Origin of the sequence: Clostridium sp. TW13, from assembly GCF_024345225.1 — a bacterium.
Lineage (GTDB): Bacteria > Bacillota > Clostridia > Clostridiales > Clostridiaceae > Inconstantimicrobium > Inconstantimicrobium mannanitabidum.
The window spans coordinates 3806313-3863983 of the sequence record NZ_BROD01000001.1 but is presented as its reverse complement, the minus strand read 5'-3'; the positions used below and the strand labels follow the sequence as shown (position 1 = coordinate 3863983).

The window sequence follows — 57671 nt, the reverse complement described above, 5'->3', positions numbered from 1 at the left end:
TGAATGGATGAATCCAGCTCAAGCAGAGATTGCAAAGAAAACTAACGTTGAAAAGGAATCAGGAGACTTAAAAGCTGTAATAAAGAATAAGGATGTGTTCATAGGCGTGTCAGCTCCTAATATAGTAACAACAGAAATGGTAGCTACTATGAATAAAGACGCTATGATTTTTGCAATGGCAAATCCAACTCCAGAGATAATGCCAGAAGAGGCTAAGAAAGGTGGAGCAAGAGTAATTGCTACAGGAAGATCTGATTTTCCTAATCAAATTAACAATGTATTAGTGTTCCCTGGAATATTTAGAGGAGCTTTAGATGTTCAGGCTACAGATATAAATGAAGAAATGAAAATGGCTGCAGCAAGGGCTATAGCTAGCATAATAAGTGATGAGGAATTAAGTGAGGAGTATATTATTCCAAGTGCTTTTGATAAGAGGGTTGCAGTTAGGGTAGCAGAGGAAGTTGCTAAGGTGGCAAAGGAAACTGGTATAGCTAGGATAATGTAAAAATAACTTGCAATTTTCAATAAAAGATGTCATAATAGATAAGTAGATAAATTAATTAGTAATAAGATTTAGATTGAAACATTTCTCTGATTTAAGGTAATGTACTCAATTTAGGTATATTATTAACAAGGAGGAATGTAACATGGAAGATAGAAACATCGTATGTAAAGATTGCGGAAACGAATTTGTTTTCACAGTTGGAGAACAAGAATTTTACAAGGAAAAAGGATTTGAAAATGATCCAGTAAGATGTCCAGATTGTAGAAGAGCTAGAAAGCAACAAATGAACAAGAGATAATTCATTTAATAGCATAAGGAAGCAGTCTAAATGTTAATTTAGATTGCTTTTTTTAATGCGTGAGTAAAATGTGTATATAATTTAAAAATAGAAGTCTTATTAGTAATTATTTTATTGCGTGTATCGGTGGGTAATATATAGGTTTACATAGATAATAAGTTAAGGCTTTGATTTTTGGTTATATATAAAAACAAAGTGCTATAACTTATCGAAAAATGAACAAAATAAAGTTATGAGAATAACTAAAATTTAAATTAAAGGAAGGTAAACATATGGAAGAAATTAAGAATATAGAAGAAGTTAAAAAGTTTTATGATTTAGGGTTACATGAAGATGTATTAAAAGCAATAGACGATATGGGATTTGAAGAACCATCAAAAATACAAGCAAGAGTAATCCCAACATTATTAGAAGGTGCAGACGTTATAGGTCAAGCACAAACAGGAACAGGAAAAACTCTAGCATTTGGAGCGCCTGTTATAAGTAAGATTGAGAGAGGCGGAGCACACATTAAGTGTTTAGTTTTAGCGCCAACAAGAGAATTAGCAGTTCAAGTAAATGATGAACTTGCTAGAATAGCTAAATATTCTAGAACAAGGATTTTACCTATTTATGGTGGTCAACCAATAGACAGACAAATAAAATCAGTAAAAAGAGGCATAGACATAGCAGTTGGTACACCAGGTAGAATATTAGACCTTATAAAGAGAAGAGTTTTAGATTTAAGCCAAATAGAATTCTTAATATTAGATGAAGCAGATGAAATGTTAAACATGGGATTTATTGATGATATAGAAGAGATATTAAAGAATGCTAATGATGACAGACAAACTATGCTTTTCTCAGCAACAATGCCTGCTGAAATTAAGAAATTATCTAAGAGATATATGAAAGAAGATACTCAACATATATCAATAGATAAGAGAACTGTAACTGGAGCTACAGTTAGTCAATTCTATTATGAAGTTAAAAACAAGGATAGATTTGAAACACTATGTAGAGTTCTAGATGTGGATGAACCAACAGCAGCTATAATATTCTGTAAGACTAAGAGAGGTGTTGATGAAGTAGTTGAAGCAATGCAAGCTAGAGGATATAGCGTTGAAGGTATGCATGGTGATATGACTCAAACTCATAGAATGAATACTTTAAGAAAATTCAAAGAAGGAAATCTTGATTATTTAGTAGCTACAGATGTTGCTGCAAGAGGTATTGACGTAGAGAACGTAACTCACGTTATAAATTATGATTTGCCACAAGATACTGAGTCTTATGTTCATAGAATAGGTAGAACAGGAAGAGCAGGAAGAGAAGGTGTGGCATATACACTAGTAACTTCAAGAGAGTACATGACTTTAAAACAAATAGAGAGAAGTACTCAAAGTAAGATTAAGAGAAAAGAAATACCAACAATAGATGATATATTTGAAGCTAAGTATAAAAATATGATTGAAAAAGTCCAAGAAACTCTACAATCAGATGATTACAAGAGATTTGTACCAGTAGTTCAAGAGTTAGATGAGGAATTTAACTTAGTAGATGTTTCTGCTGCTCTTATGGCAATGATATATTCTAAGGAAGTTTCATTTGACTATACAGAAGATTCAATAGCAACTAAGGGAGGAGAACAAAAAGTAAGATTATTCTTATCAATTGGAAAGATTGATAAAGTAACTCCTAAGCAAATACTAATGTATTTAAATGAAGCTAATGTTAATAAAACTGATATCGGAGAAATAGATTTATATGATAAATTTAGTTTTGTTGATGTAAGTGAAGCAGTAGTAGATAGCATAGTTAAAAAATGCTATGGCAAGAAGATAAATGGACGTAAAGTAAGAGTAGAAAAAGCAAATAGAAAGTAAATAATAGAATTAACGAAGGTTCTGGTAATGAGTAATTACCAGGACCTTTTTAAATGAAGGTGCTTAGTATATAGTAGTGTATAAAGATAAATCAATAATAGTAAACTTGCATAAAGGATTTCTTAAAAGTAAAATTGATGTTTCAGAAGATATAAACCCATCAACAAAGTTTTCAAAGATGATAGTTAATGGATATATTTATGAAAAGTTTAGAACACATAAAAAGTGTGATATACTAAAGTAAAAATATTAAATTACCTAGGAGGAAATGAGTGAAGACGTTATATGTTTCTGATTTGGACGGAACCTTACTAAATAAAGATCAGCAGATATCAAAAGACTCTATAAGAATTTTAAATGAGTTAATAGAAGAGGGTGTGAGATTTACAGTTGCAACTGCCAGGACTCCAGCTACAGTAGTTCCAATATTGGATGAGGTGAATATTGATTTACCTGTGGCATTGATGAATGGTGTACTTATTTATGATATTAACAAAAAAGAATATATAGAGATAAATCATATAGAGAAATCTATAGCTGATAAAGTTATAAAGGTATTTGAGAGTAAAGCCAAGGATATGTTTATTTACGGAATAGAGAATGAAAGATTAAATGTATACTATAAAGGGTTTTCAAATGAATCTGAGCAGAAGTATTATGAAGAAAGATGTAACAGTCCTTTAAAGACTTTTGTAAAGATAAAATCATATGATGAGATTAGCAGTGATGTAAGAATAATTAATTTTGTTATTATAGATGAATATGAAAATGTGAAAACAATCTATGATGAACTTTTTAAGATTAAAGAGATGACTGTTAACTTCTATGAGGATATTTATTCAGAAGGACATTATTTTTTAGATGCCTATACTTCAAAAGCCTCTAAGGGTTTAGCTATAAAGGAATTATCAAAGTATATTTCTCACGATAAGCTTGTCTGCTTTGGAGATAATGTGAATGATATTCCAATGTTTGAAGTAGCTGATGAATGTTATGCTGTTGAGAATGCAGCTGAAAGCTTAAAACAAATGGCCACAAAAGTGATTGGTAATAATAACAATGATGCTGTTGCTGAATTTATTAAAGAGCAAGAAACTGTTTCAAAATCAAATTAGATTTTGGGACAGTTTTTTGTGTATTTTTACAAAGTTATATTTTCAGTGATACAAAAAAGTTATAGGTGATATAATTAAATTGACATCTAAAAACAAATAAAAAGTCCCAATATGCGACGGATATTTTTTTTAGATGTCTAGTAAAAATAAAATAATGAGGGGTGTTTTTATGGCAAGAGAAACGTCTATTGATTTAAGAAGTCAGGTTATGTACTCTGTATATGTTAGAAATCACGGAGAGAATGGAACCTTTAAAGATGTTGAAAACGATTTAGAAAGAATAAAGAGTTTAGGAACAGATATAATATGGTTCATGCCTATCCATCCTATTGGAGTAAAAAATAAAAAGGGAGAGCTTGGATGTCCATATGCAATTCAAGACTACAGAAAAGTAAATCCTGAGTATGGTACTTTAGAAGATTTTAAGCGTTTAGTTGATAAGATTCATTCTATGGGGATGAAATGCATGATTGATGTAGTTTATAATCATACTTCACCAGATTCAGTACTTGTACAAACTCATCCAGAGTATTTCTATAGAAAAGAAAATGGTGAATTTGGTGGCAAAGTAGGGGATTGGTCTGATGTAATAGACTTAGAATATAACAACAAAGATTTATGGAACTATCAAATTGAAACGTTAAAATACTGGGCAGGAATAGTTGATGGATTTAGATGTGATGTTGCACCTATGATACCATTAGACTTCTGGTTAGAAGCAAGAGAAGCAGTAAAGGAAGTTAATTTAGATTGTATATGGCTTGCAGAAAGTATAGATTTAGGTTTTATAAAGTACTTGAGAGATAAAGGTGCTTGTGTATCAACAGACAGCGAAATGTATCAGGCCTTTGATATTTGCTATGAATATGATGTTTGGGCATTATTCAATAAATACTTAAAAGGTGAATGTTCTTTAAGCAAATATGTAGATATGTTGAAGTTACAAGAGGTAATTTATCCATCAAATTATGTAAAGATTCGTTGCTTAGAAAATCATGATAATCCTAGAGCGAAGCATTTAATTGAAGATGAAGATAATTTAAATAACTGGACAGCCTTTACTTATTTCCAAAAAGGTATGACTCTTATTTATGCAGGGGAAGAGGCTCAAAATACAAAGACTCCAAGTCTTTTTGATATAGATAAGGTAGACTGGAGTGGAATCAAGGCAGAGTATGTAAGTTTAATGCAAAAGTTATATTCTATTAAGAAAGAAAATATTGCACCAAATGCAATTTATGATTTAAAAGCTTTTGATGAATGTGATACTGTAGTTGGAACTTATAAGAAGGACAATTCAACTTTGGTAGGAATATTCAACTTGAATAAGGGAAAAGGACAAGTTTCTGTAGATATAGAAGATGGTGAGTATATTAACTTACTAAATAATGAGCATATCGTTGTTACAGATAAGAAAGTTAATGTAAATGTAGCACCAGCTATATTTAAGTGTTAGTTATATAGACATGGTTTTGGTTTAGAACTGTAGATAAGCTTGTTTTTAGCAGGCTATCTACAGTTCTTTCTATCATGTATAAGGTGAATAATGTTATAATCAATATATATAACTTAGCATACTTCAATTCTAATTTTCAAAATAAAAACAGGTAGCATTGTTAATAATACTACTTGTTTTTATTTAAAGAGTTCTAGAATACAATAGAGCCATCTTTATTAATAAGTTCTTGAAGTTCATCAGCTTTCTTTAGGGTTATAAAAGCATTTTTAAAGTCATTTACTTGTGAGTATAAATCACTAAGATTTTTATATGCAGAAACTAAGAATTTAGATTTATCAAAAAGAAGCATTTTATCTATACCAACTTTTATTGCTTCAATTCCTTCTCTATGCTTTCCTAGTTTCGCTAAAATTAAGCCTTCATATACTTTGGCAGACCACATATTAAGGTAGTCAAATTTATGTTTCTCATGAGCTGGAAAATCAACCTTGATTATGTTTTCGTAAGCTAAATCATATTTATTTAACATATAGTAAGCTCGTGCTTTTATAAGATAATAAATGTAGGATATCCTTGTGGTATAATTCTTATTATTTGGAGTATTTTCTAAAGTTTTTGTAGTATAATTTTTACTGATTTCAGCATTTTCTAAGGCTTTCTCAGCATCATTAGATTCTAAGGCATATATTGCAGAAATGGTGTGAACCTTAGCTAGGCACGTGTTATCTTCACTAAACTTTGCAAATTGTAATGCTTTTTCAATACTTCGATTGTATTCTGTTAAGTTCCCAATGAAATAATTAAAAATTGCATTAAGTCTATAAAGTTCGTCTGTTCTATAGTAAATTGAGGTTTTTGAAGATAGACTAATAGCAGTAGCAATTATTTTAATTGTATTTTGAATATCACCAATAGCAGATAATACTAGTATTTTAAAATAATATAGTTCAATCTCAAGTAAAGGATCTGTATTTATATTTTTATAGTATAATTCAAAGGCTTTCTCACAGATGCTTAAACATTCAGTATAGTTAAATTCTTCGTAGAAACATTTTGCTAGTTGAATATATGCTTTTGCAGCATCAGAGTAGAAGTTACCATCTATATAAGATGACAGTGCACAGTTTATATATTCCTTTGCAGCATCAAGATTATTATACTTTATCTGAACATTTCCAAACTTCAGCAAGATGTCTCCATAGCATTTTATAGATTTATTTATGTTAGAATCATTAATTAATTTATCAATAAATTCTTTAGATTCATCTATTTTATTAGAATCAATAAGTTCATTGATATGTTTAATCTTATCTTCTTGTTCTTGATTTGATATCCTATTTTCAATTGTTTTATCAGTATCTTCTTCTAGGAAGTAACTTACGGGTTTATTTAATTTATTTGCAATATAATTTAGTGTTCTCATAGAAGGATTTGATACATTGTTTTCAATTTGGCTTAACATACTTTTGGTCAGTTCTGTACCAGCCAATTCAGATTGTGTCATATTTAAAGATTTTCTAAGACTTTTAATTTTTTCTCCAACTTTAATTGCCAAGCTTGTCACCCTTTCAATAACCAAGTAACCTAGTTAATTTCAACTAAACTTTTATAATTATTAAAGCTTAGTTGTGATATTAAAGTTAAAAAGCTATTTTTGATGGTTTCATTATAGTATGTTTTATGGAAATATACAAGGTTTCAATAAGCTTAATATAGAAAAGTTAAATTATATTTAAGTATAAGTAATATATTCAATTATATAAATTTTAGAGAGATGAAGGAGTTTGTTGCTTTTTTTATGTAGCATAGTTATTGTTGCCACCTAATCTTAAATTAAGGCTATGTTTATGAATCGTGTTGATAATATAGTATATAATAATGGAACTCTTGAAAGGGAGTTCCATTATTTCATGATTAAATGAATATTGTTCATTAAGGTTACATTAGATTATTCTTATAACCTACGGCTGTTAATTTTTTTCTAGCACATAAATGATATTCATTCCACAATCAAGTGTTCCTTGCATTTTAGTAAAAGCAATTTCTTTTTCTATAATGAGTTTCCAAAATTCTTTATCCTGTCTAGCATTTTCTAGCGCAGAATCGCCAGCTTGAGTAAATAATCCAGCAGAACTTCTCTCTTTTATAGTGATTGGGTAATCGGCAAATAGTGCATCCATTTCTGAACTTCTCATCATATGCACATAGTGCTTACTTGGGACAGGATAGTGCTCTTCATCTTGAATACCTGTATTAAATACCCACTTTGTAGCTTCAAGTCCAAATTGGTCTTTTTCATACCTAATGCCATCTAAATAATATAGTGATGCACCGATAAAACTCATAGCACCTACAATCAATGTTCCTCCGGGCTTTAGAACTCTTAACATTTCATTTATTCCATCTTTTTCTTTATCTAAAAGATAATTTATTACTCCACCAATACAAACAACGCAGTCAAAAGAAGAATCTTCAAAAATTCCCATATCCAGCACATCTAATACACAAAACAACTTAATTTTATCAAACAATGAAAGTTCTTTCATTTTCGATTTATTAAATTCTATCTGATGTGAGGATATATCTCCTACAGTTAGTTCATTACACATCTTCACAATATCTTTTGTGTATCGTCCAGAACCAGCACCTATTTCTAAAACCTTGTCATTTTCATTGATATAACGCTTTAATATATCAAAATGCACATGGTAAAGAAGTTCTCCATGTCCATCTTTTTCAAGACGAGTCCATTCACGGTCTCCATAATTATCATATCTGTTTTTGGGGATTTCGGGGTTGTAACTCATAAAAGCATCTCCTTATCATTTTTAGATTTATAATCGGTATAATGTCACTAATATCGCTTTCACTCATATAACCACCACCCCTCAAAATATAAATAATAGTTTGTTCACAATAATCTGCAATTGTCCATTTGCTTAATTATATGACATATAACAACAAACATTCAAGCGTTTAGCACAAGTATATATAAATTGATTTTCTGAATTTAAAGTTCATTAATTTTATGTTTGATAATTGAAAATCTTTAGCAAAAGGAGTGTTAACAGATAAGGTTATTGTTGCCATAGTTACTAAAGATGCAATATTTGGTTTGCTTTTTTTATTAAGCTTGTGCATTTTAAAACAAGTAACTATAAAATATGTTATTCTTCTTACATTTGCAATTATAGCTGCTGTATGTGCATCTATATATAACTTAAATAAATCTAAAGAAGAATAGAAAAATTATTATGTAAAATTTGAGTTGTTAAGATTAATAGAAGAAGAACAATAAAATTTCTAAACCTAGCATTTTAGCGTTTCTTGATATCATGATATCGAGAAATAGAGATATTTTATTATCAAGATATATATAAGTGTGTTAAAAATTTTTTGGAATACTAATTTACAAGCATTATTTTTTTCTATAAATTATCAAACCATAAAATTGGTAATAAATACATATAGTCCTAGGCGTTGAGATAAGGTTTACATTCACAGTATTATGTAGTAATATGTATTTTAAGGGGATTAATAAATATATTTACAAAAATTATGGGGGTCATATTTATGGAACAAAATATTCAACCAAATCAATCAAAGTCACCATTAGTTTTAGGAATTCTTAGTTTAATAACATGGATTCTACCTATAGTTGGCTATCCTGTTAGTATAGTAGGAATTATAATGTCAGTAAAACAAATGAAGGTAGAAAACAATACTAAAATAAAGATCTGTCTTGGACTTAATATATTAGGAGTGATTGCTTCTACAGGAAGTGCTGTATTTGGAGCTTTATATGCTGTTAAAGGTATGTAGTAAGTAGGAGATAAGTATGAAAAAATTAGGCAAATTCATAGTAATAGTCGTATTATTACCATTGTTATATTTATTTATATCTGCAATAGTTGGTGGTATGTTTATGGCAGGATATTCAGTAGCCAATGAAATAAGTCTAAAGTCTATTGATCCTAGCAAATTACAAAGCTTAATAACTCCTTATATCTACATCATAACATTAATGGGAGATATAGTAATGTTGTTACTATTGATTCTATTCTTTCTACCAACAAAGGAGAGCTTATTAAAACGATGCAATTTTAAAAAATGCAGTTTAAAGAAAGTTATATATATAAGCTTATTTGTGATGGGTTTTGCTATGCTTAATTCTATATTTGTTGGCCTAGTTAGTGACTATTTTTCTAGTTATAGAATGGTGTCAAATGCATTGTCAGCTGCAAATACCTCAATTATCCAAACTATTGTTATAGTAATCATAATTCCAATTTTTGAAGAAATGTTTTTTAGGGGAGTTATTTTCTCTTGGCTAAAGAAAAACTTTAATATAGTTTTTGCTATAATTGTACAAGCTTTAATTTTTGGTATAATGCATGGAAACATACTTCAAGGAGTTTATGCTTTTGTTTCAGGGATAATATTTGCTTTGATAAACATATATACAGATTCTTTATATGGGAATATAGTGGCGCATTGTCTCTTTAACTTATTTGAATCAGTAATAGTTCCACTTTTCTTATCAAGGATAAACATTGTTGTATATTCAGTAATAGCAATAGTTCTATGCTTTATAGGTATTGTTAAGGTAGTTAGTTTAAAGAAAATGGACTCTATAAATATAGGAAAAAGCATATAATATTTAATTTAGTTGCATGCTAGATGCAATAAAGTATTTTATGAAATTCTTCAAGCAATATGAAGAAATTAGAATGAAAAGATAGAAAGGATATGCGTTACAGTAGCTATCCTTTCTATTTTTATACATTGATAAGCGTAGTTTAATATAAATTAACTTTATCTTGATTTCAAGAAAATACAGTATTATAATAATATTAAGTAGAATTTAACATTGCCAATACAATTAGATTCTGCAAATTAGCTGAATTATATATTGATACAAAGAAGAATCAAGTGTTAAAGGAGATTTATAACATGAACAATACCTTAGAACTTATTGAAAAAGATGAAATTAAAGACTTGAAGAAAGAGAATAGCACTGAAAAGTTAAATATAATTTTACTTTTGACGTCTAAAACTATCTCACTTTTAGGAACTAATATTTATAATTTTGCCTTATCTCTTTATATATTAAAGGTAACTGGTTCAGGTGGATCTTTTGCTATTAATGTATTAATTGCTATGTTACCTAGAATAATATTAGGACCTTTTGCTGGAATAATAGCAGATAGAATTGATAGAAAGAAGCTTACAATAACTTTTGATGCTCTTAGTGGAATAATAACCTTTGGACTTTTGGGACTATCATCAATATACGGATTAAAGATTGAATTTATTTATATTACAAGCTTATTGTTAGCAATTATAAATATATTTTATGACACATCTTTAACCTCATCTATGCCTAATCTTGTAACTGATAAAAAGCTTATGAAGATAAATTCTTATTGCTCAACATCTACAGCAGTTTCAGGAATACTAGCTCCAGTATTAGCAGGAGTTATATACGGACTTATACCTATAAATATTTTTTTGATTTTAAATGGAATCTCATTTTTCTTTTCTTCAGCAATAGAGATGTTTATTAATTTTAATTTCAATAGTAGCTTAGAAACTTCTTCAAAAACTCCAATGACTTTGACAGTTTTTAAAAATGAAATAAAAGAAGTGCTTCAATTTGTGAGAGAACAAAAGATTATATATGAACTTATAAAATATGTATTGCTTATAAACTTCTTTTTCAATGCTTCTATAGGAGTAGTTTATCCTTATATCATTAATAATGTCTTAAAGATGAGTTCAGCTCAGTACGGAACATTTCAAGCTTTTTATTTTGTAGGAATGATAATCGCTTCTATTATTCTTGGAAATAAAAAAGAAAAAGGCAATGGATTAAAGAACTTAGCATTTGGACTTGGAACTACAGGAGTAGTATTCATGTTATTAGGTATTCAGGTTATAAATCTTAGTATCTTCAAAATAAACTTTGTGTTATGTGCTTATAATGTAATTTTGTTGTTTATAATGGGAGTTGCATTAATAACAGTAAATACACCTTTAATGGTAACATTACAAAGAATGACTCCTGAAAACCTTAGAGGTAGGATAACTGGTATTATTGGAACTTTATCTGGTGGAATTGCTCCTCTTGGAATAATAATAACTGGTCTAATTATAGATAGGGTATCTCCATTGATTATCTTGTTGATATCAGGAGGTACCATAGTTTTAGCAGCAGTGCATATGAAAAGAAACAATACTATATAAAATATAAATAAATTGATAAAAAGATAGTTCATATAAGTTTTTTGTTGAATAAAGTTGTTTATCAAAGAAAGTAGAAAGAATTTAGTATACGAAATAGGCTAAATTCTTTTTGTTTTCTACAAAACATTTAGAGCATTAGTTGTAATATGTAAGTGTAAATGAAAGTTATAAATTTTCCATATATTTTAATTAAACGTTTTTATCCATATCAGTAAGGAGTAGCAGGAGTAATCTTAAAATAATGTGAATATGGATGAGATATTTTATGAATAGTCAAAAGCAAGCATTTATTAATTATGAGGTGTTCAACAATGATAAGAAAAACTTTATATTCCTGGAAAAGAAAAAAATTCAATCTGGTTACAATCATATTAGTTATATTCTTTTGCATTACAATAATTTCTATGATGGTAAATGATATATTTATTTCTGCAAAAGAAAGTAAAGACATTAGCATGGGGAATGTTGAAAACTATACTTATGTAACAGTATCCAGTGATTCTAGGGAAATGTTTAAAGGTGATGCTGTAGAGATAGTTAAAGCTATGTCTAAGTACGGGAAAGTAGATATGCTGAAACTTAATGCTGAAAGTATTTCAAAAGGGAATAAGCATATAAAATGCAAGCCCTATTTAACTATTTTTAATAAAGAGCCTGATTATACTGCATATGTATCTAAGGGAAGATATATTAATGCGGAGGAAGCATCTAAGGGAGGTAAGGTTGCTTTATTAAGTTATAAAACCCTTAAAGATTTAAATGTTTTTATAAATGATTATATAGAGTTCTATGGTGAAAAATATAAAGTAATTGGAATTTTGGGACCTAATCATGTTGAACAAGATAGCCAATGGAACGAAACAGTAGTGTTACCGCTAAACAGTGTACCTAAGGCATATCTAGAAAAGTTAAAAAGTGAATTGATTTATAGTAACACTGGAAGTGGGTGTTTATTAATGTCGCTAATATACAGGGTTAAACCTGCTGATTGCGATAATATACTTAAAATAGCTACAGAAAAGTTTAATAAAGATAAAATAAGGATTGCATCTGAAAGGCAAAAAACCTCTTTTAGTTCTGGGGAAGTACAGACGGGGATAAGCACATTTATTTTATCTATACCTATAATGTTGGTAGCTATTTTTGTTATTTTCAACATGTGTTATTTTTGGATAGAGGATAGAAAGAGAGAGATTACCATAAGAAAGGTTTTGGGGGCAACAGATAAAAGCATAATTTCCTTGGTAAGGAGACAAGTTATAAGTGTAGTGCTAATAGGAAGTGTACTATCATTTGTATTTCAATTAACTATGCGAGGCTATTTAGATGATATTTTAGCAAAAGATTCATTGAGCTTAGAATTCAATTTCACAAACTTCGTATTATGTGTGATATTGTCTCTATTTATAGGATATATAGCAACTATAATTCCAGCAAAAAGAGTAATTTCTATGGACCCAGCAGAAGCTTTAAGATATGAATAGGAAGTGAAGAGATGTATTTATACGAGATTGTGAGAAATATAAAGAGAAATAAAGCTAGAAATGTATGTGTAACAGCTATAATAACTATAGGGCTTGTAATTATTATGTTAACCTTAGCAAAATACAGATATAGAATAAATAAGATGGAAGTATATAAAAATACTGTGGAGAATAATGTGTATAGCCCTATTGTACGGGGAAAACTTAAAATAAGTGCAGGAGTAGTCGGGGGTACTACTAAAAATATAACGATTGCAGAAAGTCCTAATAAAATTATTGAACTGATAAAGAATGATTCTCGAGTAAAAGCTATAGCAAGTATGAATTGTTATACATTTGATGAACAAAGCACTACCATAAAATGTCCAATAAATACTTTCAACTTAATAGAACATAATAAAGAAATATCAAGCATATTTAATTTTAGACTTGAAAAAGGAGTTTCATTTAGTGAATATCATTCTAAATGTTCAAATGCTGAAGTTAAGCCAATGCTTATTTCTAAGGCATTAGAAAAAATGAATCCAATAGGATCAATAGTAGAAATTAAAGCAGGTATATATAGGAATGGTGCTAGTTGCAAGTATAAAATCATAGGAGTTCTTGATCCTCAATATCCTACAATAGAAGAAATAAAAAATTATGAAATGGTAGATCCCTATAGAGAGTATACTGTCATAGTTGACGATAATGATTCTAGTATGAGTGGTGTTATTTTTATAAAGTTAAATGACACAACAACAGATTTGGAATTCAAAAAAAGTATAGATATGAAACTGGACAAAGATGAAGAGGTTTCATTGAATAATTTGAAGTCTGGTTTAGATTATATGCTTCTAAGTGTAGGTTTTGTAAGTAAGTATATTTTTTATGGAGTTATAATTTTAGCACTTACTTCTTTGGGGGTTCTGGCAATTTTCTTAACAGAGGTAGTAAAAAGGAAAAAAGAATTTGGTGTTAGGTTTACCTTAGGGGCTACCAATAAACATATAGAAAAGCTTATTTTGGGAGAAATGTTGGTCTTGTTTGTAACAGGAGGGGTTTTATCTCTAATATTCATGTTTTTAATAAGTAAAATATCTTCAGGTTTATTATTTGATTTTTATGTGCTGAAGATAGATTTGTTAATACTTTTCGTGCTTATGATAGGTTTATCATTGCCAATACTTTATAAAATACTTAGAATAAATCCTCTTGAAGTTATAAGTGGAAGGAGATAATTATGAGTCAGATTACGCTTAGAAATGTAACAAAAAAATATTATACAGTAGATGAGGAAACCATAGCGATTAAGAATGTCAATTTAGATATAGAAGCAGGAGAAATGATAGCAATTATGGGACCATCAGGTTCAGGAAAGACTACACTTTTAAATATAATAGGATGTCTTGACAATCATTGTTTGGAAGGCAGTAAGCTTTTAAATACTAAGCAAGGAAGTTATATGTTAAATGGTAGGGAAGTAAGATCCTTAAGCAAGGATGAATTGGCTGCCATAAGAAACAAGACTATAGGTTTTGTGTTTCAACAATTTGCTTTGATTGAAGGATACACCATAATGGAAAACTTAGAGATACCTCTAATTTACTCAAACCTTCATGATAAGAAACATAAACGATCAATAAAAGAGATAAGAACTATAATTCTAGAGATTTTGGACAAACTTAATATAAAAAATCATGCGAATAAGTATCCAAGCCAGCTTTCTGGTGGACAGCAGCAAAGAGTAGCGATAGCTAGAGCTCTTATAACCAATCCTGATATACTAATTGCAGATGAGCCAACTGGTGCTTTGGATCAAAAAACAGGGGAAGAAGTTATCAGAATGCTAAAACAGGTAAATGAAGAAGGAAAAACTGTGATTATAGTAACTCATGATGAGAAGATAGCAGCCCATTGTAAAAGAAGAATTGATATCTTGGATGGTGAAGTTGTCAGTGATAGATGCTATGCACTTAATTCATCAAGTGAAACTTGATTCAGGTGGGGTGTATCCACATCTGAATCTTAGTTGAACTTATCCAGGAGCGTGCAGCCGTTATCGGATAAATAAATATTTATCTTGGCCAATGTATATATTGATTATAATGTGAGATATAATATAATTTATAGTATATAAGGCATCGGTAAGCACATAAGTTTGTATGCTAGTGCATTTAGACTTGTTATGTATTTTTAGATGCTTAAATTATAATTGGGGGTTATATTATATGAAAAAAGTGGAGATAGCCTTGCTGGGGCTTGGAAATGTTGGCAAAGGTGTTTGGAATATCTTAAAAGAAAATAAAGACGAAATAAGAAAGCGCTCAGGATATGACATAGAAATTGCTAAGATTTTAGTAAGAGACAAGAATAAAAATAGAGGAATAGAAATTCCTGAAGAATTAATTACTACAGATTATAATGAGATCATTAATGATGAATCAATAAAAATAGTAGTGGAAGTTATGGGTGGAATTGATCCTGCAAGAGATTATATACTTCAAGCTATGAATAATAAAAAGCATGTAGTAACTGCAAACAAGATGTTACTAGCAACTTATGGAGATGAACTTGGGGAAGCAGCTGATAACAAAGGAGTTATGCTATATTATGAGGCTTCTGTAGCAGGTGGAATTCCTATAATACAGACAATTAATGAAAGTCTTACAGCAAATAAGATTGAACAGGTATACGGAATATTAAATGGAACAACTAATTATATATTAAGTAATATGGACAATGTGGGAATGGATTTCTCAGATGCTTTAAAGGAAGCACAAGAAAAGGGATATGCAGAAGCAGATCCAACTTCAGATATTGAAAGTTTTGATGCAGCATATAAGCTTGCTATAATAGCATCTTTAGCATTTGGAACTAAGGTTAAAATAGATGATGTTTACAGAGAAGGTATAACTAAGATTACAGCAACAGATATAAAATACGCAAAAGAATTTGGATATGTAATAAAGCTTTTAGGAATAGTAAAAGAAATAGAAGGTAAGTTAGAGTTAAGAGTTCACCCTACCTTTGTATCTAGAAAGCATCCGCTAGCAAATGTTAATGATGCTTTCAATGCTATCTTTATAAAAGGAAATGCAGTAGGTGAATTAATGCTTTATGGAAGAGGAGCTGGAGAATTACCTACAGGTAGCGCAGTGGTTGCAGATATAATATCTATTGTAAGAAAAGGTACAGATATTGAAGATTATACAACTGTTAAAAATAACTTATGGCATAAGGAAATAAAGTCATTTGATGAAGTTGAATGCAAGTATTACCTAAGGATATTAGTTAAAGATAAGCCTGGTGTACTAGGAGAAATTACTACAGCTTTAGGTAGGCATGATGTATCTCTTCGTTCAGTTATTCAAAGAGGTGAAGAAGCTGAGGATGTTAAGTTAATACTTATAACACATAAAACCAGAGAAGAGAATATTCAAAGTGCGTTAAAAGAGATAAATCAATTAGAAACAGTTTCATCTGTAGAGAATTTAATAAGAATAGAGAACTTATAGGATTGGTGTATTCAAAAAATAAGTAAGTTTATATGCAAAAAAGAGATACCTGGGGAAAGGTATCTCTTTTTGGTATGTAACCTCTTGGGGATAAGAAGTTACATATGAGGTAAAATAAAATTTATTAAAAATAAAAATGAAATAATAAACATAGGGATGGGAATTTTTCTACTATCTTTAGCAAACAATTTTACTATTGGATAAGAAATAAATCCAAAAGCAAGTCCATCTACTATGCTATAAGTTAAGGGAATCATAATGATTATTAGGAAGGCGGGGAAGCCCTCAGTAAAATCATTAAAATCTATATTAACCACATTCGATATCATAAAACAGCCTATTATGATTAAAATCGGGGAGATCGCACTGTTAGGGATAAACTTTATAAAAGGAATAAAGAACAGAGATAGCAGAAACAGTAATCCTGTAATAACAGATGTCAAACCTGTTCTACCACCAGCTGTTATACCAGCAGCAGTTTCCACCGTTGAAACTGTTGGACTGGTTCCTAACAAGCCACATAATATTGTTGATATCGAAATCGCCTTTAAGGATGGAGCATTTTTTTCTGGGGAGTTTAACATTCCATTAACTTGGGAATGTAATATGCCTATGTTTTCAAAAACTAAAACTAGGACTAATGAAAAAACTGCTGTCCAAAATGGCAATGTGGAAAATTTAGCAAAGCTAAAACTTAAGAATACATCTTTATAACTTGAAAAAGATATAGATGTAAATTGTAAATTATTAAAGTCCACAATTCCAAAAGCCATTGAAATTAATGTGCCTATTATTATACTTATAAGAAAATTACCAGGAACTTTCTTTAAATATAGAAATAAAGCTATTACAAGGTTTATTATTGTTACATAAACAACAGGGTCTGTTAAATTACCAAGTGTCACAAAATTGTGAGCATTGCTTACTATCAATGCACTTTTTTGAAGTCCGATAAAAGCAATAAATAATCCAATACCTACTGTAACCGCTTCCTTAATTGAAGCCGGAATAGCATTTGAAATTATTTCTGATAACTTTGAAAAGGCTATTATAATAAATAATATACCTGAGATGAAAACAGCACCTAATGCTTCCTTGTAATTCAAACCTAAGGAGCCTACAACTGTATAAGTGAATAGGGCATTTATACCCATTCCTGGCACTACTATTAATGGAGCATTACTTATAAATGCTACCAAAAAGCAACCTATAATTGACGATAGCACCGTAGCTATAATACCAGCTTCTAAAGGAATTCCTGCATCTTTTAAGATACTGGCATTCACTGCAATAATATAAACTATAGAAAAGAAAGCAGTAAGACCTGCAACCAACTCTTTCTTAAAGCTTGTATTATTTTGTGAGAGGTTAAAAATTTTATTCATATTATCACTCTAAAATATATTATCCCTCACCCACCCGTAATTACACTGACAAATATATTAATCTCATTAAAGATTAACTTTGTTAGATTAAATTACTAGTTTATTTTAGCACGGTTTTTTCTAAAGTTAAAATGTCATAAGTATCTAAAATTAAGGAAAAAAACATTTTTATCTTGAGAAAGCGCTACCATATTTAATTTTTCTTTAAGTTTTGAAGCAATATATAGTATAAACGTAAATTTAACCTTTTGATTATTTAGGATATAATATAAGATAGAAGATAGAGGATTAAAGTGATTGATTATTTAAGGAGTGAATAGAGTTGAAGAAATTTTTAGGAATAGTTTTCGGTTTTTTATTATTAATGGTAGTAATAACAGCAGCAGAAGTGAAATCAAGACCAGATGTAGAAGCACAATCTTTAGAGGATAAGGTGATTTTATATACAACTTATAGTGAAGATGTTTCTAAATATATTAAAGATGAATTTAAAAATAAAACTAAGATTGATTTGGAAGTGAAAACTTTCAAGGATGAAGCGGCTCTAAAAGCACAATTAGATAGTGAAAAAGATAATCCAGTGGCAGATGCAGTTCTTGGAGGAAGTGACATGTTCTTTTCATCATTAGTTAAGGCTGGAGAGTTGCAGGCATATACTCCTTCATGGAATAGTGATGTAAATGAAGATAGTAAAGATAAAAGTGGATATTGGTATGCAGTTAATCAATCTCCTTTAGTAATGTTTTATAATAATGAAATTCTAATGCAACAAGATGTGCCAACAACTTTAGTTATGCTTGGAGATCCAAAGTATAAAGGTAAGATACAGTTACCTAACACAAATAGTACAGAGTTTAAGTATATATTAAATTCTTACATATATGATTATTTTAAAAATAATAAGTTAGATGATGGTATTAAAGTTTTGGCAGCAGTGAAGGCCAACATAAATGGTTATAAAGATTCAGAAGATGCAATTATTAAATCAATAGGAGCTAAAGAAGCTTCCATAGGCTTTGCTTCCTTGAGCAAGGTTAATATGGCTGTAAAGAAAGGCAGTAAGTTAACAGTAGCTCATTTAGATGATAAATTTCCTACAACAATTAATTGTGTGGGGATATGTAACAAATCTAAAAATATAAATTCAGCTAAATTATTTGAAGAGTTCATTGCAGGACCTAAGATGCAATTACAATTAGCACAAAAGTTCCAATTGATTCCTGTAAATAGTAAGAGTTTAGATTTAGGTGAGGATTGGATGAAATCTATAAAGAACAGTACCTACAATATAGATAAAGCTGTATTTGAAGCTAATATTAATACTTGGGTGACTGATTGGAATAATGCAGTTATTCAACCTGCAGACAATAAAGCAAATCCAAGTAATCCAACTAATGGAGCTAATGGAACTAATAATCCTGTTGTTAATGGAGCCAATACTAATAGTACAAATAATAATGCAGCGGCAACAAATGCTAATACAAAGGTTACTAACACAACTCCAGCAGTAAATCAACCTAATAAAGCCAATCCATCTAATGCAACGAATAGTAATCCAAACACAAATAAGAATACAGGAAGTACCAATACTAATCCTACTAGTAACACCAATAATAATAGCAGTAGTGGTAGTGGTACAAATACTCAAAAACATAATTAGTAAAAAATTAACACAGGGAAAGCAAAATTCTCATTTTATCATTAAAAGAAGACTTTTTGTAACAAATTGGCTAAAAATAATGGTACTAATTAATAGAATCTCAATTGTAACGTGAGCTGAAATGTGCTAAAATAAATGCAATTAGCAATGACAATAAATAAAATCATTTTAAGGAAATTAAATTAATTAATAGGGGGTACGAACTGATGGCATTTTATAATGAGAGCACAGGAAAAAAGATATACGTTGTTGACACAACCCTAAGAGATGGAGAACAGACAGCAGGGGTTGTTTTCGCCAATGAAGAGAAGATCATTATAGCAGAAATGCTTAGTGAACTGGGGGTAGACCAGCTAGAAGTTGGAATTCCAACTATGGGTGGAGATGAAAAACAAGCTATAAAGGACATTGTAAATAGAAAATTAAAAGCAAGCGTTATGGCTTGGAATAGAGCAGTTATTTCAGATATAGAACAATCTATAGATTGTGGGGTAGATTGTGTTGCTATATCAACTTCTGTTTCAGATATTCATATACAAAATAAATTAAATAAATCTAGAGAATGGGTTTTGGAGAACATGGCAAAATCCGTTGAATTTGCTAAGAAAAATGGATTATATGTTTCTGTTAATGGAGAAGATGCTTCAAGAGCAGACTTAGATTTCCTAGTAGAATTTATAAATGTAGCTAAACAAGCTGGAGCTAACAGATTTAGATTCTGTGATACAGTTGGTGTAATGGGACCATTTGATATAAGGGAAAAAATAGAGTATTTATACAGTAAAACTAATTTTGATATAGAAATGCATACACATAATGATTTTGGGATGGCAACAGCAAATGCTATTGCAGGAGTTTTAGGTGGAGCAAATCATGTGGGAGTTACAGTAAATGGGCTTGGAGAACGTGCTGGAAATGCTGCATTAGAAGAAGTGTTAATGGCGTTTAAGCATGTTTATGGTTGCGACATTGAAGTTAATACAAAGATGTTCAGAGAAGTATCAGAATATGTATCAAGAGCCTCAGGAAGAATATTGCCTATATGGAAGGCTATAGTTGGAGATAACATGTTTGCACATGAATCAGGTATTCATGCAGATGGAGCACTAAAGAATCCAAAGAACTATGAATGTTTCTCACCGGATGAAGTAGGCTTACAAAGACAAATTGTAATCGGAAAGCATTCAGGAAAAGCAGCTATAGTAAATAAGTTTAATGAGTACAATATAGAGCTTACACATGATGAAGCTGCTTATGTATTAGAGCAGGTTAGAGCATTATCAGTAAGACTTAAGAGAAGTTTATTTGATAAGGAAATTGTTCAGATATACAAAAGAATTCATCACTAGGATTGTATATTTTATGAATTTACTTTAGGTTATAAGCTAGCTAATTCTTAGCAGTAAAATATGAATAGTTGAAATGGGAGGCAGACATGAAAAAGAACATTGTTTATAAAATATTAGAAGCACATCTAGTAGAAGGCGAACTTAAAGCAGGAGAACCAATAGCTATTAAAATAGATCAAACATTAACACAAGATTCAACAGGTACCATGGCGTATCTTCAATTAGAATCCTTAAATATTGATAAGGTTAGAACAAAGAGAAGTGTAGCCTTTGTTGATCATAATATGTTGCAACAAGGGTTTGAGAATGCTGATGATCATAAGTTTATTCAAACAGTTGCAGCTAAGCACGGTGTGTTATTTTCAAAACCAGGTAATGGAATCTGCCATCAAGTGTTTCTTGAGAGATTTTCATGCCCAGGAGATACATTAACAGGATCAGACAGTCACACACCAACAGCTGGTGGTGTTGGAATGCTTGCAATGGGTGCAGGTGGACTTGACGTAGCTGTTGCAATGGCTGGGGGAGCTTATTATATAAATACTCCAAAGGTTTGTAAAATAAATTTAGTAGGTAAATTAAGTCCAATGGTAGCTGCTAAGGATATAATATTAGAAGTTTTAAGAAAGCTTACAGTTAAGGGCGGAGTAGGAAGAGTATTTGAATATGCTGGGGAAGGCGTAAAAACTCTTTCAGTTCCTGAAAGAGGAACTATAACTAATATGGGAGCGGAGCTTGGAGCTACAACTTCAATTTTTCCATCAGATGAAAGAACTTTAGAATTTTTCAAGGCTCAAGGTAGAGAAGATGAATGGATGGAATTAAAGCCAGATGCTGATGCTATATATGATGAAGAAATCACTATAGAGTTAGATAAGCTTGCACCACTTGCTGCTAAGCCACATTCACCAGATAATGTAGAAGAGATAGCAAGTATAGGAAAGATAAAAATCGACCAAGCAGCTATAGGAAGTTGTACAAATTCTTCTTATGAAGACTTAATGAAGGTTGCAAAGATATTAAAAGGTAAGAAGGTTCATCCAGATGTGAGCTTAGTAATTGCACCAGGTTCAAGACAAGTTATGGAGATGTTAGCTAGAAATGGAGCTTTAGCAGACATTATTTCTTCAGGAGCAAGAATCCTTGAAAATTCTTGTGGACCATGTATTGGAATGGGTCAGGCACCAGGAACAGATGGAATATCACTAAGGACATTCAACAGAAACTTCTATGGACGTTCAGGAACACTTTCAGCTCAGGTTTACTTGGTAAGCCCAGAAACTGCGGCAGTAAGTGCTATAAATGGAGTTTTAACAGATCCTAGAGAATTCAAGGAAGATATCACTGTGGAATTACCAGAAAAATTCTTAATTGATGACAGTATGATTTTAAAACCACAGGTAGATGGTGAAGAAGTTGAAGTTGTTAGAGGTCCTAACATAAAACCATTCCCAATAAATAAGGAATTAACAGATTCAATAGATGGAAAGACTTTAATTAAGGTTGAGGATAATATTACAACTGATCATATTATGCCATCAAATTCTAAGTTACTACCATTTAGATCTAATATTCCATACCTTTCAAAGTTCTGCTTTAATACTGTGGATGAAGAGTTCCCAGATAATGCAGAAAAATACAATGGTGGCTTCATAGTAGCAGGAAGTAACTATGGTCAAGGTTCTTCAAGAGAACATGCAGCTTTAGCACCATTATATCTTGGAGTTAAAGGAGTAATAGCAAAATCTTTTGCAAGAATACACAAGGCTAACCTTATAAATAATGGAATAGTGCCAATGGTATTTGAAAATGAAGAAAGCTATAATAGTATAGATAAGTTTGATGAGTTAGTTATAGATAATGTTTTACAGGGGCTAGAAACTGGAATTTTAGAAGTTAAGAATGTAACTAAAAACACTAGCTTTAAAGTTAAAGTAGAAGTAACAGAAAGAGAAATCAAAATATTAAAAGCTGGTGGAAGATTAAACTTTGCAAAAAACAGCTAGGAATTGGGGGATTTTGATATGAGTAAAGTAACATTAATACCTGGAGATGGAATAGGCCCAGAAGTAACTGCTGCAATGCAAAAAGTATTAGAAGTAGCAGGAGCAGATATAGAATGGGAAGTTGTTGAGGCAGGAGAAGCACAAATTGAGAAGTATGGCACTCCACTGCCAGAGCATGTAATAGAAGCTATAAAGAAAAATAAGATTGCTATAAAAGGACCTATTACTACACCTGTAGGAAAAGGCTTTAAGAGCGTAAATGTAACCTTAAGACAAAACTTAGATTTATATGTAAACTTAAGACCTATAAAGAGTTTTGAAGGACTTAAGTTAAGATATGAAGGTGTTGACTTGGTAATAGTTAGAGAAAACACTGAGGATTTATATGCAGGCATAGAACATAAGATTGGTAACTATGGCGCTGAAAGCATAAAGCTTATAACAAAACCTGCTTGTGAAAGAATAGTAGATTTTGCTTTTGACTATGCAAAGAAGAATAACAGAAGCAAGGTTACAGCTGTACACAAGGCAAACATCATGAAGCTATCTGATGGATTGTTCTTAGATACAGCAAGAGAAGTGGCAGAAAACTATAATGACGTAAATTTTGATGATTTAATTGTAGATGCAGCAGCAATGAATCTAGTTTTAAATCCAGAAAAATACGATGTTATGGTAATGCCAAATCTTTATGGAGATATACTATCTGATTTATGTTCAGGTCTTGTAGGAGGACTTGGACTTATACCTGGAGCTAATATAGGCAAAGATTATGCTGTGTTTGAAGCAGTACACGGAAGTGCTCCTCAAATTGCAGGACAGAATAAGGCTAACCCTACAGCTGTGATTCAAAGTGCAGTTATGATGCTTAGACATTTAGAACAAAATGAAGTAGCAGATAAAATTGAAAAAGCATTAGAAAGAGTTTTCACAGAAGGAAAAACTTTAACAGTGGATCTAGGTGGGGAAGCTACAACTACAGAATTTACAGAAGCAGTTTGTAAAGCACTTTAGTAAGAATAAATGTTAAGAGTTTATAGATAATAAATAAGAGGCATTTCGTTAATTGAAATGCCTCTTATTGAAGCTTTATAGGGACAAGGCATCTATAGATAAATAACAAGTACAAATATTTATCACATATAGACGTACTTGTTATTAAAGATGGATAAAAGAAAAAGACAGGGGATGATAGATTTGCCTATAAAAATACCAGATAACTTGCCAGCAGCTAAGGTTTTGCAGAATGAAAACATCTTTGTTATGACTGAGGATAGAGCAAATAGCCAACAAATAAGACCATTAAAAATTGTTATATTAAATTTGATGCCAAAGAAAACGGTGACAGAAACTCAATTAATTCGATTGTTATCCAATACACCACTACAAGTAGATATAACCTTAGTTAATATGAAAAGTCATAAATCTAAAAATATTTCTGAAGAATATCTAGCTAAGTTTTATACGTATTTTGATGATATAAAACATGAAAAGTTTGATGGACTTATAGTTACAGGAGCACCTGTTGAGACTATGGAATTTGATGAAGTTGATTATATAGATGAGTTAAGGGGTATAATGGAGTGGAGTGTGCATAATGTATATTCTACGCTTCATATATGCTGGGGAGCACAAGTAGGTTTGAATTATCATTATAATGTAAAAAAATATGAGTTAAAAGAAAAAATGTTTGGGGTGTTCAAGCATACAGTGAATGATGATAAGTGCCCATTACTTAGAGGAATGGATGATGAATTTTATGCGCCTCATTCTAGACATACAGGCGTTAAAGCTGAAGATATAAAAAAGATATCAAAGCTTAAGATTGTTAGTGAATCTGAGAAAGCAGGTCCATACATTGTAATGACTGAGGATGGAAGACAAATCTTTGTTACAGGACACCCAGAATATGACTCTAATACCTTAGGAGATGAATACTTTAGGGATCTTAGCAAGGGACTAGAAATAAAAAAGCCATATCATTACTTTAAAGATGATGATCCAGAAAAAAAACCTATGGTTACATGGAAAAGTGCAGCTAATATTTTATTTTATAATTGGCTTAACTATTATGTATATCAAGAGACTCCTTTTGAAATTGAAAATATTAAGTAGTTTGGCAGTAGCTTAGCAGAATAATCCCTTTATAAATACACAAATTATAAAAGACATCTAAAAGTAAATCAGCATGTTGATTTGTTTTTGAGGATGCTTAATAAAGTATTTGTAGAGGAGATGATACTAATGGCAAAGGACAGTCAAGTTGACAATAAGTTCGCTAGAATGATGAAGTCTAGAGGAGACGTTACTATTGCAAGTGAAGAAGGAAAAAATCATAATAGAACAGCAAAAAAACAATCAATTAAACCAGGTACAGGTGAATAGATAATAGAATAAGTAATAATATAGTGAATAGGTAGAGAGAAATGCTTTCTACCTATTTATTGTGCCTGAAAATTTTATTATTAGAACATATATTTTTTTTACATATTTATAGTAAAATAGAATTATAAATAAAAGGAAGGAGAACCTCATAAAATGAAAGCAGATAACAATATTATGGTTTTAAAGGTACTAAGAGTTTTTGGTATTAGAGAAGCATATATGGCAGAGATGGTTAAGGATCTAATAGATGAAGAGAAAAATCTTATTATAGAGTCTTATGCTAAGGATGTAGATATAACCTTGAAAATAACTGCTAAGGGCAATACAGAAGAAGAGGCTAAGGCTACTATAGTTAAAATAGAAAAGAAGATAAGAGAACGATTGAATCAGAGTGTCTATGGGGAAGGGGATACCACTATGGAAGAGGTTGTGGCAAAACTTCTTTTAGACAAACATCTTACTATAGCTACAGCTGAATCTTGCACAGGTGGACTTATAGCAGCAACTCTTATAAATTATCCTGGAATTTCAGAAGTATTTATGCAAGGCTGTGTTACTTATTCTAATGAAGCAAAGATGCAGAGACTTGGAGTTAAGAAGGAAACCTTAGATGAGTTTGGAGCTGTAAGTGAACAGACAGCTTTAGAAATGGCAGAAGGAATTACTAAGACTTCTGAAACTAATGTAGGGATTTCTAGTACAGGTATAGCAGGACCTGGCGGTGGAACAGAAGAAAAACCTGTAGGGCTTGTATATGTAGGGCTTTGTATAAATGGAATAAAGAAGGCAGTGAAGTTTAATTTCAAAGGAGATAGACAAGAAGTTAGACAACGAACAGTGATAAATGCTCTAGACTTTTTAAGGAGAGAACTATTAAATATGTAGAAATCTACATTTCACATTGTAAATAGAAATTCCTCTTATAACCTATTGCTATAAGAGGAATCTGTATATAAAAAAATGGGGGAGAGGCATATTTAATAAATAGTTACATTCATAGTATGGGCTAAGTTTAGGATATTATACAAAAATAAGAAAAAATATTTTAGAGGAGATGAGGTTTTGAAAGAGTCAACAAAATCATATTTATATTTTATTATAGTTACTTTAGTTAGTACGTTAGCTGCAAGGCCAATAGTTATGTTATTAAGGCCAACAGGAATGAATATAGGTCTTATAAATTCTGTGTATCATTTCTCAGTTTTTATTCCATGTGCATTAGTTTTCTTACTTGTAACAAAAAAGCCAATAAAGAAAACTTTAAGGTTTAATAAAACGCCTATTGAAAATATATTATTAGCAGTTCTATTGGGCCTAGTTTGTTATCCAGTAATGATGCTTTTATCTCTTATTACTCAATTATTTGTGCCTAATGATGTTGCTAATTTTGTACAGGCCATGAATCCACTTAGTTTTGGAGCTATGTTTTTTGCTATAGCAGTAACACCATGCATAACAGAAGAGATAACCATGAGAGGTATTATACTTTCAGGTTTTGACAATAAAAATAAATATATAGCGGCTGCAGTTAATGGATTCCTTTTTGGAATATTTCATTTTGATCTATCTCAATTTTTATATGCCTTTGCGTTAGGTTTTCTATTCGCAATTATGGTTAGAGTAACAAACTCTATATTTGTTACAATGGTAGCGCATATGACTGTAAATGGAATACAGGTGGTTTTAGCTAAAACTCTTGTGCCATTAGCTGAAAAAATAAGTAAAACAAGCAATACAGCTGTTAGTAATGCTACTGTGGCTAGTCAATCATGGACAGTAAAACTAACTGCAATATCAGTGTTTGGACTGATTGCTTTAGTTGCGTTAGCTTTATTAGTACTTATAGTAAAACAAATGGAGAGAAACACAATAAAAGCTCAAGGGGTACAAGATACTTATGCAATTATGAAATTTAAAGGTGAAATTCAAAAAGAAGAGAATTCTACAAAGATTGCAATTATAATGATTGTTATTATCAGTGTTATTTATGTTCTTAAAGTATTCTTAGGCTTAGATTTAGATATAATTTATAGATTTTTTCATATATTAACCTAAGAGGCAAATACAAAATAATTAAGTTTAAAGTAAGATTTATAGGAATTAAAAAAATGAGTTAGAAGGTGGCTGGTAGAAATATAATAAATCAACTTCTACCAGCCATGTTTTATTTTAATGTATCTGAGAGTACTTTGCCATCTCCTATTTGAATTATTCTATCAGTTTTTTGGGCAATTCTATTATCATGAGTTATTACAACAAATGTAGTTTTGAAATTTTCATTTATACTTCTCATTAATTCGTATATATTTTCTGTGGTTTCTGAATCAAGGTTACCTGTAGGTTCATCAGCAAGTATTATAGAGGGATTGTTAATAAGGGCTCTAGCTATAGAAGTTCTTTGCTGTTGTCCACCAGACATATTCATGGGTTTATTGTTTTTAACATTCCATAAACCAACTAAATTTAATAGTTCTTCAGCACGTTCAGATATTTCTTTTGATTTTTTATGATTTTTTATATAGTATGGCATCAAAATATTTTCAAGTGCAGTAAACTCAGGCAAAAGATGATGGAATTGAAATATAAATCCAATTGTATCATTCCTCAATTCTGCAAGAGTATTCTTGCTCATATTTTTTGTGGATTTTCCATTAATTATTATGTCGCCAGAAGAAGGGGAATCTAAGGTGCCCATAATATTCAATAATGTGCTTTTGCCACTTCCGGATTGTCCTATTATAGAAGAGAAAGAACCTTTTGCAAAATCTAAATTTATATCGTGAAGTACATGAGTTTTAATTTCATTTCCATAAACTTTATTAATATTTTTTATAGAGATTACATTATCCATTTCTAATTACCTCCATTGGTTGCAATTTTGATGATTTTTTAGCAGGTATTACAGCAGCAATTGTAGCTGATAACACTGCAATTATAAAGGAAATAGTGATAAAGCTATAATTTATATATATTGGCACGATAGGAGAACCATCAGCATTAAGTGCAAAAGAATTAAAGGAATATAATAAACCAAGACCCAATAATATTCCTATAAATCCACCGATAAAACCTAAAATTAGACCTTGAAGCAAAAATATTTGACTAGAAGTTATATCTTTTACGCCCATAGCTTTTAATATTCCAATTTGTTTTGATCGTTGAACTACCGAAATTGCTAAAACAGAAGCTATTCCTAAGATTACTGATAACAATACAAAAAATTGAATCATATTACTAGAAATGCTTTGTCCATTTAAAGCACTAAGTAGTTCGGAATTTTGAGTTTCCCAACTATCAACATTCAATTTAGTATCATTAAGAGATTTACTTATTTCACTAGCTATTTTATTAGCGTTGAAGATATCTTTTTCATCAAGTTTAACTTCAACAGAATTAATTGTATTTCCAAGATTAAAATTAACTTGAGCTGTTTCAATATTAGTTAAAATCCAACTTTTATTTATAGCTGATGTACCTAAATCATAAAAACCTGTTATAGTATATCGGTCTTTAGTACCATTTGGTGTAATTATATCAATAATATCTCCTTTGTTCAGATTAAGTTCTTTTCTTAAAGCCTTTCCTATAAGAATTTCATTTTTTCTGTTTGGAATAGTTCCATCATATAAGTTTTTCTTTAAATTATATATTTTCTCTGCATCGTCAAATTTTAATCCTCTGACTAGGATAGATTCAATTCTATTATTTATTTTTATAAATCCTGGTTGAGTTAGTGATGGAGTTGAGGCGACTATTTTATTATTATTTTTTATAGTATTGTATTTGCTTTCCCAATTTGAAATAGTTTTAACATCAGTATTTGATGATATTGTGATTTGTGGGGCGTTACCAACAGTTTTGTTAATTAAATTTTTTTGGAGACCTTGGATAAGAGTTCCTATAAATATTTGTACAGATACGCCTATTGCAATCCCGAGAGCAATCAATAAAGTTTGAAGTTTATTTGACTTTAAAAATCTAATAGCAATTTTAAGCGAGAATCTCAATTAAATCCACCTCTTTTAAATTAATAATATTATTTATTACTTAATAGTAATTATTATATAATATAAGAACTGAAAATGCTATATAAATTTAATTATTAGCATTAAGATTATTAATAAATAAGTAAGTAAGTTTATATGTCATTTATTTTCAATTGTCCTATTTTGGCCAAAGTAAATATGGAGTATAATTTATATATGAAGTGCAATCATAAATATAGAAATTAATTAATGACTTTAGATGGGTGAAAATAAATAATCAATCGTAATAGTTCTTGCTGATGGACTTATTTGTTTTTACAGAGTTCTTATTATGGAGAAGGTGGTGAGAGTTTGACCAAGATTGCAATAATTTCAGATATACATGGTAATAAACCGGCTCTTGAAGCGGTATTTAAAGATATTAAGCTTAATGGTGCAGACAAGATAATATGCTTAGGAGATATTGTGGGAAAAGGAGCTAATTTTTCAGATGTTATAGATATGTGCAGAGAAAAATGCGATACAGTGATTACAGGTAATTGGGATAAATTTCTTTCAGATCCATTATCTAAACATGGACAATGGTACCGAGAAAGGATACCTAAAGATAGATTAGAGTATCTGGCTGGGTTACCAGAAACGATTAGCTTTTACCTTAGTGGAAAGTATGTAAGGTTGTTTCATGCTCATCCACATGATTTATTTAGTAGAGTTCAGAATTTCTCTCCAGTTGAAGATAAGCTCGGAATGTTTGAAATACCTAAGCTTAAAAGGGCTGCTGATGATGAAGAAAGGGAGTCTGACATTGTAGGATATGGAGATGTGCATGAAGCTTATGTAAAGTATCTAAAAGGTACAAAAATTTTATTTAATGTAGGAAGCGTAGGAACACCTTATGATAATACTCCAATGCCATCTTATGTTATATTAGAAGGAAACTATGGAAGTAAAGAAGTATCCAATTTTTCAATATCTTTTCATAGAGTAGAATATGACAGAGAGTTAGCAATAAAACAAGCTATAGAGGTAGATTTACCTAAAATAGATGTATATATTCAAGAAACTAGGACAGGGACCTATCTTAGAAAAAACAACATACAAAAATAATTGCAAAATATAACTGCCGTTAGAAGAATTCTTCTAACGGCAGTTTTTTAAAATCAAAATAGCCCTTATTTATATACTTACTGCGTTTAATCTATACCCCATTTAGTGTTTGGACTTGTTATTTCTAGTTTATATTATTATACAGAGAATAATAAATCTGTGTAGCTTGGTACTGGCCAGAACTTGCTGTCTACCATAGTTTCAAGTGTATCGATATCTTCTCTTAATGCTTGCATAGCTTCAAATACGTCATATCTATAGCTATATGCTTCTTTGTATAAATCTTCAGTAGCTTCAGCCTTAGCTAATGCAGCTTCTAAAGCAACAACTTTAGCGCTTGCAGATGCAGTTAAAGCAGATACTGATTTTAATAATTCACTTTGAACTGATACATCAGCGCCAACTCCAGTTGCAACTATTGTGTTTATAGATTCTGCTAAAGAAGTTGAATACTTAATAACAGTTGGTAAGTATTGCTTCTTAGCCATATCTAAAGCAGTTAATGCTTCTATATTGATAGTCTTAATGTAGTTTTCAAGACCTATTTCATAACGTGAATGCATTTCTACTTCTGATAATACTGAATGCTTCTTCATAACGTCTATATTCTTTTCAGAGATGAATGCAAGGTTAGCTTCTACTGTGCTCTTTATATTTGGAAGACCTCTCTTAGCAGCTTCTTCAACCCATTCGTCTGAATATCCGTTACCATTGAATATGATTCTCTTATGAGCTTTTATAGTTTCTTTTATTATAGCATCTACTTCAGCATCTACATCTTTTGCAGCATCTAATCTAGCAGCATATTTGCTTAATATTTCAGCAACAGTTGTATTTAATACAACGTTTGGACCTGCTATTGAACCAGCAGATGGAACCATTCTAAATTCGAATTTGTTTCCAGTGAAAGCAAATGGAGATGTTCTGTTTCTGTCAGTAGCATCCTTCTTGAATACTGGTAATGTTGAAACTCCTATTGATAAGCTAGAAGCTGATTTGTAATCATCATGAGTTTCTTCATCAATTTGTCTTAGAACCTCAGTTAATTGATCTCCTAAGAATATTGATATGATTGCAGGTGGAGCTTCGTTAGCACCTAGTCTGTGATCATTACCAGGGTTAGCAGCAGATAATCTTAATAAATCTGCATATTCATCAACAGCTTCAATTACAGCACTTAAGAATAATAAGAATTGCTTATTATCTTGTGGTGTAGCACCTGGTTCTAATAAGTTAACTCCAGTATCTGTAGCCATTGACCAGTTATTGTGTTTACCAGAACCGTTGATTCCAGCAAATGGTTTTTCGTGTAATAGGCAAACTAGACCATGCTTTAAAGCAATTCTCTTCATAGTTTCCATTGTTAATTGGTTGTGATCAGTAGCAATATTTGTTGTAGCAAATATTGGTGCTAATTCATGTTGTGCAGGAGCAACTTCGTTATGCTTAGTTTTTGCGCTTACACCAAGTTTCCAAAGTTCTTCATCTAATTCTTTCATGTATTCTGAAACTCTATGCTTTATTGTTCCGAAATAATGATCTTCTAATTCTTGTCCCTTTGGAGCTTTTGCGCCAAATAGAGTTCTACCAGTTAATATAAGATCTTTACGTTGATCATACATTGTTTTGTCTACTAGGAAGTATTCTTGTTCAGGCCCTACAGTAGTTATTACTCTGTTAACTTCAGTATTACCAAGAGCCTTTAAAACTTTAGTAGCTTCTTTTGATAAAGCTTCCATTGAACGAAGTAAAGGAGTTTTCTTATCTAATGCTTCTCCATTGTAAGAACAGAAAGCAGTAGGTATGCAAAGACTTCCATCCTTAACGAAAGCAGGTGAAGTACAATCCCAAGCTGTATATCCTCTAGCTTCGAAAGTAGCTCTCAATCCACCTGATGGGAATGAAGATGCATCAGGTTCTCCTTGAATTAATTCTTTACCTGAAAAAGATAATATAGCTGTTCCATCTCCAGCAGGATTTAAGAATGCATCATGTTTTTCAGCTGTGATTCCTGTTAATGGTTGGAACCAGTGAGTGAAGTGAGTAGCACCCTTTTCCATAGCCCATTCTTTCATTGCATGAGCAACAACGTTAGCTATGCTTAAATCTAGAGGAGTTCCTTCTTCTATAGTCTTTCTTAAAGCCTTATAAGTATCTTTTGGAAGGCGTTCTTTCATAACTGAATCATTAAACACGTTTTCCCCGAATAATTTAGTTAAATCTTTCATGTAAATCCTCTCCTTAACTTATTATAAATAAAAATGCGTCCCAAAAAAATGTAGAGACACTTGTCCAATAACCCTACTTTTTTTTGAAAACGCCATTGTCTTCATAGAATATTTAATTAACTTAAGTTACAATATACTTATATTATATTGAGAAACATTGAGAATGTCTACTGATTTTTAATATTTTTTTACGAAAATATTAAAAATCAAAACAAATATAAGAAATTTATAGCAATCAAGGTTTCATATGGAAGCGAAATGAAAATAAGACAAATTTAATATTTAAAATCAACTTATATGATATAATTGTATGTAAACACATAAATTAATTTAGAAGGCACTTTATAATAGGAGTATTTATTTTATGAAAGAATTTTTAAAGGTAGTCTTTAGCAGAATGTTTATTATAGGTTCATTAATAATGTTGCAGGTAGCAGCATTAATCTTTGTATTTTTAAGATTAAGCTATTACTTTTTATACATTTATATTGGCTTTCTAGCGTTAAGCATAGTAGCACTGTTATGGATTATAAGTAGAGAAGAAGAAATCTCTTATAAGCTAGCTTGGGCAATACCAGTATTAGGGTTACCAGTTGGTGGAGTGATTATATTCTTAATTTTTGGTACTAGCAAAATAAGTGAGAAATTTGCAAAAGCTACAAAGCAGATTTATGAGGATACCTTTCCTTTGTTAAAGCAAGATACAGACATATTAAAAGAATTAGAAAAGCAAGATAAACACGTATTTAATCAAGCTAACTATATTCAAAAACAATCTCTTTTCCCAATATATAAAAATACATATTCTGAGTATTTGAGTCCAGGTGAAGTGAAATTTAAAAGAATGGTTGAGGAACTTAATAAGGCTGAAAGATATATCTTCTTAGAATATTTTATAATTGAAGAAGGACTAATGTGGGATAGTATCTTAGATATATTGGTTAAGAAGGTTAAGCAAGGGCTCGATGTAAGGGTTATCTATGATGACTTTGGTTGTTTAAGTAAGCTGCCACGAAAGTATAATGAAAAACTAGAAAAGTTAGGAATTAAATGCGTAGTCTTTAACCCAGTAAATCCAGTTGTCTCAGTAAGACATAATAATAGAGATCATAGAAAAATATTGGTCATAGATGGACATACTGGTTTTACCGGAGGAATAAACCTAGCGGATGAATATATCAACAGAATAGAACGCTTTGGATATTGGAAAGATGCTTCAATAATGATAAAAGGAGAAGCTGTATGGAATTTAACCATAATGTTTCTTCAAGTGTGGGACTATTATACTAAGGTTGAAGATGATTATGAGAAGTATAGATATATTCCAAATCTAGATGAAGAAATTCAGGCAGATGGATATGTTCAACCATATGGTGATAGTCCTATGGATAGAGAAAGAGTAGGCGAAGTAGTATATTTAAATATGATAAATAAGGCAAAGGATTATGTGTATATAAACACGCCATATTTTATTGTAGATAATGAAGTTACAAATGCATTAGTAATAGCAGCAAAAAATGGAGTTGATGTTAGAATAGTAACTCCATATGTTCCAGATAAGTGGGCTGTGCATATATTAACAAGGTCTTACTATGATCAATTAATTGAGGCTGGGGTAAAAATATATGAATATACTCCAGGGTTTATACACTCTAAAACTTTTGTATGCGATGACGAGCTTGGTATAGTAGGTACAATAAATTTAGACTATAGAAGTTTATATTTCCACTTTGAATGTGGAGTTTGGTTATACAAAACTAAGTCTGTTATGGACATTAAGAGGGATTTTCTAGAAACTTTAAAATCTTGTAAGGAAGTTACTTTAGAGGAATGTAAAAATGTTAGTTGGGGAATACGAGTAATTAGAAGTATTCTAAGAGTTTTTGCTCCTTTGATGTAACATAGGTTACCGATTTATTTTTAGATTAATGTGTATAATAAACACATGAGGTATCTGAAAATAAATAACAAGTCCAAATATGCGACGGATATTTTTAGTTAGACAAGGAAACAGGTTCCGCAGATAGCGAGCTATCTAAGGGTTCTATTGACGCAGTATAACGGAAAATAGACTAGCATATGGATTTATTTATTTTTTGAAGAAGCCTGAGCATAAGAGAATAATCAATAGTAAGTATGATAAGCTATTTTATTTGAGGTGCAAAATTTAAAAATACAGGAGGGAATAAATATGAGTTGTGGATGTTCATCTGAAATGAACGGAAAAGCCGTTGTTGATTTAGTTAGAAGTAAAGGAAAAGATAGCATGCCAATAAGAGTTGAACATGAAATAGAATGTTCTTGTGGCAACACTTTTACAATGAAAACACTTGTTGATAAGTGCCCTCATTGTGGAATGACTTATGGAGTTACACCATGTAGTTCTGCTGATAAAGAAAATGTTCAACCTGCTGGTATTGGATATTAATATAAAAATATAAAAACAGCTGCCAAATTTTTGGCAGCTGTTTTTATATTGTCATCGAAATACTTAACACTAGGTTTTTTATAAATCTAGTGTTTTAGCGTTTCTTGATATCTTAATATCGTGAAATAGAGATATTAAGATATCAAGATATAAAGACTATAACAAAAGTCAAGTTGATTACAATTCAGTACATATTAATAAGTCTAATTTTTATCATAAAAGCTTCTTAAATCATCTACAATGTTCTTATCTATATCACACCAAGTAAATTTTTTGTCATCATTTGAATAGCAGATAGTAGAGGCTAAATAACTAGCAGAGAATTTCTTTCCGTCATCATATGTTATTATAACTCCGTAACCAACTCCCATACGTGGTTCTACATCTGATTTTGTAATTTTCACACTGTTAAGTAAATCGATTATTTTATTTCTTGTGGAGGTAGATTTTATTTCTTTTTCTTGCAATTTTATGTTGTGTATTTTAAAACTACTTATGTTACTTTTGCTAACAAAGTCAGCCTTATCTTGAGTTTTGCTACCGCATGCCCCCAATGAAGTGGAGACAATAACTAAGAGAATGAAAAGAAATATACTTTTTTTAGAATGTTTCATTTTAACACCTCAATGTAAAATTTTGTATTAAGATCATTATACAATGGACTACAATACAGTGATATAAAATTTATTATTTAAATAAAAAATGTTTAAGAAGATGTTTTTTTAAGCAGATATATTTCACTAAGGTTTAATTCTAATTCACATAATAGCAAGAAAACCATAAGTTAACTATTTAAGAGTAGATAATATATTGATAAAGTACTATAAAATATGATATCCTCTCTAGAGAAGCAATAATTGAAATGACAGCATACAGCGTAGGTTTATAGGAAGATTATTTCTAAAACATAATAGCTAAAAATATATATAATTTATGCGAGGAGATAAGATATGAGTATTTTAACGGTTAAAAATTTAAGTCATGGTTTTGGGGATAGAGCTATATTTGAAGATGTATCCTTTAGACTTCTTAAGGGGGAGCATGTTGGGCTTATAGGAGCCAATGGTGAAGGTAAATCAACCTTCATGAACATTGTAACAGGACATCTTGAACCAGATGAAGGAAATATTGAGTGGAGTAACAGAGTCAGAGTTGGTTATATGGATCAACATGCAAAGCTTGAAAAGGGAATGACAATAAGAGAAGTATTAAGAAGCGCTTTCCAATACTTATTTGACTTAGAGCAAGAAATGAATGATATCTATGGTAGAATGGGCGAAATGGATGAAGATGAAATGAATAAATCTCTTGAAAAGACAGCAGTTATCCAAGATATGCTTGACCACAATGGATTCTATGTTATAGATATGAAGGTTGAAGAAGTAGCTAAAGGTTTAGGACTTTTAGATGTAGGTTTAGACAATGATGTTACTGAATTAAGTGGTGGACAAAGAACAAAGGTACTTTTATCAAAGTTATTATTAGAGACACCAGACATATTATTACTAGATGAACCTACAAACTACCTAGATGAAGAACATATTGAATGGTTAAAGAGATATCTACAAGGTTATGAAAATGCCTTTATACTAATATCACATGATATACCATTCTTAAATAGCGTTATCAATTTAATTTATCATATGGAAAACAGAAAGCTTACAAGATATGTAGGGGACTATGATAATTTCCAAAGAGTACATGAAGCAAACCAAAAGCAATTAGAAGCAGCTTATGAAAGACAGCAACAAGAAATAGCAGGACTTAAAGATTTCGTTGCAAGAAATAAGGCTAGAGTTGCAACTAGTGGTATGGCAAAGGCAAGACAAAAGAAGCTAGATAAAATGGATATAATTGAACTTGCAGGAGAAAAGCCAAAGCCAGAGTTTAACTTCAAGCAAGGAAGAACTTCAGGAAAAGCAATCTTTGAAACTAAAGGTTTAGTAATAGGATATGATTCACCATTAACAAAACCACTTGATCTTTACATGGAAAGAGGCCAGAAGATAGCTTTAGTTGGAGCTAACGGACTTGGAAAGACTACATTATTAAAGAGTTTGATGGGACTTATCAAGCCTCTAAGTGGAGAAGTTGAACTAGGTGATTATCAATTACTAGGATACTTTGAGCAAGAAATAAAAGAAGCAAACTATAATACTTGTATTGAAGAAGTGTGGCAGGACTTCCAGTCATACACTCAATATGAAGTAAGATCTGCTCTTGCAAAGTGTGGACTTACTAATAAGCATATTGAAAGTAAGGTATGTGTACTTAGTGGAGGAGAACAAGCTAAGGTTAGATTATGTAAGCTTATAAATAAGGAAACAAATATCTTAATCCTAGACGAACCTACAAACCACTTAGATGTAGAGGCAAAGGATGAACTTAAGAGAGCATTAAGAGAATATAAAGGAAGTATACTTTTAGTATGTCATGAGCCTGAATTCTATAGAGACGTAGTAACAGACGTGTGGAATTGTGAGGATTGGACTACTAAAATTGTATAGAAGTTCTACAAAAAATATTACTAAGAATTAAGATAGCTCAAGCCTTTAATTTAGAAGGGCTTGAGCTTAATGCTATAAAAATATTCTAGAAACTTAATATTAAAAGGATATACTGCATTTTGGTAGAATTTTTTTTAATGATGATATATCTGTATCGCTTATTTGATTTTTATATAAGTATAGAACTTCTAAGTTAACTAATTTTTTAAGTGAACTTATATCTTTAATTTGATTATAGCTTAAATCAAGCTCTTTCAAACTAGTTAATGATTTTAATATACTTATATCTTTAATTTGATTATGACTTAAATTAAGTTGCTTTAATTTAGTCAATGGTTTTAATGTACTTATGTCTTTAATTTGATTCTTTTCTAAATTGAGGCATGTTAAGTTGGTGAATCCCCCCAATAAATTTATGTCGCTTAAATTATTATTACTTAAGTTAAGATCATTTAAGCTAGGTAGGTTTTTTATTGAATTTTTTATTAAATTTATGTTACTTAAGTTATTACTATTTAGACTCAAACTTTTTAAATGTGGTAGAGTGCTTAATGATATAGTTGTGATTTTATTATTATTTAATCCTAAATCAGTTAGGTTAGGCAAGTTGTTTAATGTTATCCTTGAAATCTTATTATTAATCAACCATATGTTTTTTAGTTTGGGCAAGTTACTTAATTCTACACTTGTAATATTATTAAATGATGCATCAAGACAATCTAAATTTTGCAATCCTTTTAACGATATATTTGTGATCTTGTTACCGGATATACACAGGTGTGTTAATTTATTCAGCCCATTTAATGGACTTACATCATTAATTTCATTATCATCTAAATTAAGTTTTATTAAATTAGCCAAACTTTTTAATGAACTTATATCTTTAAGAGGAGAACAGTAATCCATACCTCCACACATAGAACTCAAATCAAGATCTTGTAAGTTAGTCAATCCCTTTAACTGACTTATATCTTTAATTTCATTACCTTCTAAATTAAGAATTTGTAAATTAGTTAACCCTTTTAGTGGGCTTATATCTTTAATTTCGTTACGTGGTAGATTAAGGTGCTTCAGGTTAGTTAAGCCTTTTAGAGGACTTATATCTTTAATATGAAGACAGTCTAAATCAAGATATTTTAAGTTGGTCAATCCTTTTAATGCACTTATATCGTTAAGTGTAATAAAATTCATTTCACCCAAATCAAGATATTGTAGATTAGTTAAGCTTTTCAACGGAGTTATATCACATATCGCAGCATAATGCATATCAAGAGTCTGTAAATTAACAAGGTTATCGATACCTGTAAGATTTTTTACTCTATAATCCTTAAATTTTGAATGGTCTAGAAACTGTACAGTACTTGATGATAGTTTGGTTATATTTAAAACATCACTTCTGTATAATTTTCCATTAGGCTTTTTAATCATGTATCTTATTATTGCATCTAATATCTGATCATTAAATGTAACAACAGTATTTTGAACTGTTAAAGTTGCAGTAATTTTTTTATTGTAACCTTGCACAGTACCTGAGAAGGTATATTTACCAGCTTTATTCGTGTTAATAGTTTTAGTATTCCATGTTACAGTTAATTGTTTAGTAGATTTGTTACTCATGGTTGCTGTTACTGTAGTGGGTAGTGAGTACTTGTCACCTAAACTTATAGTTTTATTAATGTTGTTTATGTTACTTATGGACAAATTAGCTGCAGTGGCTGCAAAAAAATTCCCTGATGAAATTATGAAAGTTGCTAATAAAGTAAATAAAAGAACTTTCATTAGGTTTGAAGTTTTTAATATTTTTTTCAAAAGTAATTCCCCCTTTTAGTTTACCATTATTATACTTGACAACCAGTATAAGTTCAATGGAATAGATATTTAAGTTCATGCCATTAGAGTAAATTCGAAAGTGTAATACCCAAGTAAATAGAAGGAAAGAGTGTGATTTGTTTCATGATAAAACGGATTTATGTTTGTCTAATCCTGAATGTCATGTAAACATAGCAGATTTGAAAAAACCAATTGTACCTAAATTATTTGCTTTAATAATATAAACTTAAATATATTTTTACTTAAAAGGGTACATTAACTAATATCAAGATTGTTTAAATGCTCATAAAGGGGTGTACCATGCCATGTTGTTTGAAAAGAAACTAGCAGAAAAGAGATTAACAGAAGCATATGATAATGCAAAAATTGAATACTTTGATAACAAATCTAAATATATATTTTTCAGTGATTGCCATAGAGGAACTGGTACGCCAGGTGATGAATTTGCAAAAAATCAGAATGTATTTTTATATGCATTAGAGTTCTATTTTAACAATGGATATACTTATATAGAAGTTGGAGATGGAGATGAGCTTTGGGAAAACACTAACTTTAAGGAGATAAGATTGGCACATGATGAAGACTATTCTCTATTGAAAAGGTTCTTTGATTCAAATAGATTGATCATGTTGTACGGAAATCACAACATATGTTTAAAGTATTCTAATTTTGTAGAGAAGAATTATTATAGGTTCTACGATGAGTATAACGAAGAGCATATTGAATTATTTCCTGGTATTACACCCTATGAAGCAGTAGTGTTTAAGCATAAAGATACAGGACAGGAGATACTAACTGTTCATGGACATCAAGGAGATAGAATGAATGACAGGTTGTGGCATTTTAATAGGCTTACAGTAAGGTATTTTTGGAGATATCTTCACTCAATAGGATTCACGAATCCTGCAAGTCCTGTAAAAAATGCTGAAAGAATTCATAAAATCGAACGTATATATAGTGGTTGGATTGAAAAGAACAAAATTATGATAATCTGCGGACATACTCATAGACCTCATTTTCCCAAAGCTAAAGAACTGCCTTACTTTAATGACGGTTCATGTGTTAGGGCAAGTGGGATACAAGGTATTGAAATAGATGATGGAAAAATAATGTTGGTTGAATGGAGGGTCAGATACGATTTAACTGGAGACCTTAACATAAATAGAAGAATATTAAGAGGACCTGAACCAATCGAAAAATTTGATTTAAGAAATAATGAAGATATACAAAAGCAGAAAGAATGAATCTATAGCTGATACTAAAAGACAGCAGTAATATTAAAAGGTATTATTGCTGTTTTCTATTTCCTTAAATGTATTTGTAGTTTACATATATTTCAAAGTATAGTATCAGTATGTATAATGATATTTAGGAACAATGTATTATTATTTCAACTAATGTGCGAGTAATTTCTCATTTTACGTTATGGGTTTGAGTTAATACTGGTGCTAGTATTAAGTTATCAAATTCAAGGAGGTAATTTTTTATGACAACAGTCAAACTTAAAATAGCAGAATTGAGGAAAAATAAAGGAATAGGACAACAAGAGTTAGCAGAAGTTCTAGGAGTATCTTTTCAATCGGTTAGTAAGTGGGAGACAGGAGTAACAATGCCAGATATTACTTTGTTGCCAAGTATAGCTGAATATTTTGATGTTTCTGTGGACGAGCTACTAGGTATTAAACCACTACGTTATCAAACATATATACCAAAGGATACAGACAACCGGGATAATTGGAATGGAAAAACTGATAAGTTATATAAAAATAGAAAATACTTTTGGAACGATGAATACCTAAAGCATCTTATAGAAAATGTTTGGCATGTAAACTCTCCAATAAACGCTATTGAATATAGATGTGGAGAGGGGCAGCTTGGTTTGAAGTTACTTGAACTTTTGCCGAAAGGAAGTACCTATACAGGGGTTGATAATGAATACTTTACTAATAAGGCAAAAGTAAATTTTGATAAAACTAACTTTGATGCGAAGTTTATTGCATCAGACATATATTCTCTTGAAACTCAAAATAGTTATGATATGGTTATTTGTCAAGCTGGGTTGAGGCATATGAATAAACCAATGGAAGTATTGAAGAAGATGGTAGCTTCAGTTAAGAAAGATGGCCTTGTTGTTTGTGTAGATGTTAATAGGGAATTTGAGAATGATGGATTGTACATTGATGAAGTAAATTATGACTATCTTTGCACAGCCTTTGATTTTCATGATGTATGGAGAAAGGAGCTGGAATGTGAAGGTAGGGACTATGCAATCGGAATGAGATTACCATTCTATATGGAACATTTAGGGTTACATGATATTGATATTCGTATGAATGATAAAGTAATGTATGCAAATCATAATATGTCAGATTATAATGAAAAAGCACAAGATTTCATTGAAATTAATGGATTGGATAAATCCTTTAATGTATCAAATCAAGAAAATACAGTTGAATTGTTAATGAGTAGAGGAATTGGCAGAGTTGAGGCAGAAGCATATATCACGCTACAATCCAGAATAGCAGACTATTTTAGGGATAAGCAAAAGAGAAGATCATTTTTAAAAGTGCAGGGTTTATTAATTACTTATGGTAGAAAATAAGCATAATTGGAAATGCAGTATTAATGGATAGAACCTAGGAGGTTAATATTGTATTTGTTCTTGACAAATTCATATTAAAGGAATAATATGTAACTAAATTGAACATGTTCAAGTGTATTATACTAGGAGATAAGTTGTATGGATGATGTAAGAGATAAAATACTATTTGCAGCCAAAGAATTATTTGCAAGTCAGGGGTATAAAAAAACTACTATTAGGCAAATTGTTGAGAAATCTGGGGTTCTAATTGGAAGCATATATCACTTTTTTCAGAATAAAGAAGATATATTTCAGGCCATAGTTTTAGAATTGTTCAATAGGAGTGAAGAGTTGGTGAACGATCACTTTAGTGAAAGTGAAAGTTGTGCCTTAAGATATGCAATTATGTGCGCAATAGAACTCAAAGCAGTTGAGACTAATGAGTTGGTTTGTGAATTTTATTATGAAGCCTATAGCTCAAATGTAATATTAGATAAGCTTACAGCTCGTGCCTCTCAAAGATCGCAGGGATTATTCAAAGAGTACAATCCTGATTATACTCTTGAGGATTATTATGTCCGTACATTAATGATAAAGGGTGTAGTGCGTAGCTGCATTGCAAGCAGATATTTCAAACGAGATATTGAATTTGATAAAATGATAAATACATTTATAGAAATAAGCCTGCATGCTTTTAATGTTGATGAAACAGAAATTCAGCATGTAAAAAGACGTATAGGTGAAATGGAAAATGATATTTCAAATATAGTAGCAAAATTAGAAGAAGAAAGTTATGTTATATAAAGGTATTACCCACTTTCATAGGAGTGGGTATTCTTTTAATGCTATTTGAACATGTTCAAGTGGGGAATAAATATATTAGATATGTGAAAATAAATAACAAGTCCAAATATGCAACGGATAGTGACTTATTTATTTTTAGATGCCTTAAAAGGGGAGAGATTATAATGAGATTAAAAAAGATAAAAATTATGAATTGTGAAAAGTATACATTATGTGTATGGAAGGATAACTTATGGATTGCCTTTAAGGCAGTATTAGAGTCTATACCTAATGATGGTACAAGAGAACGTGCAATGCTTGAAAAGGCATCTGATGATCTCATTGCGTTCTTGAAAGATAGAGATATTCTTCAACCTAAGTTGGAAGAATTAATAATGCTTGCAGAGGTAAATAAGGCAAAATTGATACTAGAGGGGGAAGAGGTAATGCCATTTAGACCATTACTTTATCGTGATTTTATGCTTAGTGAAAGGCATTTGATTAACAGTTCCTGTGGATATGCTAAACGCTTGATGCCTAAGGTAATGCCGTTAGTAAAAATTTATGAAGGAATTACGAGCAAACCTTTTCCAGCGTTTTTCCCTAAAAAACCGTGGTATGACAACCCTGTATACTATAAGGGAAATGTGCTTTCTTTTGTGGGGGATGGTGAGACTATAACATATCCTAAATATGCTACATTAAAAGATTATGAACTTGAGCTTGGAATGATCATTACAAAAGATATTATAAATGCAACAGAGAAAGAAGGACTTGATGCTATAGGTGCATTTTGTATATTTAATGATTTTAGTGCTCGTAATGTACAATTCGATGAGATGAGGAAAACTGGATTTGGCCCATGTAAGTGCAAGGATTTTGCAAGTGCAATTTCTTCAGTGGTGGTTACAGCAGATGAAATACTTCCGGTTATGGATACACTTAAAACTAGGGTATATATCAATGATGAAAAAGTTGCAGAGGGTCAGCTTAATGAATTTTATCATTCTTTGGGAAAAGCTGTTGCATATGCTTCTAAAGGAGAGCATGTTTATGCTGGAGAATTTATGGCTACCGGAACTATACCTAACTGTTGTGGAATGGAAAATGGTGTGCTTTTAGAATGTGGTGACGTTATTAGATTGGAAATTGATAAAGTGGGTGAATTGACTAACTCAATTAGTAGGAATATGATTTGACAGATTCCTACTATAATTGTAGTAGTTCTTTTTTATTTTAGGCATCTGAAAATAAATTTAAGAGATAATTGAAATGTGGTGTAGTATGTAACTGTAAAGTGAAGTATAATTATGAATAATTAACAAAGGGTGAGGGAGAGATTTACATGGGAATAGAGATTATAAAAGGAAGTATAGATTATATAAATGACTGCGAAGAGGCACTAGTAAATTCAGAATTGGGCAGAAAATATTTTTCAAAAGTAGGAAGTGCAAGAAAGGCATTAGAGGAAGGATTTCATAAAAAAGAAATGTATATTGCAATAGATGCAAATGGTAATTGTGTAGGTTTCATATGGTTTATTTTAGGTGGAATATTTCATTCATTTCCATACCTACATATAATTGCAGTAAAGGAGGAAAGTCGAAAATATGGTATAGGCAAAAAGCTACTGCAATTCTTTGAGGAGAGCTGCTTTAAAGATTTTTCAAAGCTGTTTTTAGTAGTTGCAGATTTTAATCCAGATGCAAAAAGATTATATGAGAGTATTGGATATACTGAGGTAGGAATTATACCTAGTTTATATAGAGAGGGAATAACTGAACATCTGATGATGAAGTTGAGAGAAGAGAAAGAATAACTACATCAGTCATTTCAATATACTGGAGGATTCTACACAAGTGGTGTAAAATGTAAATATGTACTTATAGAGAAAATAAATGATTATTATTTAATTGGATGAGGTGCGAAATGCAGTTAGTAGATTTTATTAATATCAGTAGAGAAGGCCAAAGGCTTATAATCCATCCAACAAAGGAAGAGAATTTTGTATTGATTAGAGATGGTCTAAAAGGGCAGAAAGTACCACAAAATAAATATGATGATGAAGAACTTGAACTTACAGATGTTTATACAGAAGCTTTTTGTAAAAATAATGTGGACAAATTAATACAGTGTGCCCAAAATGATCAAGCATATCTGTTTCGTGCTTTTAAGAAGGAAGACGGTAGTTATATCGGTGGTGTTATTATAAAAACTATTTTACGAAAGGACTTTCAGTGGGCAGAGGTCGGATATTGGTTACTAAATCAGCACTGGGGGAATGGCTATGGGAGTGAAATGTTAAAATTAGCACTTGATGTAGCCTTTAATGAGCTTGGTTTTCATAGGGTAGAGGCACATATCAACTTAGATAATATTGCTTCTCAAAAAACATCAGAAATTGTAGGAATGAAGTTGGAGTGCATTCGAAAAGGATTCATTTTTGAAAATGATGATTGGACAGATAACATGATTTATGTAATAAATAAAGAAGATTGGTAACCTAGGGGCACGAGCGCTTTTTACAAACTATATAACGGAGGATAAGTTATGGAAGATTTATTTTTAGTTGAGCCTAATGAAAAATATCAAAAGAGTTTTGAAAATTATGCTTTATCATACGAGAAAATAAATGATGAACATTATTTTAATAAATACAAAAAAGCATTAGAAAGTTTCCAAGATTACCTAAAAGATTTACAGGATTATTCTCATGGAAACGACTTGCCACAAGGCGAGGTTGCAACTTCAACATTCTGGTTAGTTGACAAAGAAGAAGTTGTGGGAGTAGTGAGAATTAGACACCAAGAGGTAGAATGTGCGGGTCATATAGGCTACGATATATCACCCAATTTTAGAAACATGGGTTATGGTTTTCAAATTTTAAAATTAGCATTAGAAAAGGCTATAAAGATAGGAATAGATGAGGCAATTTTAACTTGTAATATAGAAAATACAGGCTCAAAGAAAGTTATAGAAAAGAATAATGGTAAGTTATTGGGAACTATTTTTGATGAAGAGGAAAATGAATATCTGTACAAATATAGTATTACATTAACACCTAAGTAACCTTTTTTCACCTTATCTTTAATAGCAAATAAAAATATGATCAAAACAGCACTGATATATGTGAATATTAGTGCTGTTTTTAATGCTATTTATTATGATATTTTTCTGTTTTTTCTCAAAACGGAAACAATTATCATAAATAAAGGATGAGCTTAGCTTTTTTGTACTGTAACTTTTAACAACTCGTGAATAAATTTATCAGATTCATTAATCCAAGGACTGTGGCCTGAATGTTCAAACCAAATAAGTTTCTTTTCCGGTGCTTTCAAACACTTGTAATAATCCTCTGCTAATGAGGGTTGTGCGTTAACGTCATATCTGCCCATAAAAAAGTAAACAGGAACGTCTATCTTGGCATAATCTTTTCTTAAATCAATATTATAGAGCTGCGGATAAAAATTATTGAATGTTTTAAACAACGCCATAAAATAATTTATTTTATCAGGTATATCATATTCAGGTGAACCAATGGTTTTTATAGTATCATATTTAAAATTTTGTATTTCAGGGTTGTGTGCCATATATTCATTTAAACAGTTATTACATGTTGAGAATTTCCATGTTAAATCATCACCATAATAGGGTGGTCTACCATTTGCTTTTAATTTGTTAATTAACTTAGTGTCATTATTAGCTTGTGCTATTTCCATAGCTTTTTCATAATTCATCTCATCATTTTTTCTGAAGGCAACCATTTGGCCTGTCCCAATAAATAAATAGTATTTTTCAGGATGTTCTTTTACTAAGAAGATGCCTAGAGCACTACCCCATGATTCACCTACAAGATAAATTTTATCCTTACCAAATGTTTTACATAAATAATCTGTTAATGCGTAGCCGTCTTCAATATAGATATACTTAGTTAAATCCTTTGTATTAATAGCCCCAAATGATTTGCAAGAACCGGGTTGCTCCCAATTTACTACCACAAAGTTATCTTCCAGAGCTGAAAGATTGTAACGTACAGCTGCCATCTCAGAGCCACCAGGTCCTCCAGCCAAGAAAAGCAATACAGGTTTGTTTTTATCCTTACCTCGGATGCTGATCCATTCATCACGACCATTTAATTTTATCTTTTTCAATTCTGCAATACTGCTTTGCAATACCTTTCCATGAGAATCTAAGATTGGAGGTGTTTTGATTAATAGATGACTGAATGCTGTAAATCCAAACATGATTACAATAAATCCTGCTGTAATTAATATAGCTTTTTTTAGGTGTAAGATTGTTTTATTGGTTTGACGTTTGGTTATAATATTTATTATAAATAGTATGAAGTAGAATAAAGTTATCAATAAACTTAAAGCACTAATAAGTAATAGTGCTGTAAAAATAATGATTTGTATCATTTACACCGTCTCCTTTTTTCGACCAATGGTCGAATATACTTATAGCTTAGCAGGGTTTCGACCGCTGGTCAAGTGCTGATTTATATGCTATAATATCAGCAATATGTATTAAGATGAATAAAAAAGAACTGATAATTAAATCACTAGTAGGTGTTAAAATGGATAAAAGAGAACTAATAATTAAATCAATGGAACAATTATTAATTGAAGATAAAGGAGCATCCTGTTCAGTAAGTGACATTGCAAAAAAGGCAGGTATCGGAAAGGGAAGTATATACTATTACTATAAATCCAAGGAGGAGATTTTTGATGCCCTTGTTGATTACATATATTCCAAAAGGATTAATCAATGCAAGGAAGTAATTGCAAATGATAAGTTCAATGCTCTAGAAAAATTAGAGCTTCTATTTAAAAGTTATTACAATTATGATGTTGATTCGTCTATAGATGTATACCTTCATCAACAGCAAAATGCAGCAATACATCAAAAATCCCTTGCTAAAATACTAAATTTACTTTCTCCCATAATTGCTGATATTTTTACTAAAGGTATTAATGAAAAATTGTTTATTTGTGAAAAACCAGAGGAAACTGCAGAAATATTTGTATCTACATTTTGCTTTTTATTTGATCATGGCATTTTTGGATGGACAGCAGAGCAGATTGAGAAAAAGGCTAAAGCCTTGGCTTATCTCTTTGAAAAAGGGTTAAATGCACCAGAAGGAAGCTTTAAGTTCCTTTATAGCCAATAAGAAAAAGTGCGATAAAAGAACTTCACTCTATCAAGTAGACAGAGTGAAGTTCTTTTAACTAGGTTTTTACTTTGACCTATATGCAGAGTTGAGGATTTAACCTCAAAGAAACATCATCTACTAAAAAGCGACAAAAAATACTTTGATAAATCTAAGTTTTACTATATTATTATAATGTAATATTTATTGAAAAGCTTTTCTTAACGAGTTATTACTCAAGATTTGCAGAAGATAAAACTTTAACTCTCACTTAAGGAGGTTAGAAATGTATAAGTTACTATTAGTTGATGATGAAGATGAAGTAAGACAAGGAATTGTAAAAAAGATAAAATGGGAAGAGTATGGTTTTGAGCTTAGTGGAGAAGCTAGAAATGGCAGAGAAGCTTTGGAAATAGCTGAAAAAGTAATGCCTGATGTAGTGATTACAGATATAAAAATGCCTTTCATGGATGGAATTCAGTTATCAGAAGAACTTAGAAAAAGTATTGCTGCGGTTAAAATAGTGATACTTACAGGTTTTGATGAATTTGAGTATGCTCAGAAGGCAGTAAATTTAAAGGTTACGGAGTATGTGCTGAAGCCAGTCTCTTCAGAGGATCTTATAAATATTCTTTTAAAGCTTAAAGCTCAGCTTGATGATGAAATTGCAAAAAGAGAAGACATGGAGTTACTGAAAACACATTATATAAAAAGTTTGCCAGTATTGAAGGAAAAGTTTTTTTCATCATTAATAACAAGTAGAATAGAAAAAGATGAGATATATGAGAAATGTTCAAATTATGGCATTGATTTAATAGGAGAGTATTTTACTGTAGCAGTCATAAGGATTCAGGATAATATTTTAAAGCATAATCATAAATATCAAACTACTGAAGAGGCAGAACTAATTATATACTCAGTCTTAAATGTAGTGAATGAGATTGGTGATATGCATAATATACATAATATTTTTATTCATGATGATAATATTGTATTGATTATTTCTTCTCAGGAGCAAAAATACAAAACTTTAAGTGTTGTAGCATTATCAATTCTTGAACAGATAAGACAGAGTGTAGAAAAGTATCTAAACCTTGAAATTACTATCGGACTTGGAACAATAGTAAATGATATTTCCATGATTTCAGATTCTTGGATGAACGCTGTATCAGCATTAGATTATAGTTTGATTTTGGGAAGTAATAGGATTATATGGATTGAGGATATAGAGCCTGGTAGTAAGGATAAGATAGTATTTGATAAGAATATGGAGCATGAATTGGAGAGTTCAATAAAGGTTGGAACAGAAAAGGAAGTAATTGAAACCATTGATAAAATGTTTTGTAAGCTAACTGATACAAAGGCTTCATTTAAAGACTGCCAGATATATCTTCTTGAAATGCTCACTGCCATACTTAAAGCAGCTCAAAGTTCTAACATAGATTTAACAACCGTATTTGGAGCTGATTATAATCTATTTATGGATATTTACAGATTTAAGGATTTGAGACACATAGAAGATTGGTTCAAGGAAGTGTCACTTAAGATAATGAATTATATCATGGAGGAAAGAAAAGATACTTGTCAGCTCATTGTAGAAAAAGCAAAAGAATACATTAGCAAAAATTACAGTGAGAGTGATATTAATATTATTGGTTTATGCAATTATCTACATATAAGTCAGACTTACTTTAGTCTTATCTTTAAGAAAGAAACAAAGATGACTTTCATCAATTATTTGACAGCTATAAGAATGGATGAAGCAAAACGACTTCTTAAAACTACTGACATGAAGAATTTTGAAGTGGCAAGGGAAGTGGGGTATTCAGAACCCAATTATTTTAGCTACTGTTTTAAAAGGTATTTAGGCATGTCTCCATCAGAATATAGAAGCAGTAAGGTTATGTAAGGGGAGGAAGCTTTGAAAAGGTATAATATGGTTAAATTTTTCAAGAAGTCTTTTCGTCGCATTAAGAAGTCCATAAGTTTAAAAAGTATTCAAGTTATAATAACTGTGTCCTTTACAGCAGTGACAATTCTGGCAATGATTCTTGTAGGAATTATGAGTTATAAAAAATTTGCAGATACTTCAGAAAAAAATGCTGCATTAGCCACTCAACAGCTAGTAGATCAGATAAATTCGAATATTGAATACTATTTAAAGAACATGATTGATGTATCAAATCTTTTGAGCAACAACATTTATTTGAATCCTAATGTACAAAGCAGCAATCTTTTGGATCAGATGAATGTCATTATAAATACTCGTAATGACATTGCAACATTGGCTGTGTTTTCTGAAAGTGGAGAACTCCTTCTTGGGACATCCAAAGCTAAATTGAAAGCTAACGCTGATATTAAAAATCAGCTATGGTTTAAGAATGCACTGAATAAATCAGATAACCTTATTTTTTCTTTGCCTCACGTTCAGAATCTCTTTCAAAAAAAGCATGACTGGGTTGTTTCTTTAAGTAGGCTTATTAGTTATACTGACGAAAACAAAAAAATAAATGGTGTGCTTCTTGTAGATATGAATTATAGTACTATAAGCCAACTGTGCCAGAATGTTAGCATAGGGGAAAGAGGATACTTATACATAGTTGATTCTGAAAACGATATAATATATCATCCTCAGCAGCAACTTATCAATATAGGACTTAAGAAAGAAAATAATGAAGATTACCTTGGTAGTTATATTGAAGATTCTGATGAAGGCAAACGTCTTGTGACAATAAAGACAGTGAATTATACAAATTGGAAGGTTATTGCTGTAGCATATATTTCAGAAATTGTAGCATCAAAAAAAGAAATTATGAAATTTGTTACATGGATCTTGGCTATTGGTATTTTGTTATTAGTGTTAATATTTTCATACATTTCTGCGAAGATTTCACAACCTATAAAACAGTTAGAAAAGTCTATGAAAAAAGTTCAAGAAGGTAACTTTAATATATATGTAGATGCTAAAGGAGAAGACGAGGTTGTAAAACTGTCTCAAACATTTAATTTAATGTTGTCAAAGGTAAGATTTCTTATGGATCAGATAGTAGTAGAGCAAGAGGCAAAAAGAAAAAGTGAGTTAGATGCACTTCAGTCTCAAATAAATCCTCACTTTCTCTACAATACCTTAGACTCTATTGTGTGGATGGCAGAAAATAATAATATGCAGGATGTCATAACAATGGTAACTTCTCTTGCAAGGTTGTTCAGGATAAGTATTAGTAGGGGAAAAAATATTATTTCAGTTCAGCAGGAAATGGAACATGCAAGAAATTATCTTGTAATTCAGAAGATTAGATTTAAAAATAAATTTACATATAGCATAGATATTCAGCCAGAAGTAATGAATTTAAAAACTACAAAGCTTATATTGCAGCCGCTAATAGAAAATTCAATCTATCATGGTATAGAATACATGCAGGATCAGGGGCACATTAAGGTGAGTGCAGCTATTGTTGATGAAAAATTATTGTATGAGATTACTGATAATGGGCTTGGTATAGAATCTGAGAAACTGAAAAGTTTACTTGAATATGAAGCAGAAACAAAAGTTGAATCAGGGATAGGTGTGAAAAATGTCCAAAAAAGAATCCAGATGACTTATGGTAAGGAGTATGGATTGGAGATAGAAAGTGAGTTAGAAGAGGGTACTTGTATTAAAATATGGCTACCTTTAGTAGAAGATTAGCATCTGAAAATGCACTAACATATGTACTTTCAGATGCATTAAGTTAATGAGGTTAAAGATGAAGAGAAAGGTTAATTGGATTATATTTATAATTTTATTGATTTCCTTAATAATTTCCCCAATGTACTATCAGAATAAAACTTTGGTTAAGAGTAGTAATATGAGAAATATATCACTTATTCTAAAGAATCAGAGTGATGATTATTGGAAAAGTATGAAACTAGGTGCTGAGGCAGCGGCAAAGGAGTTTAATGTCAAACTAAATATTGTTGCTCCAGAGAATGAAAATGATGTTGCTGAGCAGCAGAATCTTATAAATGAAGCTGTTGAGAGTAAGAGTGATGCTTTATTGTTAGCACCTTGTAGTTTTAACGACCTTGTTAAGCCAGTTGAAAATGCAGTTGATAAAGGAATTCCTGTGTTCACATTAGATAGTAAAGTAAATACAGAAAAGGTATCATGCAGTATAGTAACAGATAATTTAAGTGCTGGGAAAAGTGCTGGAGAAAAACTTATTGGGCGGTTAGGTGAAAATTCAGTAGTTGCAATTATAGGCTCTCATAAAAAAGCAGGTAGCAATGAATTGGAAAGATATAAAGGTCTGAAATATGTTATGGAAAGGTTTTGTAGGGCGAAGATAATAGATGGTTTAGATGGGATTAAAGATTTAAATGTGGCTGAATTGGTGACCCAAGAATTGTTGTTAAATGATAATAAGATTTCTGCTATAGTTACACTGGATTATGAAACTTCCATTGGAGCAGCAAAAGCAATAGAAAAGTTAGGCTTAAGTGGAAAGATTGTGGTGGTAGCTTTTGATGGTGATACTCAAGAAATTGAGTACATGGAAAATGGTACAATACAATCCGTAGTTGTGCAAAGCCCATTCAGTATGGGTTATCTAGGTGTTAAGAATGCAGTTTTAAAGCTACAGGGCAAGGGGATTCCAACGTATATTGAAAGTGGGTTTTCTATAATTGACAAGGAAAATATGTATTCACCTGAAAGCCAGAAGGTATTATTTCCTTTCACTCAGTGACATGAGATCGGAATGGTTAAAGCTAGTTATTATAAAAAGCTATAAAAATAAGTATAAGTAAAAAGAGGTAAATGATGAAAGATAGTAAGAGTAAGAGAGTGTTTTTTATTATGTTTTTATCTGGAATAGTGATGATGATTACATTTTTGGCATTGTCTATAAAAGAGAGTTCTCTTTTAAAAACTAGTTATAAGGATGGTCTTCCTAAAGTTGGAGCAGTTATTTATAAATATGATGATACCTTTATGTCTTATGTGAGAAAAAGCATGGAAAAAACTTCTTTAGCAAAGTGTGCACTAAATATTAAGGATTCGCAAAATGATCAGTCCAGGCAGTTAGAGCAGATTGATGGTATGATAAAGGATAAAGTGAGAGTACTTGCAGTAAATCTTGTGAATCCTAAATTTGCACCAGAGGTCATCAACAAGGCAAAGGACTCTAAGCTACCAGTGATTTTCTTTAATAAGGAGCCTGAAGCTTCTGTTATGAATAGCTATAGTAATGCTTGGTATGTAGGGGCAGATTCTTCTGAAGCTGGTATCCTTCAAGGAAGAATGATAGTAAAGTTGTGGAGAAAAAACTTGAAGTACGATAAAAATAATGATGGAGTTATTTCTTATGTTTTGTTAAAAGGAGAACCAGGGCATCCTGACACAGAGGCAAGGACAAAATATGCAATTGATGAAATAAAAAAGGCTGGAATAAAAGTAAGGGAACTAGGATCTTATTACGGTATGTGGGATGAAGTAAAGGCAAGGGATAAGATGGATGAATGGATATCTAAATTTGGTGATAGTATTGAATTTGTAATATCAAATAATGATACTATGGCATTGGGGGCAATTATTTCTCTTGAAAAGAATGGATTTATGACAGATAACAAATTTATTCCAGTTGTTGGTGTTGATGCAGTTCAAGAAGCCTTAGTGAAAATAAAAGAAGGAAAGATGATGGGAACTGTTATGAATGATGCTAAGAAGCAGGGAACAACAGTAATTGATCTTGCATTAAATTTATCTGAAGATAAGAACATTCTTCAAGGTATTTCTTTAAACATGAATGCGGATAAATCATTAAGGGTTCCCTACGTCATGATTACAAAAGATAATTTAGATGTTGCTGAACAAGCTTATAAATAATAGCTATAGATAAAGCTGTCCAAATTTTTTAATAATATAATTAACTTTAAGCGCAGCTGGTGACTAATATAGGTCATTGGTTGCCTTTTATTCTAAATTGAAAAAAGTTATTAAAAAACTGTATACGTTTTAAACAAAGTAGAATTTTAATATATCAGTGTAGGATTTTGTATTCTTTTAATAAAATGGACATGCTAATATTAACACATGAAAACGATTTAACAAATCATATTTAGGGGGAATTATTATTATGAAAAGAGTTCTAACACTTGTATTAATGGCAACTTTATCTGTATCAGTTCTAGCAGGATGCTCAAGTTCAAAATCAGGTTCAACAGATAAAAAATTAACAGTAGGAACTACAATATATAAATTTGATGATACTTTCATGACTGGAGTACGTAATGCAATCACGACTCAAGCTACAAGTGATAAGGTTACTGCTGATATAGTTGATAGTCAAAATTCAACATCAACTCAAAATGATAAGCTAGACTTATTTATCACAAAAAAGGTCAGTTCATTAGCGATTAACCCAGTTGATCCTAAGGCTTCAAGTACAATAATTAGTAAAGCAAAATCAGCTAATATTCCAATAGTATTTTTTAATCGTGTACCTTCAGAGTCAGATATGAATAGTTGGGACAAGCTATATTATGTAGGAGCAAAAGCTGAGCAATCAGGTACAATTCAAGGAAAGATTATGGCTGAATATTGGAAAGCACATCCAGAAGCAGATAAAAACCATAATGGTGTTCTTGATTATGTAATGATTACTGGAGAACCAGGAAATACTGATGCAATAGCAAGAACTAAGTATTCTATAGATGAATTAACAGCAGAAGGAATCAAATCAAATCAAATAGCAACAGATACTGGTATGTGGGACCGTGTAAAGGCACAAGATAAGATGCAATCTTTCTTAACTTCAAAGGGAAATCAAATAGAAGCAGTATTTGCTAATAATGATGATATGGCACTTGGAGCTATAGAAGCATTAAAAGCAGCAGGATATTTCACTGGTGGAAAGTATATTCCAGTTGTAGGGGTAGATGCAACTGCACCAGGAATTAAAGCTATTGAAGAAGGAACAATGCTAGGAACAGTATTAAATGATTCTAAGAATCAAGGTATAGCAACACTTAAGCTTGCAGAAGTTCTTGCACAAGGAAAGACTCCTTCTAAAGAAAATACAGGTTATGAGATAAAAGATAAGAAATATGTATGGATAGATTATAAGAAGATAACAAAAGACAATGTAAAGGATGCTAAATAATTTACTGAATAAATACTTTTATTCAATCAAGGGGAATGTGAAAAATTACTCCTTGATTGAATAATATTAAATTTCAGAAGGTTTTTTTCAAAATATTCAGGAGGTATGAAATGATGGAGAATAAATACTTGCTTGAGCTAAGAAATATATCTAAAGAGTTTCCAGGTGTAAAAGCGCTAGATGATGTAACATTAAAAATTAAGCCAGGTTCAGTACACGCACTAATGGGAGAAAATGGAGCAGGGAAATCCACTCTGATGAAATGCCTTTTTGGTATATATAACCCAGATCAAGGAGAAATAATTTTAGAGGGTAAAAAAATAGAAATGCATAATTCCAAGGAAGCCTTGAATTATGGAATCGCAATGATTCATCAAGAGCTTCATCCTGTTAAATTTCGTAACGTAATGGAGAACATGTGGTTAGGACGTCTTCCATTAAAGGGAGTAGGACCATTTAAATTAGTAGACAGAAAAAAAATGTACAAAGATACTGTGGAACTTTTTGAAAGGCTGAACATGGATGTGAACCCTGATGTTATTGTAGAGACACTTTCAGTTTCAGTAGTTCAGCAAATGGAAATAGCAAAAGCAGTTTCATATAACGCAAAAGTTATTATAATGGATGAACCAACTTCATCACTAACAGAAACAGAGGTTGCTCAATTATTTAAAATAATTCGTGACCTTCAGAAACAAGGAGTTTCAATAATTTATATATCACATAAGATGGAAGAAATCTTACAGATATCAGATGAAGTTACAATAATGAGAGATGGAAAATATGTAGGGACCTGGGATGCTAAGGAACTTACTACAGATATTATAATCAAAAAAATGGTTGGTCGTGACTTAACAAATAGATTTCCAGAAAGAGATAATGTTCCAGGGGAAGTAATATTGAAAGTTGAAGATTTTACTTCACCATTTCCTAAATCATTCAAGAATGTTTCTTTCGAGCTTAAGAAAGGAGAAATACTTGGTGTAGGAGGTCTTGTTGGAGCGCAGAGAACAGAGCTTATGGAAGCTATATTTGGTCTTAGAAAGATTGAAACGGGGAAGATTAATATAAAAGGTAAAGAAGTTAAAATTAGAAATCCAATAGAAGCCAAGAAGAATAAGATAGCGCTTCTAACTGAAGAAAGAAGAGTTACTGGAATATTCCCAGTATTATCAATAACAGAAAATACTACTATTGCAAGTCAAAAAAATTATTTGAATGCATTAAAGATTTTAAATGATAAAAAACGTAAAGAAGATACTGTGGAAAATATCAAAAAGTTAAAAGTGAAAACACCTTCAGAAAAAGAATTTATAATGAATTTATCAGGTGGAAACCAACAGAAAGTGCTTATTGGTAGATGGCTTCTTACAGAACCAGATATACTTATTTTGGACGAGCCTACTAGAGGTATAGATGTAGGTGCTAAATTTGAGATTTATTCTCTTATGGTTGAGCTTACAAAGCAAGGTAAGAGTATTATAATGATATCTTCTGAATTACCAGAACTTTTAGGTATGTCAGACAGAATAATGGTAATGTGCGAAGGAAAGCTTGCAGGTATTATAGATGGCAAAACTGCTACAGAAGAAGCTGTAATGTCATTAGCTACAAAATATATGCAATAATTTTTAGGAGGATACACATATGGAAATGAGTAATAATAAAGTTAGCGGTAATAAGCAAAAAGTTCAAAAATTTCTTAAACAGAATGCTATATTCATAGTGTTGGTAGTTTTAATATTAGCTATCGGTGTAAAGGATTCAAGCTTTTTATCCCTAGATGTTTTTAAGAATATTCTTATTCAAAGTTCAACAAGAGTAATCATAGCTTTAGGAGCTGCATTCATAATTCTTACAGGTGGAGCAGACCTTTCAGCAGGACGTATGGTAGGTTTCTCAGCGGTTGTATCAGCATCAATGCTTCAATCTGCTGACTATCCAAATAGATTTTTCCCTAACTTAGGACAGTTAAATATCCTTATACCAATTCTTGTAGCAGTTGTCATAGGTATGGCTGTAGGTGCAGTAAATGGTTTTATAGTATCAAGATTTGAAGTTCCAGCATTTATAACAACTCTTGGTACAATGGTTATAATTTATGGAGCAAACTCTTTATATTTTGATCTTCCTCCAAACAATTCACAACCAATAGGTGGATTAAGAAGTGACTTTTCAAATTTAGGAACAGGATCATTTTTAGGAATACCTTATGTTGTAATAATAGCGGCAATAATAACTGCAATAATATATGTAGTTTTAAATAAGACAAAACTAGGTAAAGATATATATGCTATAGGTGGAAACAAAGAAGCAGCAATAGTTTCTGGTATAAACGTAAAGAGTAGTATAATGAAATTATATATGATAGCTGGTACTCTATATGCTATAGCTGGTGTTCTTGAAGCAGCAAGAACAGGAGGAGCAACAAACAACTATGGTAATGGTTATGAACTTGATGCCATTGCAGCCTGTGTTGTTGGAGGCTGGTCAGTATCAGGTGGAGTTGGTACTGTGCCTGGAGTTATAGTCGGAGTTCTTATATTCACTGTAATCAACTATGGTCTTACATTCATAGGTGTTGGCCCATACTGGCAACAAATAATTAAAGGAGTAATCATAGTTGCAGCTGTTGCAGTTGACATAAGAAAGTATCTTAGAAAGAAATAAGAATTT

Annotated in this window: 49 protein-coding genes and 1 pseudogene (1 of these 50 only partly in view); 41 read left to right on the top strand and 9 right to left on the bottom strand. The window is 31.0% G+C overall.

Features of this window, described 5'->3' with window-relative positions; translation table 11 throughout:
* The 6 genes from OCU47_RS17865 to OCU47_RS17840 form a co-directional block, all read left to right on the top strand.
* Positions 1–505 carry the 3' portion of an NAD(P)-dependent malic enzyme gene (locus tag OCU47_RS17865; protein ID WP_261829955.1) on the top strand. Its footprint begins 671 nt before the window's first position, so 505 of the gene's 1176 nt are visible here — the last part of the coding sequence; its start codon lies off the left edge, out of view; the stop codon is at positions 503–505.
* A 142-nt stretch (positions 506–647) separates the two neighbouring features.
* Positions 648–803, top strand: a complete 156-nt coding sequence (locus tag OCU47_RS17860; protein WP_261829954.1) for a zinc-ribbon domain-containing protein — start codon at positions 648–650, stop codon at positions 801–803.
* Between the two features lie 272 nt (positions 804–1075).
* Positions 1076–2668, top strand: coding sequence for a DEAD/DEAH box helicase (locus tag OCU47_RS17855; protein WP_261829953.1), 1593 nt, complete (start codon positions 1076–1078; stop codon positions 2666–2668).
* 76 nt (positions 2669–2744) lie between these two features.
* A complete protein-coding gene (locus OCU47_RS17850) occupies positions 2745–2912 on the top strand; it encodes a hypothetical protein (protein WP_261829952.1) in 168 nt (55 codons plus the stop codon).
* Between the two features lie 28 nt (positions 2913–2940).
* On the top strand, positions 2941–3783 hold the full coding sequence (locus OCU47_RS17845) for an HAD family hydrolase (RefSeq protein ID WP_261829951.1): 843 nt from the start codon (positions 2941–2943) through the stop codon (positions 3781–3783).
* A gap of 169 nt (positions 3784–3952) precedes the next feature.
* Entirely contained in the window at positions 3953–5239 is a 1287-nt protein-coding gene (locus OCU47_RS17840) for an alpha-amylase family glycosyl hydrolase (RefSeq protein ID WP_261829950.1), read from the top strand.
* Positions 5240–5432: 193 nt separating this feature from the next.
* On the opposite strand, the gene OCU47_RS17835 is transcribed toward OCU47_RS17840, so the two are convergent.
* Together OCU47_RS17835 and OCU47_RS17830 are read right to left on the bottom strand one after the other, a co-directional pair.
* Positions 5433–6797: a helix-turn-helix domain-containing protein gene (locus OCU47_RS17835; RefSeq protein WP_261829949.1), complete on the bottom strand. Its 1365-nt coding sequence runs from the start codon at positions 6795–6797 to the stop codon at positions 5433–5435.
* A gap of 415 nt (positions 6798–7212) precedes the next feature.
* Complete coding sequence (locus OCU47_RS17830) at positions 7213–8049, bottom strand: class I SAM-dependent methyltransferase (protein WP_261829948.1); 837 nt, start codon at positions 8047–8049, stop codon at positions 7213–7215.
* A 254-nt stretch (positions 8050–8303) separates the two neighbouring features.
* Here OCU47_RS17830 and OCU47_RS17825 point away from each other — a divergent pair, with 254 nt between their 5' ends.
* The 8 genes from OCU47_RS17825 (at position 8304) to OCU47_RS17790 (ending at position 16469) form a co-directional block, all read left to right on the top strand.
* Positions 8304–8486: a hypothetical protein gene (locus OCU47_RS17825; RefSeq protein WP_261829947.1), complete on the top strand. Its 183-nt coding sequence runs from the start codon at positions 8304–8306 to the stop codon at positions 8484–8486.
* 329 nt (positions 8487–8815) lie between these two features.
* Positions 8816–9064, top strand: coding sequence for a hypothetical protein (locus OCU47_RS17820; RefSeq protein WP_261829946.1), 249 nt, complete (start codon positions 8816–8818; stop codon positions 9062–9064).
* Between the two features lie 16 nt (positions 9065–9080).
* Positions 9081–9899, top strand: coding sequence for a CPBP family intramembrane glutamic endopeptidase (locus OCU47_RS17815; RefSeq protein WP_261829945.1), 819 nt, complete (start codon positions 9081–9083; stop codon positions 9897–9899).
* A gap of 296 nt (positions 9900–10195) precedes the next feature.
* Positions 10196–11488 (top strand): MFS transporter, encoded by a 1293-nt coding sequence (locus OCU47_RS17810; protein ID WP_261829944.1) that lies wholly within the window; start codon positions 10196–10198, stop codon positions 11486–11488.
* Positions 11489–11799: 311 nt separating this feature from the next.
* Positions 11800–12972 carry an ABC transporter permease gene (locus OCU47_RS17805; RefSeq protein ID WP_261829943.1) on the top strand — a complete coding sequence of 391 codons (1173 nt, stop codon included), beginning with the start codon at positions 11800–11802 and terminating at the stop codon, positions 12970–12972.
* 11 nt (positions 12973–12983) lie between these two features.
* The gene (locus tag OCU47_RS17800; protein ID WP_261829942.1) at positions 12984–14192 is read left to right on the top strand and encodes an ABC transporter permease; all 1209 of its coding nucleotides are present in this window, start codon (positions 12984–12986) and stop codon (positions 14190–14192) included.
* Positions 14193–14194: 2 nt separating this feature from the next.
* Positions 14195–14950, top strand: a complete 756-nt coding sequence (locus OCU47_RS17795; protein WP_261829941.1) for an ABC transporter ATP-binding protein — start codon at positions 14195–14197, stop codon at positions 14948–14950.
* 232 nt (positions 14951–15182) lie between these two features.
* Positions 15183–16469, top strand: a complete 1287-nt coding sequence (locus OCU47_RS17790; RefSeq protein WP_261829940.1) for a homoserine dehydrogenase — start codon at positions 15183–15185, stop codon at positions 16467–16469.
* 98 nt (positions 16470–16567) lie between these two features.
* On the opposite strand, the gene OCU47_RS17785 is transcribed toward OCU47_RS17790, so the two are convergent.
* Positions 16568–17854 (bottom strand): NCS2 family permease, encoded by a 1287-nt coding sequence (locus tag OCU47_RS17785; protein WP_261829939.1) that lies wholly within the window; start codon positions 17852–17854, stop codon positions 16568–16570.
* 322 nt (positions 17855–18176) lie between these two features.
* Between OCU47_RS17785 and OCU47_RS17780 the strand changes: the two genes are divergently transcribed.
* The 8 genes and pseudogenes from OCU47_RS17780 (at position 18177) to OCU47_RS17745 (ending at position 27309) form a co-directional block, all read left to right on the top strand.
* Entirely contained in the window at positions 18177–19514 is a 1338-nt protein-coding gene (locus tag OCU47_RS17780) for an ABC transporter substrate-binding protein (RefSeq protein ID WP_261829938.1), read from the top strand.
* Between the two features lie 206 nt (positions 19515–19720).
* Positions 19721–20863, top strand: coding sequence for a homocitrate synthase (nifV, locus tag OCU47_RS17775; protein WP_261829937.1), 1143 nt, complete (start codon positions 19721–19723; stop codon positions 20861–20863).
* Between the two features lie 86 nt (positions 20864–20949).
* Positions 20950–22869, top strand: coding sequence for an aconitate hydratase (locus OCU47_RS17770; protein ID WP_261829936.1), 1920 nt, complete (start codon positions 20950–20952; stop codon positions 22867–22869).
* Positions 22870–22887: 18 nt separating this feature from the next.
* Complete coding sequence (locus tag OCU47_RS17765; protein ID WP_261829935.1) at positions 22888–23883, top strand: isocitrate dehydrogenase (NAD(+)); 996 nt, start codon at positions 22888–22890, stop codon at positions 23881–23883.
* Between the two features lie 183 nt (positions 23884–24066).
* Complete coding sequence (metA, locus tag OCU47_RS17760) at positions 24067–24984, top strand: homoserine O-acetyltransferase MetA (RefSeq protein WP_261829934.1); 918 nt, start codon at positions 24067–24069, stop codon at positions 24982–24984.
* 129 nt (positions 24985–25113) lie between these two features.
* The gene (locus OCU47_RS17755; protein ID WP_261829933.1) at positions 25114–25254 is read left to right on the top strand and encodes a hypothetical protein; all 141 of its coding nucleotides are present in this window, start codon (positions 25114–25116) and stop codon (positions 25252–25254) included.
* A 177-nt stretch (positions 25255–25431) separates the two neighbouring features.
* A pseudogene (locus tag OCU47_RS17750) lies at positions 25432–26139 on the top strand (nicotinamide-nucleotide amidohydrolase family protein); the annotation flags it as partial.
* Positions 26140–26316: 177 nt separating this feature from the next.
* Positions 26317–27309, top strand: coding sequence for a CPBP family intramembrane glutamic endopeptidase (locus OCU47_RS17745; RefSeq protein ID WP_261829932.1), 993 nt, complete (start codon positions 26317–26319; stop codon positions 27307–27309).
* A 109-nt stretch (positions 27310–27418) separates the two neighbouring features.
* Here the strand turns inward: OCU47_RS17745 and OCU47_RS17740 are convergent, their stop codons facing one another.
* Both OCU47_RS17740 and OCU47_RS17735 read right to left on the bottom strand, forming a co-directional pair.
* Positions 27419–28105, bottom strand: coding sequence for an ABC transporter ATP-binding protein (locus OCU47_RS17740; RefSeq protein WP_261829931.1), 687 nt, complete (start codon positions 28103–28105; stop codon positions 27419–27421).
* A complete protein-coding gene (locus OCU47_RS17735; protein ID WP_261829930.1) occupies positions 28098–29261 on the bottom strand; it encodes an ABC transporter permease in 1164 nt (387 codons plus the stop codon). Before OCU47_RS17735 ends, OCU47_RS17740 begins: the two co-directional genes overlap by 8 nt.
* 330 nt (positions 29262–29591) lie before the next feature.
* Here OCU47_RS17735 and OCU47_RS17730 point away from each other — a divergent pair, with 330 nt between their 5' ends.
* The gene (locus OCU47_RS17730; protein ID WP_261829929.1) at positions 29592–30347 is read left to right on the top strand and encodes a metallophosphoesterase family protein; all 756 of its coding nucleotides are present in this window, start codon (positions 29592–29594) and stop codon (positions 30345–30347) included.
* 137 nt (positions 30348–30484) lie between these two features.
* On the opposite strand, the gene OCU47_RS17725 is transcribed toward OCU47_RS17730, so the two are convergent.
* A complete protein-coding gene (locus tag OCU47_RS17725; RefSeq protein ID WP_261829928.1) occupies positions 30485–32575 on the bottom strand; it encodes a glutamine synthetase III family protein in 2091 nt (696 codons plus the stop codon).
* A gap of 364 nt (positions 32576–32939) precedes the next feature.
* Between OCU47_RS17725 and cls the strand changes: the two genes are divergently transcribed.
* On the top strand, positions 32940–34475 hold the full coding sequence (gene cls, locus OCU47_RS17720; RefSeq protein ID WP_261829927.1) for a cardiolipin synthase: 1536 nt from the start codon (positions 32940–32942) through the stop codon (positions 34473–34475).
* Positions 34476–34766: 291 nt separating this feature from the next.
* Positions 34767–35003, top strand: coding sequence for a hypothetical protein (locus OCU47_RS17715; protein ID WP_261829926.1), 237 nt, complete (start codon positions 34767–34769; stop codon positions 35001–35003).
* 203 nt (positions 35004–35206) lie between these two features.
* Here OCU47_RS17715 and OCU47_RS17710 read toward each other — a convergent pair whose 3' ends face one another.
* Positions 35207–35617: a hypothetical protein gene (locus OCU47_RS17710; RefSeq protein WP_261829925.1), complete on the bottom strand. Its 411-nt coding sequence runs from the start codon at positions 35615–35617 to the stop codon at positions 35207–35209.
* 336 nt (positions 35618–35953) lie between these two features.
* Between OCU47_RS17710 and OCU47_RS17705 the strand changes: the two genes are divergently transcribed.
* Positions 35954–37510, top strand: a complete 1557-nt coding sequence (locus tag OCU47_RS17705; protein ID WP_261829924.1) for an ABC-F family ATP-binding cassette domain-containing protein — start codon at positions 35954–35956, stop codon at positions 37508–37510.
* A 99-nt stretch (positions 37511–37609) separates the two neighbouring features.
* Here OCU47_RS17705 and OCU47_RS17700 read toward each other — a convergent pair whose 3' ends face one another.
* Positions 37610–39319: a leucine-rich repeat domain-containing protein gene (locus OCU47_RS17700; protein ID WP_261829923.1), complete on the bottom strand. Its 1710-nt coding sequence runs from the start codon at positions 39317–39319 to the stop codon at positions 37610–37612.
* Positions 39320–39645: 326 nt separating this feature from the next.
* Between OCU47_RS17700 and OCU47_RS17695 the strand changes: the two genes are divergently transcribed.
* From OCU47_RS17695 to OCU47_RS17665, 7 genes are all read left to right on the top strand, one after another.
* Complete coding sequence (locus tag OCU47_RS17695) at positions 39646–40584, top strand: metallophosphoesterase (protein WP_261829922.1); 939 nt, start codon at positions 39646–39648, stop codon at positions 40582–40584.
* A 242-nt stretch (positions 40585–40826) separates the two neighbouring features.
* Positions 40827–41942 carry a DNA (cytosine-5-)-methyltransferase gene (locus tag OCU47_RS17690; RefSeq protein WP_261829921.1) on the top strand — a complete coding sequence of 372 codons (1116 nt, stop codon included), beginning with the start codon at positions 40827–40829 and terminating at the stop codon, positions 41940–41942.
* Between the two features lie 138 nt (positions 41943–42080).
* The gene (locus OCU47_RS17685) at positions 42081–42725 is read left to right on the top strand and encodes a TetR/AcrR family transcriptional regulator (protein WP_261829920.1); all 645 of its coding nucleotides are present in this window, start codon (positions 42081–42083) and stop codon (positions 42723–42725) included.
* A 164-nt stretch (positions 42726–42889) separates the two neighbouring features.
* A complete protein-coding gene (locus tag OCU47_RS17680; protein WP_261829919.1) occupies positions 42890–43903 on the top strand; it encodes a fumarylacetoacetate hydrolase family protein in 1014 nt (337 codons plus the stop codon).
* Between the two features lie 146 nt (positions 43904–44049).
* On the top strand, positions 44050–44523 hold the full coding sequence (locus tag OCU47_RS17675; RefSeq protein WP_261829918.1) for a GNAT family N-acetyltransferase: 474 nt from the start codon (positions 44050–44052) through the stop codon (positions 44521–44523).
* Positions 44524–44633: 110 nt separating this feature from the next.
* Positions 44634–45206: a GNAT family N-acetyltransferase gene (locus OCU47_RS17670; protein WP_261829917.1), complete on the top strand. Its 573-nt coding sequence runs from the start codon at positions 44634–44636 to the stop codon at positions 45204–45206.
* A 48-nt stretch (positions 45207–45254) separates the two neighbouring features.
* Positions 45255–45773 carry a GNAT family N-acetyltransferase gene (locus tag OCU47_RS17665; protein WP_261829916.1) on the top strand — a complete coding sequence of 173 codons (519 nt, stop codon included), beginning with the start codon at positions 45255–45257 and terminating at the stop codon, positions 45771–45773.
* A gap of 152 nt (positions 45774–45925) precedes the next feature.
* Here the strand turns inward: OCU47_RS17665 and OCU47_RS17660 are convergent, their stop codons facing one another.
* Positions 45926–47122, bottom strand: a complete 1197-nt coding sequence (locus OCU47_RS17660) for an alpha/beta fold hydrolase (RefSeq protein WP_261829915.1) — start codon at positions 47120–47122, stop codon at positions 45926–45928.
* Positions 47123–47280: 158 nt separating this feature from the next.
* Here OCU47_RS17660 and OCU47_RS17655 point away from each other — a divergent pair, with 158 nt between their 5' ends.
* The 8 genes from OCU47_RS17655 (at position 47281) to mglC (ending at position 57665) form a co-directional block, all read left to right on the top strand.
* On the top strand, positions 47281–47874 hold the full coding sequence (locus OCU47_RS17655; protein ID WP_261829914.1) for a TetR/AcrR family transcriptional regulator: 594 nt from the start codon (positions 47281–47283) through the stop codon (positions 47872–47874).
* A gap of 265 nt (positions 47875–48139) precedes the next feature.
* A complete protein-coding gene (locus tag OCU47_RS17650) occupies positions 48140–49762 on the top strand; it encodes a response regulator (RefSeq protein ID WP_261829913.1) in 1623 nt (540 codons plus the stop codon).
* A gap of 12 nt (positions 49763–49774) precedes the next feature.
* A complete protein-coding gene (locus tag OCU47_RS17645) occupies positions 49775–51541 on the top strand; it encodes a sensor histidine kinase (protein ID WP_261829912.1) in 1767 nt (588 codons plus the stop codon).
* A 58-nt stretch (positions 51542–51599) separates the two neighbouring features.
* A complete protein-coding gene (locus OCU47_RS17640) occupies positions 51600–52580 on the top strand; it encodes a substrate-binding domain-containing protein (protein ID WP_261829911.1) in 981 nt (326 codons plus the stop codon).
* A 74-nt stretch (positions 52581–52654) separates the two neighbouring features.
* The gene (locus tag OCU47_RS17635) at positions 52655–53719 is read left to right on the top strand and encodes a galactose ABC transporter substrate-binding protein (protein WP_261829910.1); all 1065 of its coding nucleotides are present in this window, start codon (positions 52655–52657) and stop codon (positions 53717–53719) included.
* A 250-nt stretch (positions 53720–53969) separates the two neighbouring features.
* Positions 53970–54995: a galactose ABC transporter substrate-binding protein gene (locus OCU47_RS17630; protein ID WP_261829909.1), complete on the top strand. Its 1026-nt coding sequence runs from the start codon at positions 53970–53972 to the stop codon at positions 54993–54995.
* 110 nt (positions 54996–55105) lie between these two features.
* Positions 55106–56623, top strand: a complete 1518-nt coding sequence (locus OCU47_RS17625) for a sugar ABC transporter ATP-binding protein (protein ID WP_376778046.1) — start codon at positions 55106–55108, stop codon at positions 56621–56623.
* 19 nt (positions 56624–56642) lie between these two features.
* Positions 56643–57665: a galactose/methyl galactoside ABC transporter permease MglC gene (mglC, locus tag OCU47_RS17620; protein WP_261829908.1), complete on the top strand. Its 1023-nt coding sequence runs from the start codon at positions 56643–56645 to the stop codon at positions 57663–57665.
* Positions 57666–57671 lie beyond the last annotated feature (6 nt).

What these genes read in the sequence shown, in the direction of transcription:
- OCU47_RS17860 (WP_261829954.1), top strand. Translation starts at nt 648, where the DNA reads ATGGAAGATAGAAACATCGTATGTAAAGATTGCGGAAACGAATTTGTT.
- OCU47_RS17855 (WP_261829953.1), top strand. Translation starts at nt 1,076, where the DNA reads ATGGAAGAAATTAAGAATATAGAAGAAGTTAAAAAGTTTTATGATTTA.
- OCU47_RS17840 (WP_261829950.1), top strand. Translation starts at nt 3,953, where the DNA reads ATGGCAAGAGAAACGTCTATTGATTTAAGAAGTCAGGTTATGTACTCT.
- OCU47_RS17830 (WP_261829948.1), bottom strand. Translation starts at nt 8,049, where the DNA reads ATGAGTTACAACCCCGAAATCCCCAAAAACAGATATGATAATTATGGA.
- OCU47_RS17820 (WP_261829946.1), top strand. Translation starts at nt 8,816, where the DNA reads ATGGAACAAAATATTCAACCAAATCAATCAAAGTCACCATTAGTTTTA.
- OCU47_RS17815 (WP_261829945.1), top strand. Translation starts at nt 9,081, where the DNA reads ATGAAAAAATTAGGCAAATTCATAGTAATAGTCGTATTATTACCATTG.
- OCU47_RS17810 (WP_261829944.1), top strand. Translation starts at nt 10,196, where the DNA reads ATGAACAATACCTTAGAACTTATTGAAAAAGATGAAATTAAAGACTTG.
- OCU47_RS17805 (WP_261829943.1), top strand. Translation starts at nt 11,800, where the DNA reads ATGATAAGAAAAACTTTATATTCCTGGAAAAGAAAAAAATTCAATCTG.
- OCU47_RS17800 (WP_261829942.1), top strand. Translation starts at nt 12,984, where the DNA reads ATGTATTTATACGAGATTGTGAGAAATATAAAGAGAAATAAAGCTAGA.
- OCU47_RS17795 (WP_261829941.1), top strand. Translation starts at nt 14,195, where the DNA reads ATGAGTCAGATTACGCTTAGAAATGTAACAAAAAAATATTATACAGTA.
- OCU47_RS17790 (WP_261829940.1), top strand. Translation starts at nt 15,183, where the DNA reads ATGAAAAAAGTGGAGATAGCCTTGCTGGGGCTTGGAAATGTTGGCAAA.
- OCU47_RS17785 (WP_261829939.1), bottom strand. Translation starts at nt 17,854, where the DNA reads ATGAATAAAATTTTTAACCTCTCACAAAATAATACAAGCTTTAAGAAA.
- nifV (WP_261829937.1), top strand. Translation starts at nt 19,721, where the DNA reads ATGGCATTTTATAATGAGAGCACAGGAAAAAAGATATACGTTGTTGAC.
- OCU47_RS17770 (WP_261829936.1), top strand. Translation starts at nt 20,950, where the DNA reads ATGAAAAAGAACATTGTTTATAAAATATTAGAAGCACATCTAGTAGAA.
- OCU47_RS17765 (WP_261829935.1), top strand. Translation starts at nt 22,888, where the DNA reads ATGAGTAAAGTAACATTAATACCTGGAGATGGAATAGGCCCAGAAGTA.
- OCU47_RS17755 (WP_261829933.1), top strand. Translation starts at nt 25,114, where the DNA reads ATGGCAAAGGACAGTCAAGTTGACAATAAGTTCGCTAGAATGATGAAG.
- OCU47_RS17740 (WP_261829931.1), bottom strand. Translation starts at nt 28,105, where the DNA reads ATGGATAATGTAATCTCTATAAAAAATATTAATAAAGTTTATGGAAAT.
- OCU47_RS17725 (WP_261829928.1), bottom strand. Translation starts at nt 32,575, where the DNA reads ATGAAAGATTTAACTAAATTATTCGGGGAAAACGTGTTTAATGATTCA.
- cls (WP_261829927.1), top strand. Translation starts at nt 32,940, where the DNA reads ATGAAAGAATTTTTAAAGGTAGTCTTTAGCAGAATGTTTATTATAGGT.
- OCU47_RS17715 (WP_261829926.1), top strand. Translation starts at nt 34,767, where the DNA reads ATGAGTTGTGGATGTTCATCTGAAATGAACGGAAAAGCCGTTGTTGAT.
- OCU47_RS17710 (WP_261829925.1), bottom strand. Translation starts at nt 35,617, where the DNA reads ATGAAACATTCTAAAAAAAGTATATTTCTTTTCATTCTCTTAGTTATT.
- OCU47_RS17705 (WP_261829924.1), top strand. Translation starts at nt 35,954, where the DNA reads ATGAGTATTTTAACGGTTAAAAATTTAAGTCATGGTTTTGGGGATAGA.
- OCU47_RS17695 (WP_261829922.1), top strand. Translation starts at nt 39,646, where the DNA reads ATGTTGTTTGAAAAGAAACTAGCAGAAAAGAGATTAACAGAAGCATAT.
- OCU47_RS17690 (WP_261829921.1), top strand. Translation starts at nt 40,827, where the DNA reads ATGACAACAGTCAAACTTAAAATAGCAGAATTGAGGAAAAATAAAGGA.
- OCU47_RS17685 (WP_261829920.1), top strand. Translation starts at nt 42,081, where the DNA reads ATGGATGATGTAAGAGATAAAATACTATTTGCAGCCAAAGAATTATTT.
- OCU47_RS17680 (WP_261829919.1), top strand. Translation starts at nt 42,890, where the DNA reads ATGAGATTAAAAAAGATAAAAATTATGAATTGTGAAAAGTATACATTA.
- OCU47_RS17675 (WP_261829918.1), top strand. Translation starts at nt 44,050, where the DNA reads ATGGGAATAGAGATTATAAAAGGAAGTATAGATTATATAAATGACTGC.
- OCU47_RS17670 (WP_261829917.1), top strand. Translation starts at nt 44,634, where the DNA reads ATGCAGTTAGTAGATTTTATTAATATCAGTAGAGAAGGCCAAAGGCTT.
- OCU47_RS17665 (WP_261829916.1), top strand. Translation starts at nt 45,255, where the DNA reads ATGGAAGATTTATTTTTAGTTGAGCCTAATGAAAAATATCAAAAGAGT.
- OCU47_RS17660 (WP_261829915.1), bottom strand. Translation starts at nt 47,122, where the DNA reads ATGATACAAATCATTATTTTTACAGCACTATTACTTATTAGTGCTTTA.
- OCU47_RS17655 (WP_261829914.1), top strand. Translation starts at nt 47,281, where the DNA reads ATGGATAAAAGAGAACTAATAATTAAATCAATGGAACAATTATTAATT.
- OCU47_RS17650 (WP_261829913.1), top strand. Translation starts at nt 48,140, where the DNA reads ATGTATAAGTTACTATTAGTTGATGATGAAGATGAAGTAAGACAAGGA.
- OCU47_RS17640 (WP_261829911.1), top strand. Translation starts at nt 51,600, where the DNA reads ATGAAGAGAAAGGTTAATTGGATTATATTTATAATTTTATTGATTTCC.
- OCU47_RS17635 (WP_261829910.1), top strand. Translation starts at nt 52,655, where the DNA reads ATGAAAGATAGTAAGAGTAAGAGAGTGTTTTTTATTATGTTTTTATCT.
- OCU47_RS17630 (WP_261829909.1), top strand. Translation starts at nt 53,970, where the DNA reads ATGAAAAGAGTTCTAACACTTGTATTAATGGCAACTTTATCTGTATCA.
- OCU47_RS17625 (WP_376778046.1), top strand. Translation starts at nt 55,106, where the DNA reads ATGATGGAGAATAAATACTTGCTTGAGCTAAGAAATATATCTAAAGAG.
- mglC (WP_261829908.1), top strand. Translation starts at nt 56,643, where the DNA reads ATGGAAATGAGTAATAATAAAGTTAGCGGTAATAAGCAAAAAGTTCAA.